Genomic DNA, 57,671 nt, shown 5'->3' on the forward strand with positions numbered 1-57,671 from the left:
AGACCCCGGCCAACCGGCTCAACCAGCTGCTCCTCGCAGCCTAACTACCAACGTTGCCCACACCATTTGACTTTGCCGCAACTTCTTGAGCCACAACTACCCACTCGCAATCAGCTATGGGGGAACAGAGAAGGCCCCTGGAATGATCCAGGGGCCTTCTCGCACGCTAGCGCTAGAACTTAGCGGTCACGAACTTAGCGAGCAAAGTTGCCGCGGTAGTACTCGTACACCCAGCCGACGATCGCGACAGCGAAGATCGCGACGCCGATCGGCAGCAGGAAGTGTCCGACAGCCATGCCGATGAGGAAGATCGCGGCCGATGCTGCCAGCACGATCGGCCACCATGACCAGGGAGCGAACTCGCCGAGCTCAGGATCGCCATCGTCGATGTCGGCAGTCAGGATGTCTTCCGGCAGCTCGCCGCCCTGCGCCTTGTGAGTGCGTGCAAGGTACAACGCGACCATGCCACCCATGAATGCAGTGAACAGGAGTGCAACCGAGCCGACCCACTCGATCTGGTTGTTGAGCGGAAGGTCGGGGTGGGCCAGAATGTTCCACACGGTGTAGACCACGGCCACGACAAAGAAGAAGCCGGCGATAATCCACCAGAGGACGATATTTGAACGCATGGCTTACTTGGCCTCTCCGCTCGCACCGGCAAGTACAGGCACAGGTGCCTCGACCGGATGCTCAGCAGCCTCAGGGTGGTTCAGATCGAACGCGGGACGCTCACTGCGGATGCGCGGGATCGACGTGAAGTTGTGGCGCGGAGGCGGGCAGCTGGTCGCCCATTCGAGCGATCCGCCGTAGCCCCACGGGTCATTGACCATGACCTTGGGCGCCTTGCGTGCCGTGATCCAGACGTTCAGGAAGAACGGCAGCATCGAGGCACCAAGGATGATCGCACCGATGGTCGATACCTGGTTACCCCAGGTCCAGCCGTCAGCTTCCGAATAGTCCGCGTAGCGGCGCACCATGCCGTCCACACCCAACCAGTGCTGGATGAGGAAGGTCATGTGGAAGCCGATGAACAGCATCCAGAAGTGCACGTATCCGAGACGCTCGTTGAGCATGCGTCCTGTCCACTTCGGCCACCAGAAGTAGAAGCCGGCGAACATCGCAAACACCACGGTACCGAAGACGACGTAGTGGAAGTGAGCCACGATGAAGTACGAGTCACTGAGGTGGAAGTCCAGCGGCGGCGACGCCATGATGACTCCGGTCAGTCCGCCGAAGACGAACGAGACCAGGAAGCCGAGCGCGAACACCATCGGAGTCTCGAAGGTCACAGATCCTCGCCAGAGCGTGCCGATCCAGTTGAAGATCTTCACACCCGTCGGCACAGCGATGAGCATCGTCATCAACGCGAAGAACGGAAGTAGCACACCACCGGTCACGTACATGTGGTGAGCCCACACGGCGACAGAAAGTGCTGCGATCGAGATCGTCGCGTAGATCAGGGTCTTGTACCCGAAGATCGGCTTGCGGCTGAACACGGGGAAGATCTCGGAGACGATGCCGAAGAACGGCAGCGCGATGATGTACACCTCGGGGTGACCGAAGAACCAGAACAGGTGCTGCCAGAGGAGCACACCGCCATTGGCCGGGTCATAGATGTGAGCACCGAGGATACGGTCGGCAGCAGCTGCGAAGATCGCGGCAGCCAGCACGGGGAACGCCATCAGAATCAGCAGGCTGGTGATCAGCGTGTTCCAGGCGAAGATCGGCATACGCCACATCGTCATGCCAGGAGCGCGCATGGTGATAACCGTGGTGATGAAGTTCACCGCACCGAGGATCGTACCGAAACCGGACATTCCGAGCCCGACCATCCACAGGTTTCCACCTGCGCCAGGTGAGAATGTCGCGTTCGCGAGCGGCTGGTAAGCGAACCAACCGAACGATGCCGCACCCTGCGGGGTGAGGAAGCCGGCGACCGCAATGATCGAGCCGAAGAGGAACAGCCAGAACGCGAAGGCGTTCAGACGCGGGAAGGCCACGTCAGGAGCACCGAGCTGCAACGGCAGGATCGCGTTGGCAAACCCGGCAAACAGCGGGGTTGCGAACATGAGCAGCATGATCGTGCCGTGCATGGTGAACAGCTGGTTGTACTGCTCCTTCGTCGGAACGATCTGCATTCCAGGAGCGAACAGCTCGGCGCGGATGACGAGAGCCATCACACCGCCGAGGAGGAAGAACAGAACCGAGGCGATCAGGTACATGTACCCGATGGTCTTGTGGTCAGTGGAGGTGATCCACTTGACAACAATGTTGCCCTTCTGCTCGGTGCGCGAGGAGCTCAGCAGAGCCGCCTGACGCGCCGGGGTGTCTGTCGGACGCGAGCCGTGTGCGGCTCCGGTGGCGGAATTGGTCGACATGAGGCTTATTCTCCCTCTTCCTCGGAGTCTGTCTCGGACGTGGGTGCACCAGTGCCCGGGAAGTTGCTCAGCCGGTCATATGCGTCAGTGATGTCGCCCGTGTTGCCGGTTTCGCGGAGCGTCTCGACGTAATCGTCGTACTCGTCCTGCTCAACGACCTTCACGTTGAAGAGCATCATCGAGTGGTACTCGCCGCAGAGCTCGGCGCACTTGCCGGCATACTCGCCGACACGCGTCGGAATGAAGGACCAGGAGTTGTCCTTCCCGATGTACATGTCCTTCTTGTAGAGGAAGTCGATGATCCAGAACGAGTGGATGACATCACGCGACTGCAGGCTGATGTGCACCTTCTGGTCAACAGGAAGCACCAGCGTGGGCAGCTCTTCGACGTCAACGTTGCCGTTGGCGTCAGGCTGGGCCTGAATACCCATGGTCCACACGGCGTCAGAAAGATCGTCGTCTTCGCCGGCGTACATGAAGTCGAACGACCACTGCTTACCGATCGCGGTGACCTCGACGTCTGGGTCGTCCCACTGCGTCTCGATCGCGGCCTGGTCACGGGCAGTGAAGAAGAACATGCCCATGACGAGGATCAACGGGATGACCGTGTAGAAAATCTCGATCGGCATGTTGTAGCGCATCTGCACGGGGAGGCCGGTCTGGCCCTTGCGGCGACGGTATGCGACCGCGGCCCATCCCATCAGAGCCCAGGTGATCATGCCAACAATGAGGAGGACGATCCAGGAGTTCACCCAGAGTCCTGCAACACGTTCAGTCTGGTTCGTGGCGGCAGCGCCGTCTTCCACAAAGCCCGGGAGGAATCCGTGAAGTTCGGTGGGAGAACATCCCGCCAGAACCACGGCTGCCGCAACTCCTACTGGAATTGCGGCCCAACGAAGGCGGCGTTTCGAGGGCACGATTCACCTTTCAATATCGCGGACAGGGCTTAGCCAAGTCTAGGGCAAGCTCACACCTGATTCATGCCAACCACGCAGGTCGGGCACGGCTCACACTCAGTGGAAGCTGTCTCCACATGCGCAACTGCCGCCGGCATTCGGGTTGTCGATCGTGAATCCCTGCTCGGAGATCGTGTCCTTGAAGTCGATCGATGCGCCATCGAGGTAAGGCACGCTCATGTTGTCGATGATGACTTCGACGCCACCGAAGTCAACAGTCTCGTCGCCATCGAGGTAACGCTCGTCGAAGTAGAGCTGGTAGATGAGACCGGAGCATCCGCCGGGCTGAACTGCAACGCGCAGACGCAGATCTTCGCGTCCCTCCTGCGCGAGAAGGTTCTTCACCTTGATCGCTGCAGCGTCAGTCAGTTTGACGCCGTGGGGGGTCGTGGCCTCTGTGGTGTCTGTGGTCAGTGTGGTGTCGCTCATGTCGCTCCTCGTGACAGGCCGCGCACGCGGCTGGTTGCTCTGATTCTACCTTCGGTCGCCAGACAAGGCGCCGGATGCCGGACAGATCAGAGAGTGATCTCATTCATTCGGGTCAGCAGCAGCGCCTCGGTCGCGATCGCGTGCCGGAACGTGTCGAGGTGCAGTGATTCATTGGGGCTGTGCGCACGCGCGTGGGGGTCTTCCACTCCGGTGACGAGAATCTGTGCAGCGGGGAACTCGCGCACCAAGTCAGCGATGAACGGAATCGATCCGCCGACCCCGAGATCGACAGGCTCGACGCCGTAACCGTCTGCCATGGCCTGGCGTGCCAGCTCGACAGCCCAACCGCTGGTATCGACGAGGAATCCGTTGCCGAGATCAACATCGGAGAACGTCAGCTCGGCGCCGAACGGCGCGTTCGCGCGCAGGTGCCGTTCGAGTGCCGCGTAAGCTTCCTCGCCGGGCTGTCCCGGCGCGACGCGGGCGCTGATGACCACGCTCACCTCTGGGAGCAGAGTGTTGGATGCCGATGCCACGCTCGTCGCGTCGATTCCGATGATCGTGACGGCCGGCTTGTTCCAGATTCGGCTGAGGATGCTGTCCCGACCGATCGGGGACGTGCCGGGCAACAGGCCCGCCTCATCCCGCAACGTCTCCTCGGTGTATTCAGGAGTCGGCGTATCGCGCTGCGTCATCCCCTCGACCGCCACCGCACCATCGTCATCCCAGAGTGTGGAGAGCAATCGGACGGTCGCCATCATCGCGTCGGGCACCGCTCCGCCGAACATGCCGGAGTGTGAGGCGTGGTCAAGGGTGCGCACCTTCAGCGTGAAGCGTGCGTTCCCGCGCAGCGAGACGGTGAGGCCTGGCGTCGTGGCGTCCCAGTTGCCGGAGTCGGCAACCACGATCGCGTCGGCACGAAGGGCATCGACGTTATCGCTGAGGAACTGAGCAAAAGAGGCAGAGCCGTACTCTTCCTCCCCCTCGATGAACATCGAGACACCGAGCTCGAGGTCATCGCCAAGCACCTCGGAGACGGCGCGCAACGACGCGATGTGCGCCATGATCCCCGCCTTGTCATCGGCAGCACCTCGCCCGTAGAGCCGGCCATCACGCACGGTTGGCTCGAACGGAGGCGTCTCCCACAGCTCGTCTGCCCCTGGAGGCTGCACATCGTGATGCGCGTACAGCAGGATCGTGGGCTTGCCACCCCGTGCCGCCCTCGTCGCGAGCACTGCAGGCTGACCGAGTTCCTCGGTGCCGCCAATCACGGCGCGCAGCACGCGAACCTCGTCGAAGACGCCCGTGTCGGTGGCCAGCGCCGCAACGCGCTCGGCACTGCGCTCGAGCTGCGTTTGGTCGAACGATGGCCAGGCGATGCCGGGAATCCGTACAAGATCACCGAGATCAGACAGCGCTGAGGGGATGCCGATGGCAACAGCCTCTGCGACAGCGGATTCGACGGCGGGGTCTGCATTGGGCGGGACGGATGTCATGCGAGTAATCTTAGGCCGATCCCTGTTTTCTACCCGAGGAGCCTCGTGGCCACTTCCATCCCACCGACGAACGACGACTCCGCCGAGACGCCGAGTCTCGGCAAGGGACGGCCGACGCCCAGTCGCGCCGAGCAGGAAGCTGCCCGTCGCCGGCCTCTCGTGGCCGATACCAAAGAGGCACGCGCCGCCGCGAAGGCGCAGCTGCGCGAACAGCGCGAGCGTGCCCAGGCGGGGATGGCAGCGGGCGAGGACAAGTACCTGCCCGCACGTGACAAAGGCCCGCAGCGCCGCTGGGTACGTGACTACGTCGATGCAGGCTGGCATGTATCCGAGTGGGTGATGGCGCTCATGGTCGTCGTCATCCTCGTCTCGCTCGTGCCAGACCCCACGTTCTCGTTCTTCGCATTCATCGGCCTCTGGGCGTTCATCATCGTCGCTGTGATCGACATGATCCTGCTCGGCCTGCGCGTGAAGCGGAAGGGCGCCGCGAAGTTCGGCAAGGACCGTCTGGAGAAGGGTCTCGGCTGGTATGCCGGAATGCGCTCACTCCAGATGCGCTTCATGCGCCTGCCCAAGCCGCAGGTCAAGCGCGGCCAGTACCCCGCCTAACTCCCCTCTCACTCCTTGCGAGTGGGCGCTTGTGGCTCGTCGCGACGCGAAAATCGAGCCACGCGCGCCCTCTCGCAACCGGGGATCAGGGTCGGGGGCGACGCAGGCCGCGGTTTATTTGGCGCGCCCAGAGCGGGCCGCGGTAGAGGAATCCGGTGTAACCCTGCACCAGGGTGGCACCGCCGTCCAAGCGCTCTCTCACGTCGTCCGCGGTCTCCACTCCCCCGACGGAGATCACACAGAACTCATTCGGCACGGCTGCGCGGACAATACGCAGCACCTCCATGGAACGCTCGCGCAGCGGCGCTCCGGAAAGTCCGCCCGCACCGGCGGCCTCCACGGCCGCAGCATCCGTTGTGAGTCCGTCACGACTGATCGTGGTGTTGTGGGCGATGATTCCGTCCAGGCCCTCCGCGACGGCAAGTCGCGCGATCGCATCGATCTCCTCGTCCGGCAGATCTGGCGCAATCTTCACCAGCAGAGGTGTTGACCCTGCGGCGGCCTGCACAGCACGCAACAGCGGCGCGAGAGTTTCGACCGCTTGCAGGCCGCGAAGGCCAGGGGTGTTCGGCGAGGAGACGTTAACGGCGAGGTAATCTGCCAGCGGAGCGAGCTTCGTTGCGCTCGCGACGTAGTCGGCCGTCGCTCGTTCAACCTCGACGACACGGCTCTTGCCGATGTTGACACCGATGACCGTCTTCGGCCGGCGGCGGCGCAGCTTCTCGAGGCGGCGTACCGCGGCATCCGCCCCCTCGTTGTTGAAGCCCATCCGGTTGATGACGGCACGATCCGCCACCAGGCGGAACAGACGCGGTTTGGGATTGCCGTCCTGTGCGATCGCCGTCAGCGTGCCCACCTCGACGTGGCCGAAACCCAGCGCGGCAAGTCCGCGCACGCCAACAGCGTTCTTGTCGAACCCGGCGGCGACCCCGAACGGCGAGTCGAAAGTGAGCCCCAGAGCACTGACTTTCTGGTCGGCGCTGGGCGCGGCGATCGCGCGCGTGACCCAGGAGAATGGCGGAACGCCGAGCACACGGATCACCACCATGCCGGCATGGTGGGCGAACTCGGGATCGAAGCGCGACAGAACGGCGCGAAAAAGCAGCGGATACATCCCTGCCAGATTACCGGTCGGCGGGCGCTTGCCCTGACTCTGCCCGATCTGCCCGCAGATCACCGATGGCACTCTCAAAGTCTTCCAGCGAATCGAACGCCTGATAGACGCTGGCGAAACGCAGATATGCGACCTTGTCGAGATCTCGAAGCGGACCAAGGATCGACAGGCCGATCTCGTTGGCTTCCAGCTGCGAGACGCCGGTCTGGCGTACCGCTTCCTCGACGCGCTGGGCCAAGATCGCAAGGTCTGCTTCCGTCACCGGGCGACCCTGACATGCCTTGCGAACGCCAGCGATGACCTTCTCCCGGCTGAACGGTTCCATGACGCCCGAACGCTTGATCACGTTGAGGCTGGCGGTTTCTGTCGTGCTGAAGCGTCCACCGCACTCCGGGCATTGCCGGCGTCGACGAATGGAGAGGCCATCGTCACTCGTACGGGAGTCGATGACACGCGAATCAGGATGGCGACAGAAGGGGCAGTGCATGGTGTTCCAGCCTACTCGCTCAGTTTCTCGATGGTCGAAAAACGCGCCTCGATAGCCTCACCGTGAGCGGGAAGCACCTCAGCATTTGCCAACGCCACGACCCCGGCACGCACCGCAGCCAGCGCGGCGTGATCGTAGGAGATCACCTGCTGCGGGCGAAGGAACGTGTAGGCACCGAGACCGGGCGCGTAGCGCGCCTGACCTCCGGTGGGAAGAACGTGGTTGCTTCCCGCCATGTAGTCGCCGAGGCTCACCGGCGTCTGGTCTCCCACGAACACCGCTCCAGCGCTGGTGAAGGCGGATGCCGCTTCCTCCGCGTCGACAAGGTGCAGTTCGAGGTGTTCCGGGGCATAGGCGTTGCTGAAGGCCGTCGCCATGGTCCGGTCATCCACCAGGACGATCGCCGACTGCGGACCGGCCAGAGACACGGCGACACGTTCGCTGTGTCTGGTCGCCGCCGCGACTTCTGCGACCTCTGTGGCCACACGGTCAGCCAACGCAGCGTCATCGGTGACGAGCACTGCGGATGCCTGCTCGTCGTGCTCGGCTTGACTCACAAGGTCAGCGGCGATCAGTCGCGCGTCAGCAGCGGCATCCGCGACGATCAGAATCTCCGTCGCGCCAGCCTCCGAGTCAGTGCCGACGACGCCGGCGACAGCACGCTTCGCGGATGCGACGTAGTTGTTGCCAGGACCGGAGACGACGTCGACAGGGTCGAGGCCGAGGGCCGGCACTCCCCAGGCGAGCGCGCCGATCGCTCCAGCGCCACCGATGGCGTAGATCTCAGAGACTCCGAGGAGCCCGGCGGCAGCGAGGATCGTCGGGTGGACTCGCCCGTCCGCCTGCGGCGGGGACGCGAGTGCGATGCTGGTCACCCCGGCGACCTGCGCGGGAACAACGTTCATCACCACGCTCGACGAGAGCGGAGCTTTGCCGCCGGGGATGTACACGCCCGCACGACTGACAGGCTGCCAGCGCTGCACGATCCGCGCTCCCGCGCCGATCACAGTGGTCTGGGCGGCAGGTACCTGTGCCGCAGAGCCTTGACGCACTCGGCGGATCGCCTCTTCCAGCGCCTCGCGCACGACGGGATCGACGGATGCGAGAGCCTCGGCAATGTGCTCAGAGGGAACGCGGATGGCGTGGCCGGTGACCCGGTCGAAGCGCTCGGCCTGCTCCCGCAGAGCGTCTTCACCGCGTTCACGGACCTCGTCAACGATCCGTGCCGCGGTCGCCAGCGCCTCCGCACGCGCCTGCGCGGCGCGAGGGACGGCTGCGAGCATGTCTGCCGGCGAGAGCTGCTGCCCCCGTAGATCAATCGTGCGCACTTCAGCCTTTCGTGATGTCTTCGATGTCGTGCAGGTAGCCGACGCGCCCGTCATCGTGGCGAACCACATAGGCACCGCCGCGGTCTTCGATCACCAGAGCCCATGCGTCAGGACCGATCCGGAACAGCGGCTCGCCACGTGCGTCGAACACATCGCGCACGTTGGGCACGAGCGCCCAGAACGGCTGCGCAGCGGCGACGTACGGGGCTTCGGGTTCAGGATCAGCATTCGCTTCCGGCTCAGGCTCGGGGTCGGGCTCGAGGTGCTGCTCGGCATCCGATTCTGCGTCATCTTGACCGTGTGAGGAGCGGGCATAGCCGGGAACGTAATCGTTCTCGTCAGCGTCAGTCAGTGTTCCAAGCTCGCCGCCCGACGCATGCGAGGTCAACGGCACGCTGCTCGCTAGGCCGAGGTGGTCGAGCCCATCGGCCGTGTCCTGCCCGGAAAGCTCCGTGTCGAGAACCAACTCATCTTCGACCGCGGGCTCGGATGCGACGGAAGGCTCAGACTCCCCTGCGTGCGCCTCGACCGGGGCCGGATGCTGCGGACGCGGTCGAGCGATCACCGGGCGTACCGGGTTAGCGTTGCGATGCGCGAGAGTGACCAAGCGGCCGCGGAAATCCTCACGCAACCCGGGAATGAGCGGTGCGAACACTGTGAGCACAACCAGCGCGAGCATTGCGACCGACTGCACAATCGTCACCCAGCTCAACGTGAAGTAGCCCCGCCCCGCACCCGCCGCGAAGATTTCCCAGTTCGCGCTCGCCCATTGGATTGCAGAAACAGAGAACGCGACTGATGCGAACTGATCGATGCCCAGTGACCCGACGCGGCGGATTCCCTCCGGAGAGAGCCTGCGCAGTACGACGAGGAACACGGCAACGGTCGGCAGACCGATCGGCAGGATCCACGAGATTCCCTGCATCCAGATCGTGCTTCCACTCAGTTGCGGGTACAGCGGGAAGAACGAGGTCACGAAAGCGACCAGCCACACCGCGACCATAAGGAGTTCGCGCAGCGTGAATCCGAGGATTCCGTACTCCGGCGCCACCTCTTCGTCGTAAAGGACACCGTCCTCTTCGGTGAAAGATTCTTCGGTGAAGGGCTCGTCAGGGGAATCTGTACTCATGAAGCGAGATCCTTTCCATTTGGTGCGCACCGTCTGATCCGGCGCGTCCAACGCGTCCCGATATTACCTGGTGGGCCCGTGCGACTCGTCAGCGTGACTTCCGGTGAAGCCTCAGCCGAGGCAGGCGGGACCCAGCAGTGACTTCAGATCACCGAATAGATCGGCAGTTACTTTCACCGGCATGGGTACGTCGAATATCTTCGCGGTTCTTCCACGATGTACCCGGAGGATGACCTCTGTCTCCCCATTGTGGCGGCGCAGCACCTCCGCCAGATCGTGCATGACGCGCTCGGTCGCGCGCTGCTCGGCGAGCACCAGCGAAAGAGGCCCCGCGGCATCGAAGGATCCGATGTCGGGAGTGAATGCCGATTGTCCGTGCAGGTTCAGCCCATCGTCACGGCGCGAGATGCGTCCGCGCACCGCCAGGATGGCATCCTGTTGCAGCGTGTGCTGGTACTCGGTGTAGGTCTTACCCATGAACATCACGGTGACCTCGCCGTTGAAATCCTCGACGGTGATCATGCCGTAGGGGTTTCCGCTGGCTTTGGCCACTCGGTGCTGCACGCTGGTCACGAGGCCGGCGACGGTGACCTGGTCACCGTCTTGGAGGTCTTCCGATGCGAGCAGATTCTGAATCGAAATTGAGGCGTGCTTTGCGATCGCGACCTCTAGGCCCGCAAGCGGGTGGTCGGAGACATACAGGCCGAGCATTTCGCGCTCGAAAGCGAGTTTGTCCTTCTTGACCCACTCCGGTCGGTCAGGAACCTTCGCTGGAATAGTCTCTTCCACGGCGTCATACAGGCTGTCGAAGTCGAAGCCGATCGCTCCCTGTGCTTCGTTGCGCTTCTGATCAACAGCTGCTTCTGTGGCATCCTCATGGATCTCCATGAGAGCACGGCGGGTGTCTCCCATCGAGTCGAAGGCTCCAGCCTTGATCAACGATTCCACGGTGCGCTTGTTCGAAACGTGCAGCGGCACCTTCTTGAGGAAGTCATGGAAGGAGTCAAAGCTCTCCTTCTTGCGCGCCTGGATGATCCCATCGACAACGTTGCTTCCGACGTTACGAATTGCACCGAGGCCGAAGCGGATGTCTTCCCCGACTGCGGCGAAGAAATTGATCGACTCGCGCACATCTGGCGGCAGCACCTTGATGCCCATGCGGCGGCACTCGTTGAGGTAAATCGCCATCTTGTCTTTGGAATCGCCGACACTCGTCAGCAGTGCTGCCATGTACTCGGCCGGGAAATGCGCCTTGAGGTACGCGGTCCAGTACGAGACGAGTCCGTAGGCGGCCGAGTGCGCCTTGTTGAAGGCGTAGTCAGAAAACGGCAGCAGGATCTCCCACAGCGCCTTGACCGCCGCGTCGCCGAAGCCGCGCTCCTTCATACCGGCCGCGAAGCCCTCGTACTGCTTATCAAGCTCGGACTTCTTCTTCTTACCCATCGCGCGGCGCAGAATATCTGCCTGGCCGAGGCTGAAGCCTGCGACCTTCTGCGCGATCGCCATAACCTGCTCCTGATAGATGATCAGGCCGTAGCTCGTGTTCAGGATCTCCTTGAGCGGCTCTTCAAGCTCAGGGTGAATCGGGGTGATCGGCTGCAGGTTGTTCTTACGCAGGGCGTAGTTGGTGTGCGAATTCGCACCCATGGGGCCAGGCCGGTACAGCGCGATGACAGCCGAGATATCTTCGAAGTTGTCAGGCTTCATCAGCCGCAGCAGCGACCGCATTGGCCCACCATCAAGCTGGAAGACGCCCAGCGTGTCACCGCGCGAGAGCAGGTCGTATGCCGGTTGATCGTCGAGCTCGAGGTGCTCGAGGTCGAGGTCTTCACCCTTGTTCGTGCGGATGTTATCGAGTGCGTCGGAGATGATCGTGAGGTTGCGGAGCCCGAGGAAGTCCATCTTGATCAAGCCGAGGCTCTCACATGACGGATAGTCGAACTGCGTGACGATCTGGCCGTCCTGCTCGCGGCGCATGATCGGGACGATGTCGATGATCGGCTCACTCGACATGATCACGCCGGCCGCGTGCACGCCCCACTGACGCTTCAGTCCCTCAAGCCCCAGAGCGCGGTCAAAGACCGTCTTCGCATCAGGATCGATCTCGAGCAGCGCCCGGAACTCGCTGGCTTCCTTATAACGGGGATGTGCGGAGTCGAACATGCCGGTCAGCGGCATATCCTTTCCCATCACGGGCTGTGGCATGGCCTTGGTCAGTCGATCGCCCATGCTGAACGGGAAGCCCAGCACGCGACCGGCGTCCTTCAGCGCCTGTTTCGACTTGATCGTGCCGTAGGTGACGATCTGCGCCACGCGCTCTGAGCCGTACTTCTGGGTGACGTAGTCGATCACTTCACCGCGGCGCCGGTCATCGAAGTCGACGTCGAAGTCAGGCATCGAGACGCGGTCCGGGTTGAGGAACCGCTCGAAGATGAGTCCGTGTTCGATGGGGTCGAGATCGGTGATCTTCATGGCGTAGGCGACCATGGATCCTGCACCGGAACCACGACCAGGACCAACGCGGATGCCGTTGTTCTTTGCCCAGTTGATGAAGTCGGCGACGACGAGGAAGTAGCCGGGGAAACCCATCTGCAGAATGATGCCGGTCTCATACTCGGCCCGCTTGCGCACCTTGTCAGGGATGCCGGCCGGGTACCGGTAATGCAGGCCAGCCTCGACTTCCTTGATCAGCCAGCTGTCCTCGGTTTCGCCTTCTGGCACCGGGAAGCGTGGCATGTAGTTCGCCGAAGTATTGAACTCGACTTCGCAACGCTCCGCGATCAGCAGGGTGTTGTCACACGCTTCGGGGTTATCGCGGAAGAGCTGGCGCATCTCCTGCGCCGTCTTGATGTAGTAGCCGTCACCATCGAACTTGAAGCGGTTCGGGTCGTCGAGCGTCGAGCCGGACTGCACGCAGAGCAGGGCTTCGTGGGCGTCTGCTTCATGCTGATGCGTGTAGTGCGAGTCATTCGTGCCGACCAGCGGGATGCCGAGGTCTTTCGAAATCCGCAGCAGATCGGTAATGACGCGGCGCTCGATGGACAGCCCATGATCCATGATCTCGGCGAAGTAGTTCTCTTTGCCGAAGATGTCCTGGAACTCGGCCGCAGCGGCACGAGCTTCGTCATACTGACCGAGCCGAATGCGTGTCTGGATCTCGCCGGACGGGCATCCGGTCGTGGCGATGAGTCCCTTGCCGTAGGTCTGCAGCAGCTCACGGTCCATGCGCGGCTTGAAGTATTGTCCTTCAAGGCTCGAAAGAGAGCTGAGCCGGAACAGGTTGTGCATGCCCTCGGTGCTCTGGCTCCACATGGTCATGTGGGTGTACGCGCCGGAACCGGAGACGTCGTCGCGCTTCTGATCGGGCGACCCCCAGGCCACTCGGGTCTTGTCGCTGCGGTGGGTGCCGGGTGTGACATAGGCCTCGAGGCCGATGATCGGTTTCACCCCGGCATTTTTTGCGGCGTTGTAGAACTCGAAGGCCGCGAAGGTGTTGCCGTGATCGGTGACAGCGATGGCCGGCATGCCGTAATCAGCGGCAGCCTTCGTCATCGAGGCGATCTTGGCGGCGCCATCCAGCATCGAGTATTCGCTGTGCACGTGAAGGTGTACGAAGGAGTCGGATGCCACGTATTCGAGTCTACGTCGGGGCACAGACGCCGGGGTTTTGATATGGGGTAGCGCCGAGATCAGGAGGTCGTCCCGAGATCAGGAGATTTCCCCGGAAACCTCCTGATCTCGGTAATAGCTCCTGATCTCGGGACCGCCCGATCAGACGCTATAACTCACGATTTCTCAGAACTCGTCGAGTCAGTCGCCGCGCAGAATGTCCAAGGCGTGCACGAAGTCGTCAGGGTAGGGCGATTCGAACTGAACCCACTCCCCTGTGGCCGGGTGAGTGAATGCGAGCTTGTGCGCATGCAACCACTGGCGGGTGAGGCCCAACCTGGCCGCGATCGTCGGGTCTGCACCATAGAGCGGATCGCCGACACATGGATGACGATGTGCGGCCATGTGCACGCGGATCTGGTGCGTCCGGCCCGTCTCCAGATGAATTTCCAGCAGCGACGCCCCCGGGAACGCCTCGAGCGTCTCGTAGTGTGTCACCGAGTCTTTGCCGGACGGCGTGACGGCGAACTTCCACGAATGATTCGGATGCCGTCCGATCGGAGCGTCGATCGTTCCCGCGAGCGGATCAGGATGCCCCTGCACCACCGCGTGGTAGATCTTCTCCACCGTTCGCTCCTTGAACGCACGCTTCAGTGCCGTGTACGCCGATTCAGTCTTCGCGACGACCATAAGGCCGCTCGTGCCGACATCAAGGCGATGAACGATGCCTGCTCGCTCGGCTGCGCCGCTGGTGGCGATGCGGAATCCTGCCCCGGCAAGCGCACCGAGCACTGTCGGGCCCTCCCACCCCACGGAAGGGTGCGCGGCCACACCGGATGGCTTGTCCACCACAACGATGTCGTCATCGTCGTGGATGATCCCGAGCTCAGGGACCACGATCGGCACGATCTTCGGCTCTTCTTTCGGCTGCCATTCCACGCTCAGCCACCCGCCGGCGCGAAGCCGGTCGGATTTTCCGAGCGTGACGCCGTCCAGGCTCACGCCTCCCGCCTCAGCGATCTCGGCGGCGAAGGTCCGGGAGAAGCCGAGCATCTTGGCCAAAGCCGCGTCGACGCGGGAGCCTTCCAGCCCGTCAGGAACGGGCAGAGATCGAGAATCCACGTTCAGGCGCCTTTGTCAGAATCAGCGTCAACAGCGACGTCGGCGTCAACGGCGTCAACAGCATCAGCATCAACAGCGACGTCAGCGACGTCAGAGTCCAGATCCGAATCCGACTCGGGAGCGACATCGTCCTTCTCACGGGTACCGTCGAAACGGAGCCCGAGCACGACGAGCAACGCGACAGAGATCATGCCGCACACGATGAAGATGTCGGCGACGTTGAAGATCGCCGGCATCATCCACGGCATCGAGATCATGTCGACGACGTGCCCGACACCGAAGCCGGGCTCACGCAGCAGTCGGTCGGTGAGGTTACCCAGAACACCGCCCAGCAGGCAACCGAGCACGATCGCCCACAGTCGGGACTGCAGAGCGAACGCCTTCCAAATGATGACCCCGGCGACAACGGCCAGAGCGATCGAGAAGATCCACGTCACCTCGCTGCCGAGCGAAAACGCTGCACCAGGGTTTCGCACGTAGTACAGCTGAAGGAACTCACCGAAGACCGGTACCACTTCATGAAGTGGGAGGTTCTCGATTGTGAGGTGCTTCACAAACTGATCGGCGGCCAACACCACTGCCGCGAGAATCGCGACGATGATGCCAGCCGCCGACCGACGAATCTGGCGACGTCCTGACAAAGGGACGACCTAGAGACCGATCGCGGAGACCGGCGTGGAATCCGTCGAGTTCGCCTTCTCGTCAAGGTCACGCAGCTGGCCTTCGATGTAGCCACGCAGCTGGCTGCGGTAGTCACGCTCGAAGTTGCGGAGCTCGGTGATACGAGCCTCCAACGTGTTGCGCTCGCGCTCAAGGCGGGCAGACTCTTCGCGCTGCTGGGCCTGCGCCTCAGTGCGGATGCGGTCAACCTCAGTCTGAGCATCAGAGATCAGCTGGTTCTTCTTCGCCTCGCCCTCGGCGACGTGCTCGTCGTGCAAACGCTGAGCGAGCGCGATGATGCCGGCAGTAGCGGTGGTCGAACCGGTCGCGTCGGACGGAGCCGCAGCGACAGGGGCTTCAACAACGGGAGCCTCAGCAACCGGAACCGGAGCAGCGACGACGACCGGGGCAGGAACCTCGTCGACGACTGAATCTTGCTCTGCGGCAGCCACAGCAGCAACAGGCTCGGCAACGGCCGGCGTTTCGCCAGACTCGTACGCCGCGAGCTTCGTCTTCAGCTCAGCGTTCTCTTCGAGAGCCTTACGCCACTCGACGACGATCTCGTCGAGGAAGTCGTCAACCTCGTCGGGGTCAAAGCCGTCCTTGAATCGGACGTGCTGGAACTGCTTGGTGACGACGTCATCCGGGGTCAGTGCCATTTTCTCGGCTCCTCTTTCGATGAGTTCTGTGGCCAGTGGCTGAAGCATGGCTCGGTATTGATTCGGCGCGTACCCGGGGCGCGCACCTGGGTGCAAGCATAGTCCCCGCTCGCCGACGACGCGATGTGAGAGGTCACATCTGCGCGCAGGGGGCGGTGGCTATACGTAGATGAATGCGCGCACAATCGACATCAGAATCAGCACGCCCAGCATGGTGAGAGTGAACCCGAAATCCAACGAGAGCGTGCCGATACGCAACGGCGGAATGAAGCGTCGGAACATTCGGATGGGCGGATCAGTCACGGTGTACACGAGTTCCGCCGCGATGAGGGTGGGACCCTTGGGCCGCCACTCACGATTGAACAGCGGAATGTACTCGAGAATGAGCCGCGCGAACAGCACGAAGATGTAGATCAGCAGGACCAGATGAACGATCGATGCGATCCCTGAAACCAGCGAGGTCACGGCTCAGGACTGATCAAAGCCCGCAGAATCAGGATCTGCGTGCGCAATGCCGCCGTGTCCTGAAACAGCAATGTTCTCCGGCGAGAGCAGGAACACCTTGCTGGTGACGCGCTCGATGCGGCCGTACAGGCCCAGTGAGAGACCACTCGCGAAGTCGATCAGACGACGCGCATCAGCATCACTCATCTGGGACAGATTGATGATCACCGGGATGCCCTCGCGGAAGCTCTCAGCGATCAGCTGGGCGTCTCGGTACTGCTTGGGGTGCACCGTGAGGATCTCGTTGACTGTGCCTGCCGTGGGCTGACGGACAGCGACCGGGCGACGCAGCGGAGTAACGGGCGCGGGAGCGGGCTCATCCTTGTCGTGATCGCGGTCGCGATCACGTTCGCGATGTGCACGCGCAGGCGTCGGAGCAAGCTCCTCCTCGTAGGCCTCTTCCTCATCGGCGAGGCCCAGGTACACCATGGTCTTCTTCAGCGGGTTTCCCATCGTGTCCTCCGTGTTTGGCATGGGCTGATCTGTTTCGAGGTTAACCCCGGTCAGGCCGGGGTCCAGTGATTGCCGAGCCGATCCGCAGGTGTGTCGCACCCGCAGCGATCGCCTCGACGAAGTCGCCGGTCATGCCGGCAGAGATCCAGGTGGCATTCGGTTCGACTCTTCGGATGCTGTCCGCAATGCCGCGCAGGCGAGCGAAAGCGGATGCCGGAGCTTCATCGAGCGGTGCGACACCCATCACTCCACGCAGCCGCAGTGACGACAGCGAGAGGATGTGCTCGGCGAAGCGCTCAGCGTCGCCAGGGGCGACGCCACCTCGACCGGCATCCTCGGTGAGGTTGACCTGCACGAGCACGTCGAGCACATCGTCGCCGTCTTCCGCGACGCGGTGCAGCGAGTCGGCCAGTTTGATCCGATCGACAGAGTGCACAGCATCCGCGCTACGGCGGATCGCTGCGGCCTTGTTCGTCTGCGCCTGACCGATGAAATGCCAACGCAAGCCGTCGAGCTCCAGCTCGGCTTCCTTCGCAGAAAGCTCTTGCTGCCGGTTTTCACCGACGTCACGCACACCGAGTGAATGCAGTTCGCTGACCAGGGATGCGGGATGAAACTTCGTCACCACGATTCGGGTGATTTCAGCGGCATCCCGTCCGGAAATGCGCGCGGCATCCGCGATCTGCGAGTCGATCGCGGACAGCCGCGCGGCAAGGTCAGTCAATTTACTTCAGGAACTCGGGGATGTCGATGTCATCGTCAGCGAACGCCGGCTCCAGGCTGGTCGCGGCGATGCGCGGTGCGGGCTGTGTGGCCCCCTGCTCCGCCGCGGTGTTCTCCTCAGCCGAATCCGACAGCGCGACCTCAGGCAGCGTGGGTGCCGCCGGGCGAGTGACCACCATCGGGTCGATCCGCAGGGAGGGCCCTCCGTTGTCGAAGCCAGCCGCGATGACCGTGACACGGACCTCGTCGCCGAGGGTGTCGTCGATGACCGTACCGAAGATGATGTTCGCCTCGGGGTGAGCCGCTTCCTTGACGAGATCCGCGGCGTCGTGAATCTCGAAGATGCCGAGGTTCGAACCACCCTGGATCGACAACAGCACGCCGTGCGCACCCTCGATCGATGCCTCGAGCAGCGGCGACTCGACCGCAAGCTCGGCGGCCTTGATCGCGCGGTCAGCACCGCGGGCAGAACCGATGCCCATGAGAGCGGATCCGGCACCCTGCATAACCGACTTGACGTCGGCGAAGTCGAGGTTGATCAGACCGGGCGTCGTGATGAGGTCGGTGATGCCCTGCACACCGGCGAGGAGCACCTGGTCTGCGGTGGCGAAGGCCTCGATCATTGAGATGCCGCGGTCGCTGATCTCCAGCAGACGGTCGTTCGGCACGACGATGAGGGTATCGACCTCTTCCTTGAGCTTCGCGACGCCGGCCTCAGCCTGGCTCTGCCGGCGACGGCCTTCAAAGGAGAACGGCTTCGTGACGACACCGATGGTCAGTGCGCCGATCGACTTCGCGATGCGGGCAACGACCGGAGCGCCACCGGTACCGGTACCGCCACCTTCACCCGCGGTGACGAAGACCATGTCAGCGCCGGTGAGGGCTTCCTCGATCTCTTCCGCGTGGTCCTCCGCAGCGCGGCGGCCGACCTCGGGGTCGGCGCCAGCACCAAGACCCCTGGTGAGCTCACGGCCCACGTCGAGCTTGACGTCGGCGTCGCTCATGAGCAGCGCCTGCGCATCAGTGTTGATAGCGATGAACTCGACTCCACGAAGGCCGAGATCGATCATGCGGTTGACGGCGTTGACGCCGCCACCGCCGACGCCGACGACCTTGATGACGGCGAGGTAGTTCTGGTTCTGGCTCATGGCCGGCCTCCGATGTGTCGAGCCTGGAAAGAGTGTGAACTTTAAACCTCAACTAGAGGTGTAAAGTATTTCCCGGTATTGCGTTCTCTTGACTGACGGTAGGCGCAGTATGCGCGTGCACGCGCAGCGACACGGGTGTGTCGCCGGTTTCCCCTTGGAACGGGCTTCAACCGGCGACGGCGACCTCTGGCGAGGAGACATCGAACGTGTGTGCGCCCGGATTTGCCGTCATCACGGATGCCAGAGCCACGGCCTTGTCACGCGATCGCTCTGCACTCCCCCAAACGACGACCACGCCGCTGGACAGTGTCAGCGTCACGTCGTCCTGAGTGCTGGCCTGCACGGAGCTCAGTGTTGTACGCACCTCAGCCGGCAGCGATCTCACTACGAGTCCGACCGATTCGAAGGCGACGGATTTCGTCCCGCCTGTGACGTCGATCACCGGTTGTCCAGCCGGAGGGTCAGGTGTCGTCGACAGCGCGACTCCTGCGGCATCGACGAGAGTGAAGCCGGCGTCCGACTCGATCACACCGATCGGCGTGCGCTCAACGATGCGCAGCGTGAGGTCGTGCGGCGGGTTTGCCTCGAGCGAGTACGTCTCGATCAACGGAAAAGCGATCAGGGCGGCCTTCACCGCGTTGTCGTCCACCAGCGCGATCGGGGTACCGATCTGATCGGCGAGTGCGGCCTCGACTGTGGCCGGATCAAGAGCGGATGCCCCGACCACTGTCACTTTGCGAACAGCGAAGAGTGGGCTGTAAGCGGCGGCTGCGCTGCCTCCGATCAACAGGATGACAGCGCCAAGCGCACCGAGCCAGATCAGGCGACGCCGGCGAGAACGCTGCGTGAAGCGGCGGATCTCCGCCCGCAGCGTCTTGCGACGCGCGCGGGCCGCACGCCAGACATCCCGGGCGGTCAGCCCTTTGAGCGTCTGCGGCTCCGCAGCGGCGATGTCTGCCGATTCCTCTGCGGATGCGGAGCCAGGGTTGTGAAGATCAACGGGATCGCGCGGGTCTACCGACTCCGCCTCAACCTGCGCCTCACGCGTGAAGCGTGCAAAGCGGGAGGGGCGGCCGGGTGCAGGCTGCTCCTCCTGCTCTGGCGAGGTCGGAAGCGGTGCCGGACGACGCATCGATCAGGCCTCGGTCGTCTTTCGCAGCGACTCGAGCACCTGCGGAATCATCAGGTAGACATTGCCGCAGCCGAGCGTGATGACGTAGTCGCCTTCCCTCGCCACGGTGGCCGTGTAGTCGGCTGCTTCCTGCCAGTCAGCCACGTAGTGCACGTGTTCCTGATCAGCAAAGGCGCCGCTGACCAGCTCGCCGGTGACGCCGGGAACGGGATCTTCGCGGGCACCGTACACATCGAGCATGACGGTGTGGTCGGCGTAGGTTTCTAACACCTCGGCGAACTCGCGGTACATGTGCTGCGTGCGCGAGTAGGTGTGCGGCTGCTGTATTGCGATGAGGCGACCTTCGCCGACGACGCTGCGCGCTGCTTCGAGAGCGACCTTCACCTCGGTCGGGTGGTGCGCATAGTCGTCGAAGACGCTCACACCGCGCTCGACGCCGTGCAGCTCGAAGCGCCGCACCGTTCCGGCGAAGCCTTCCACGGCGCGCACGGCATCGCTCAGTGCGTACCCCAACGTCAGGAGCACCGCGACGGCGCCCGCGGCATTGATCGCATTGTGCTCGCCAGGCATAGCGAGCTGCATACGCGCGCTCTGTCCGTCATGAGTGACGGTGGCGGCCACGGGACCAGCAGTCGAGACGTCGCTGAGGCGCACATCCGCGTGCTCTGCCAGGCCGAACGTGATGACGTTCTGGTGCGTGAGGCCGGCAGTCACCCGCAGTGCACCCGCATCATCACTGGAGATCACGACAGCCTCGCTCGCCGCGTCGGCGAAGCGGATGAACGCGTCATGGAACGCCTCATCCGAGCCATAGTGGTCGAGGTGATCAGGATCGACATTCGTGATGAGGGCGATCGCGGTGTCGTACAGCAGAAAGGTGCCGTCCGACTCGTCTGCCTCAACGACGAAGAGATCATCGGTGCCGGACGCGCTCGACGCATCGAGCTGCTCGATCACACCACCGTTGACGAAACTCGGGTCTGCCCCGAGCGATTGCAGAGCCGTGACGAGCATGCCGGTGGACGTCGTCTTGCCGTGCGCGCCGGCGATCGAGACCAGCCGTCGCCCGCCGATGAGCCAGTGCAGTGCTTGGGAGCGGTGAATGACGTGCAGACCGCGTTCCTTCGCCGTGACGTACTCGGGGTTCTCCGGCCAGATCGCGCCGGTGTGCACGACGGTGTCTGCGTCTCCGAGGTGGGCGGCATCGTGACCGACGTGAACGGTCGCCCCCGCTTCGGCAAGAGCGCGCAGGCTGTCGCTATCTGCACGGTCTGATCCGGAGACGCGAATGCCAGCATCGAGGAACATCTTCGCGAGTCCGCTCATGCCCGATCCACCGATACCGATGAAGTGGGCAGCAGTGATGGACTCGGGAATCGGAAGAGTGAGGTCAGGTCTGATCATGTCCCGTCCATCCTAATTCGCTGCCCTGACAGCGGCCCCTGGGCACGCCGCCCGGCTCAGGCGCCGAGTGCCCGATCGATCAGCGCGATGACGTTCTCGGTGCCGGTGCGGATGCCCACGTTCTCGGCTGCCGCGGCCATACGCTCGATCCGTTCACGATCGCCGAGAAGAGGCACGACGGTATCGCGCACCGTGTCTCCGGAGAATCCGGCATCGTCAAGCAGGATCGCTGCGCCCGCATCGACGGAGGATGCGGCGTTGAGCCGCTGTTCTCCGTTTCCGACCGCGTACGGCACATACACGGCGGGGATGCCGATGGCGCTGATCTCGCTGACCGTCGCCGAGCCCGCACGAGAGACGATCAGGTCGGCAAGGGCGAAGGCGAGGTCCATTCGGTCGACATAGCGACGCATGACGTAGCCGGGAGCCTCGGGGTCGACGAGGTCGCTGCGCTCCCCCGTCACGTGCAGCAGCTGCCAGCCCGCGGCACGCACATCGCGCCATGAGTCGGCGAGGGCCTCGTTGAGCCGCAGCGCTCCCAGCGAACCGCCGAAGACCAGCAGGACGGGCTGCGCCTCATCCAGGCCGAAGTACTCGGCAGCCTCTGCCCGGACAGCTGCTCGGTCCAAGTCGACAACCTCGCGCCGCAACGGCATGCCGACGACTTCGCTGCCCTTGAGTGGCGTGCCGTCGAACGCGACGCCGATGCCCGCTGCTCGGCGCGCACCGAGCACGTTCGCCAGTCCGGGCTTCGCGTTGGCCTCGTGCACGATGAACGGCACCCTCTCGCGACGGGCCGCAATATATGCCGGCGCCGAGGCATAGCCGCCGAACCCGACCACCACGTCGATGTGATGCTCACGGATGTGCGCGCGCACCTGGGCGATCGCCTTCCGGAATCGTCCGGGGAAGCCCACGGCCTGCTTATTCGGTCGGCGCGGGAACGGCACCTTGTCCACGATCAGCAGTTCGTATCCGCGCTCAGGAACGAGACGGGCTTCCAGGCCCTCTTTCGTTCCGAGCACAAGGACGTCGGTTTCCGGGTCGCGTTCGCGCAGCCCATCGGCGACGGCAAGCAGAGGATTGACGTGGCCGGCGGTGCCACCGCCGGCGAGGAGGTACGAGGTCACTTGGTGACCTTACCTCGCTCAGTTGCAGGAATCGTGCGAGCGAATGCCAGCAGCACGCCGCAGGCGAGCAGCACGGCAAGAAGCGCGGTACCACCCTGCGACATGAACGGCAGTGGCACGCCCATCACGGGGAAAATGCCGATCACGACGCCGACATTGATCAGGGCCTGCCCGATGATCCACACCGCGATTCCGCCGGAGGCGACGCGAATGAACGGGTCCTGCGTTTTACGCATGATGTGGAACGCACCGACCGCGAAGAAGGTGAACAGGCCGAGCACGACGATGCAGCCGATGAGCCCGAGCTCCTCGCCGACAATTGCGAAGATGAAGTCGTTGGCAGCGGCAGGCAGCCACCCGTACTTCTCTTGTGAGTTGCCAAGACCAAGGCCGAAGAACCCGCCGTTCGCCATGCCCCAGACTGCATGCACAGACTGGTAGCAATTCGACCGGTACGTCTCGATATCGACCGCGGGGTCGATATTCGCGCAGAGAGCAGTGATTCGCCGCATCCGGTCGGCGCTGGAGAGTGCATAGAACAAGATGCCGCCGGCTCCGGCGAGCAACGGGAGGATGAACAACCGCAGCTTGACACCGGAGAAGAACAGGCAGCCCAGCGTGATCAGCACGAGGACCATGGAGGTACCCAGGTCGTTCCCGGCCATGACGGTGGCAAGCACCATCACCGCCATCGGCACGACCGGGATGAACACGTGCTTCCACGTTCCCAGCAGTGCGCGCTTGCGCAGGAGCACGTAAGCGATCCAAAGCGCCAGGGCGAGTTTGAGGAACTCCGAGGGCTGCATCGTGAACCCGGCGATGCGGATCCAATTGCGGTTTCCGGCATCCTCAATGCCGAGAGGTGTGAACACGAGCAGCTGCAACACCGTCGCCGCGATGATCGCGGGCCACGCCATGTTCTTCAGCAGGCTGATCGGAAGCCGGCTCACCAGGAACATCATCGGGATGCCGACAGCGGCGAACATCGTCTGCTTCAGAGCGGTGTCCATGACACCGTTCTCCTTCGCACTCGTCGCCGAGATCACCATGACAATCCCGAAAACCGTCAGCAGCAAAGCCGTAGATGCGATGAGCAGGAACTCGTTCGACGGTGGCGTGAAGATGCGCCCCAACGAGACGCGTGCGGCGAGTCCTCGAGATTCAGTGCGCGGAGGGCGGGATGCCTGCGTCATCGGCGCTCCCTCTGTCGATCCATCTGCGTACCGCGTCGGCGAAGCGGTGGCCGCGATCCGCGTAGCTGGTGAACTGGTCGAAGGACGCCGCGGCGGGGGCCAGCAGAACTGTTCCCCCGTCAGTGGCGATCCCCGCGGCAAGTTCCACCACGCGAGTCATGACATCTTCAGTCTCACCAGTGACGACCTCGATCACCGGGACTGCGGGCGCGTGTCGCTCGAATGCCGCGACCAACTCGGCGCGTTCGACACCGATGATGAGCGCGGCGCTCGCAGTGCGCCCGGCATCCGCCACCAAGTCCGAGAGGTCGACGCCCTTCAGATCTCCGCCCAAAACCCAGACGGCGCCGGGGTAAGCCCGCAGCGACGAGGCGGCAGCATGCGGGTTGGTCGCCTTGGAATCGTCGACCCAGGTGACGCCCTGGTGGCGGGCGATGACCTGGATGCGATGCGCATCAAGCCGGAACGTCTCAAGGGCACGTCGGATGGCCTCAGGCGGTGTGCCGAGTGCGCGTGCAAGCGCGCTGGCAGCGAGAATATTCTGCACCATGTGTGGGGCCGCAAGCCCGGCACGATCGAGCTCGGCGAGTGTGGTCAGCTCGAGTGCACTGTTCCTACGGTCATCGAGGAAGGCTCGGTCCACGAGGATACCGTCGACCACGCCGAAATCGCTCGGGCCTGGCACGCCAAGGTCGAAACCGATCGCCCGCGCGCCTTCCGCAACCTCGGCGTCTTCAACCATCTGGCGCGTGGCCACATCCGCCTTGTTGTATACGCAGGCGACGCGGGTGTTGCGGTAGACGAACGACTTCGCATCGCGATAGGCCGCGGTGCTGCCGTGCCAGACGAGGTGATCGTCGGCGAGGTTCAGGCACGTCGCCGAGTGCGGCACGAGCTCGCCCGCACTACTGCTCTGCCCGATGTACCAGAGTTGGTGGCTGGAGAGTTCGACCACGAAGACGTCGAAACCGGCCGGGTCGCGCACGGCATCCAGCACCGGGACACCGATGTTGCCGCACGGCGCGGCGCGTAGCCCGCCCTCCGCGAGCAGCGTCGCGGTCAGCTGAGTGGTCGTCGTTTTACCGTTGGTTCCGGTGATGAGCACCCAATCGGCAGGGGTGCCGTCTGCGCGCACGACCTTGTCGCGCACGCGCCAGGCGAGCTCCACATCGCCCCACAGCGCGATCCCGGCATCTTGCGCCCATTGGATCAGCGGATGCGACGGCGAGAAGCCCGGTGAGGCCACGACGACCTCCGGGTCAAAGTCACGAACCCTCTGCGGCACCACGTCGAGCGGACCGATTTCGAGGTGTGCGCCGATGACCGGAACGAGCCGCTCGTACTCCTCAGACGCTGATTCCGACAGCACGAGGACATCAGCACCGAGCTCAGTGAGAGTGTCAGCCGCAGAGAATCCGGTCACCGAAAGCCCGAGGACAGCGACGCGCAGCCCCTTCCAATCGGCGTGCCAGCTGGTCAGAGCATCCAGACGTACGTCACTCATACCAGCGTGAGCCATTCGACGTAGAAGATGCCCACGGCCGAGATAGCAAGCAAGCCCGAGATGATCCACAGCCGGACGACAATCGTCACCTCAGGCCAGCCGCGCATCTCCAGATGGTGATGGAACGGGCTCATCAAGAAGAGTCGTTTGCCGCGGGTGAGCTTGAAGTAGGTGCGCTGCAGGATCACCGAGCCGGACGAGAGCACGAAGACACCGGCGATCACGAAGAGCAGCAGCTCGGTGCGGGTGAGGATCGCCATCGCGGTGATCACGCCGCCGATGGCCATCGAGCCGACGTCACCCATGAAGACCTTCGCCTTGGGCGCATTCCACCAGAGGAACCCGATGAGTCCTGCGGCGAACGATGCCCCAACAATCGCGAGGCTGAAGGGGTCTCGCACTTGATAGCAGGCAGCCAGCGCTTCGTCTTCGGCGCCGGTGCCCGCGCCCGCGCCCGTGCAGGACTGCTTGAACTGCCAGAACGCGATCAGGCTGTATGCACTGACGACGAACACCCCCGCGCCGGCAGCAAGACCGTCGAGGCCGTCGGTGAGGTTGACGCTGTTGGATGTCGCGATGCCGATCACAGCGATCCAGATCAGGTAGACGACCCAGCCGATGACCACGCCGAAGGCGAAGAGGTCCAGCCACGGTATGTCACGGAACAACGACACATGGCCGCTCGCAGGGGTCTGCCCCCATTGGTTGGGGAAGTTCAGGGCGACGACGCCGAACGGAATCATGACGATCAGCTGACCGATGACCTTGCGCCAACCGGAAAGTCCGAGGCTGCGCTGCGACTTCACCTTCATGTAGTCGTCGATGAAGCCCACCGCTCCGAACCCGAGCATGAGCCAGAGCACGAGGATCGCGGAGAGCGCCGGTGTGCTTCCCCCGGCATAGACGCCGACGAAGTAGCCGACGATCGTGCCGACGATGAAGATGAGGCCGCCCATCGTGGGCGTGCCACGCTTTGCCTCATGGCTCGGGTTCGCGATGTCTTCCGGGGTGCGGATGACCTGCCCCCAGCCCCAGCGGCGGAACAGCCGCAGGAAGACCGGAGTGAGGAAGAGGGTGAAGGCGAGCGATATCGCCGCCGCCATCAGGAGTGATCTCACGAGAACAATTCTCCCAGACGATCGCCGAGATGCCGAAGGCCCACGGAATTGGATGATTTGACGAGCACGCGATCACCGTCGCGCAACTCAGTGCGCAGGTACTCGAATGCCGCGTCCTGGTCTGCGAGGTGCACGGCCTCACTGTCCCACGAGCCTTCGCCGACCGCCGAGAGGTAGAGGCGACGTGCCTCTGGCCCCACTACGACGATGCGGCGAATGTTCAAGCGCACAGCGAGCAGCCCGATCCGGTCGTGCTCCTCCCCTGCGCTCTCGCCCAGCTCACTCATCGCGCCGAGAACAGCGACGGTGCGCTCATCCGGTCCGGTGATCTGTGCCAGGGTGCGGAGAGCTGCCGCCATGGAGTCGGGGCTGGCGTTGTACGCGTCATTGATGATGCGCACCCGTTCGTTTCCCATCGGCTGCATGCGCCAGCGCTCGGCGATCTCGACGGTCTCGAGTCGTGCGATGGAATCGGCAAGTGAGACGCCGAGCACGCCGGCGGCTGCAATCGCAGCCAGCGCGTTGCCTACGTGGTGCGCGCCGAGAACCTTCAGGTGTAGCGGAAGTTCAACTCCGGCGACGCTGATCACCGTTCGCGTGCCGTCTGCGGCAACCTGCACATCACTCGCGCGCACGTCTGCCGTGTCATTCTGGCCGAAGCCGACGACGCTCAGCCCGTGATCGACGGCTTTTTCGCGCATGGCGGCCACACGAGGGTCGTCGATATTCAACACTGCCGTACCGGCGGGGCGGGATGCCGTGATCAGCTCTGCCTTGGCGGTTGCGGTCGCCTCGATGCCTCCGAAACCACCGGCATGTGCCATACCGACCATCAGGACCACCGCGACATCGGGCTCAACGAGCCCTGCGAGGTGGGCGATGCTGCCGGGGCCAGCCGCACCGAACTCACTGACCAGATAGCGAGTGTTCTCGGTGACCCGGAGCATGGTGACTGGCGCGCCGACCTCGTTGTTGTACGAATCGATCGGTGCCACCGTCTCGCCGACGCCTTCGAGGATGCGCGCAAGGAAGTTCTTCGTCGTCGTCTTACCGTTGGACCCGGTGATCCCTACGATCTTCAGCTGGCCTGCCTCGCGCACGCGCGCGACAACGGCTCGAGCGAGATCAGCCAACGCTGCCACAACATCTGCAACGACCACCTGCGACACTGGGAAATCCACGGGGTGTTCGACCAGTGCAAGCACAGCCCCATTATCGACGGCAGCACCGACGAAACGGTGCCCATCAGTCTCGGCGCCTGGCTTGGCGATGAAGATGCCGCCGGGCGCCATCTTCCTGGAATCGGTATCGACGACGCCGTTGACCACGGTTTCCGCGGTATCGGCGTCGACGACACGCAGCTCGCCGCCGGTGATGGCAGCAATCTCTGCAAACGACAGGGCGATCATGACATCTCCATGCACGGCGAGGCGCCGGCTAGTTGAATTTGGGGAGCAGCTCGTCCATCGGTTCGGTGGACGGTGACACGCGATAGGTCTTCAGAACCTGAGTCATCGCTTTGTGGAAAGCGGACGCCGTCGCTGCTGATGATGCAAGCCTAGTCGGCTCGTCGAGCGTGACGATAACGACGTACTCAGGGTCATCCACAGGGGCGAAGCCCACCATGCTCGTGTAATAGGCGTTCGCTTTGTAACCGGGGCCGTTCTCGTTCGGCTTCTCCGCGGTACCCGTCTTGATGGCTACCCGGTAGCCAGGAATCTCCACCTGCTCGGAGAGACCGCCCTGCACGGCGACGTTCTCCAGCATGCGCGCCACCTCATCGGCAGTGGACTCGGAGATGATCTGCTCATGCTCCGGTGCATCTGGGGTCACGACGGTGCCATCGGCCAGCGTGCAGGACTCGATGAGCGACAGATCGATCTTCTCGCCACCGTTGGCGATGGCCTGGTAGGCACCGGCAACCTGTGGCGCGGTGACCGTGAAGTACTGTCCGAACGTGGTCGTGTACAGCGACTGGCTGTCCCACTTGGAGACCGGGTGCAAAACGCCACCCTCCTCACGAGGGAAATCAATCGTCTTCTCCGTGACGCCGAACTTCTTCAGGTAGTCGTAGCGCACCTGCGGGTCGACCATGGTTCCGAACTTCGATACCGCAACGTTGGATGAGTCGATCAGGGCACCGGCCAGCGTGTACTGGTTGGCGCCGTGCACGAACGCGTCGTTGATGACAGCGCCGTTCGGGAAAGTTTCGCGGCTTGCCGCGCTCACCGTGGTGTTGCCGTCCACAGCGCCGGTGTCCAGCAGTGTCGCAGCGGTGACGGCTTTGAATGTCGACCCCGGCTCGAATGTCGTGGTGAACACCCGCGTTCCCCAGTCATCCGGTGATGAGGAATCAAGGTCGTTGGGGTCGAGCGACGGCCATTCGGCCGCGGCACGGATCTTTCCCGTTTTGACCTCTACGACAACAGCAGTTGCCGCTTTCGCGCCCTGCTTCTGCGCTTCTTCTGCAACCATCTGCTGCAGATACCACGACAGATCTCGGTTGATCGTCAGCTGTACGGTGCCGCCGTTCAGCGCGTCGACAGTGCGTTCGCTGCCGGGGATGATGACCCCGTCGGTACCACGCAGGTAGGTGCGCTCGCCATCTGTCGGGGCGAGGCATTTGGCCTCCATTTGCTCGACACCGAGTTGCCCGACGCCAGCGGTGTCGAGATAGCCGACCACGTTGCCCGCAACCGCGCCGCTCGGGTAGACACGCGTCTCGCGCGGTGTCATGTGCAGGTAGATGAGCCCAAGGTCACGCAGTTCAAGGTACTTCTCGGTGCTGAGCCCCTTCTCCAGCAGGTAGTACTCCGATTCCGAGTTGTTCTCCAGGTTGGCTGCGACGCCGGCACGCAACTCATCCGCGTCCTGACCCGTGATCTCAGCGATCTTGTCAGCTGCTTCAGACCACGGTGTCTCCGGAGGGCCGTTCTCGTCGTTCTCCAAGAGCATCAAGACCTTCGGACTGAGCTCGGCGTCATAGACCTTCGTGCTCGACGCCAGGATGATGCCGTTCTCATCGACGATCGACCCTCTGTTGCCGTAGAGCGCATCCGTGCTGCCGAGCTTGCCGACGTTGAGGGAATCCTCCACGTGCTCGGTCGCGCTCACTACCTGGATGTCGACGAGGCGAACGACGAACGCTGCCAGTACCGCCAGTATCACCGCGAGGGCGACGACGGTGCGTCGGCGTGGGCCGCGCGTGGCTCGTGTCGTCATGGGATTCCCTCAGTGTCCGTTCAGCGGGTGGTGGGGCTGGGCAGCCCCTCTGTTATTGGCGGGGGAAGGCTCGGATCGACGGTCTCTGGAGCATCCTCAGCGGTCTGCTCTTCTTCTGCAGTGGCAACCGGCGCGACCGGTGCATCCAGGAGCGCGTTGTTGACTGCTCCGCTGCCCATCGGATCTACCGAGGACTGCGGCCCGGCCCCGACGTTCGCACCGAGGATCGCCGAATCGCTGAGACGCAGGTAGGACGCAGCGCCATTGACGACCATGCCCAGCTCGGCAGCTTTCGTCGCCAGCATCTGAGGCGAGGCGAGTCCCGCCATGTCATCCTCAAGCGCACTCGCCTGCAAGTTGAGCTCCCGCTGCTGCGAGGCGAGGTCGGCAAGTACGAAGGAGTCCTGCGTGATGGCGAGCGACAGCCCGATCTGACCGATACCGATCGCCGCAGCCCCGCCGAGCGCGATGAGCGCGTAGGCGAGCTTCGGCCGACTGCGCGGTGCAGGGGCGGTGACGGGCTTGAGCTGACGCGCAGGACGCGTCGTTGGAGCCTTCGGCTGCGGCAGCAGTGCTGCGGCGGTCGCGCGGTTCACACTGCCTCCCTGATTCGTTCGGCGGCACGCAGGCGAACGGGAATGGCTCGCGGGTTGCGTGCCTTCTCCTCATCGCTTGCGAGTTCTGCACCCTTGGTGATGGTCCGAAACCGGGGGGCGTGCTGTGGCAGTTCGACAGGGAGCCCGGCGGGAGCGGTGGATTTGGATGCCGCTGCGAAGGCCTGCTTGATGAGGCGATCCTCCAGCGACTGGTAGCTCATCACCACGATGCGCCCACCGACGGTCAGCGCGTCCATGGCTGCGGGAATGGCATCGGCCAGCACGCTGAGCTCGGAATTGACCTCGATACGCAGCGCCTGGAACACGCGCTTGGCTGGATGCCCTGCGCGTTGCACGGCAGCCGGCGTCGCAGCCTGGAGCAGGTCCACGAGATCCTGAGATCGCACGAACGGGTGTTCGTCGCGGGCCTGCACGATGAAGCGGGAGTAACGCGCGGCGAGCTTCTCCTCGCCGTAGCGCTCGAAGATGCGTCGGAGGTTTCCCTCGCTGTACGTCGCCAGAACTTCAGCGGCCGTGACGCCCTTCGTCTGATCCATCCGCATGTCCAGCGGAGCATCCTTCGAGTACGCGAAGCCGCGCTCTGCCTCATCAAGCTGCAGGGACGAGACGCCGAGATCCATCAGGATGCCGGACGCACCGTGCGCGTGCAGGCCGATCTCGTCGTAGACCGTGTGTACGAGCGTGATCCGATCTGCGAAGCGCTCCAGCCGCTGGCCGGCGATGCGCAGTGCGTCGGTGTCGCGATCGAGGCCGATCAGGCGGATGTTGTCGAACCGCTCGAGCAGGGCTTCGGAGTGGCCGCCCATACCGAGCGTCGCGTCGACCAGTACGGCACCGTCGTGCTGCAGCGCGGGAGCCAGTAGCTCGATGCAGCGCTCCAGGAGGACTGGGGTGTGAATGTCGCGGAGATTCATGATCATGTCCGGTGACCTTCGACTCTGATTCCCCTCCGCTTCTCGACCCGGCACCGGGGAAGTGTGTCGGGGCGGGAGCGGCGGGGCATCACAGTCGAAGGGTCAGAAGAGTCCCGGAATCACCTCCTGTTCCAGTTCTGAGTAAGTGTCTTCGCCAGCGGCGAGGTAGTCGTTCCAGGCCGCGGCATCCCAAATCTCGGCGTGCGCGCCGACGCCAGTGACGATGAGCTCTTTTTCGAGCCCGGCGTACTGACGAAGAGGTGCAGGGATGGTGATGCGGTTCTGGCTGTCCGGCATCTCTGCGCTGGCTCCGGAGAGGAACATGCGCAGAAAGTCACGGGCTTGCTTGTTGCCGAGCGGCGCCTGACGGATCCGCTCATGCATCGCCTCAAACTCGGCCGTGCTGAAGACGTAAAGGCAGCGTTCCTGGCCACGGGTGACGACGATGCCGCTCCCGAGATCCTCACGGAATTTCGCTGGCAGGATGACTCGACCTTTGTCGTCGAGCTTCGGTGCGTGCGTTCCCAACAACATCAGCCATCACCCCCTCTGTTTCCGGCCAATTCGAGGTGTCCCCCACTTTACTCCACTTTGCTCCACTTTTATATGGGAAGGCGAAGACAGCATCGCTTGTCTGGGTCCGTAGCCACTCCAGTCCCCCGATATTCCGCGGAAATACACGGCGGAATAGAAGTGGAGGACGGTGGGGGTCAAATGGGGAATCACCGTCGGATCTGCGGAAGTGACCCGTCAGAGCACACAAAAAAGCCCGGATGCGCAATGCATCCGGGCTTGTAAAGCGGTGGTGAGGTCAGCGACCGTCTTGGCGACGATCCCAACGGTCGTTCATGCGATCCATGAAAGAGGACGAGTCCTGCGGCGGCTTTGACTTCGCCCGACTGGCCGAACCAGACACGTGCGTTGGGCCGGTGCGGCGAACCGGGGTGGCTGCGAGGATGACGCCAGCGAGCATCGCGGCAAATCCGATCACGCCGACGATAATGCTGCCCACAGCGCCGAGCTGACTTCCTAGCGCGACACCGGCAACCAGTGCGCCGATGCCGACGAGCAGCAGGACCGCACCGTAAACAAGGTTGCGATAGCTGAGCGTGCGATCGCCTGAGGGCGCAGTGACGATGTCTGCATCATTGTGCAGGAGATGGCGTTCCATCTCATCGAGCAGACGCTGCTCCTGTTCTGACAGTGGCATAACGCCCCCCTCGGGTTCAGTGTCTCTAGTCTACGCTCGCAAAACAGCCGAGGCTACCTATCAGCTGAGAACCTAAGCTGAATGTCGTGCCCTCTCCCACGCTAGTCCAGGATGCCGTCGCCACCCACCTGGATCTTTTCTTAACGCTGCTTCGATCAGAGTCCGATGAATACGGCTCTGATGCCGCGATGTTCATCGACTCCGCAGCAGACACGCTGCAGGGCGGTAAGCGTCTGCGCGCACGTTTCTGCCATGCCGGATGGCGCGCGGTGGCACGCTTCGCCGACCGCGCTGCCGCTGAGACAGATGCCGTGTGGGACCTCTGCGCCGCGCTGGAAATCTTCCAGTCAGCGGCACTCGTGCACGACGATCTGATCGACAACTCCGACACCCGACGCGGGCGCCCGGCAGCGCATCGCGCGCTGGAGCAGCAGCACCGCACGCTGACATGGTCTGGGAATGCTGAGACATTCGGCCGTGCATCCGCGATTCTGCTCGGCGATCTGCTTGTCGCGTGGAGCGATGATCTGCTCGAGCAGTCGCTGGCCGGACACCCGCAGGCGCCTGACGTGCGCCGGCAGTATGCCCGCATGCGCCGCGATGTCACCACAGGGCAGTTCCTCGATATCGCTGAGGAATCCGCGTGGCAGGTGAATCCTGCATCCGAGCACGCGGATCGTGCACTGCGGGTCGTCTCCCTGAAATCAGCGCGATACAGCATCGAACAGCCGCTGCTGCTCGGCGCGACCCTCGCCGGCGCAGATGCGGCTCAGCAGGATGCGCTGCGGAAATTCGGGCATCCGATCGGCATGGCGTTTCAGCTGCGCGATGATGTCCTCGGAGTGTTCGGCGATGAGACGGTCACCGGAAAGCCGACGGGCGATGATCTGCGCGAGGGCAAGCGAACGGTTCTGATCGCGTTCACGCGAGAGCGACTGAGCGCCTCGGCCTGCCGAGTGCTGGATGAACTTCTCGGCGATCCGGACCTCACACCCGCTCAGGTGTCGGCCCTGCAGTCAACGATCGCCGATTCCGGCGCACTCGCCCGAGTGGAAGAACTCATCGCTTCTTACGCGCAGCAGGCCGACCGGGCGCTCTCCGGCGCACGGCTCGACAATGCTTCCGTCAGCGAGCTGCGAGACCTCGCCCGGGCAGCGACAGTACGAACGGCCTGATCTCAGGCGAGAGTGCGCGCTATCCGGCGGACCGGGCTCTTGTGACCGTCCAGGAGCGCGGCGATCGGAGTGCGACCCAGTTCTTCCTGTTCACTCAGAAGCCAGTCGATGACCTCGTCATCGGTGAGCCCTGCATCCTTGAGGACGATGATCGTGCCCCGCAGTGATGCGAGGGGCTCTCCGTCGACGATGAAGATCGACGGAACCCCGAACGTTCCGTTGCGGGTCGAGCCGATCAGATAGTGCTCGGCGATGAGGCGCCGCACCCGTCCCAGCGGCTCATCGAGAATCTCGACGAGATCGGGCGTGGTCAGCCACTTGATGGCGGGGGTTTCGGGAGCAGTCTCAGACACGTTCTGACTATCTCATTTCCCGGGGAACATCGCACATCGTCCCATTATTCACTTAAGTAACATCTGCCCCTTTGGTTGACATCTGTATACATCCGTGTCAGCGTTTTACGAGCCCAAAAGGGGGAACTTTGAGACTCGATACCGAGCAACACCGCACCCGTTACGCGCAGATCGGCGTCCCAGCAGCCGTTCTGGGGGTTCTCGCGGGCGCATTCAGTGCCGCCCCAGCCAGCGCTGCCATGCCTGCTATGCCTGCGGAAACCGGCTCGCATCAGCGCCTCGCCACCGTACCGACATCAGCAGTGCTGAAATCGGTCCCGGCCCACACGACGCCAGCCGCCTACACCGTGCAATACGGAGACACCGTCGCCGCGATCGCCGCCAGGTTCGGCCTGGCGACCGTCGATGTGCTCACGTGGAACGACCTCGGTTGGCGCTCAGTGATCTACCCGGGCCAAAGCCTCAGGCTCACCGCGCCTGCAGCCGCACCGGCTCCAGCGCCTGCACCGTCTCCTGCACCTGCTCCGTCTGCGCAGACGCACACCGTTGTCGCGGGCGACACCATCTTCGCCATCGCACAGAAGTACGGCACCTCGATCGACGCGATTCTGGCGGCGAACGGGCTGAGCCGCGATTCGGTCATCTACCCAGGGCAGGTCATCGCGATCTCCGCTGCTGCCAGTCCCCAGCCCGCTCCCGCGCCGGCTCCCGCCGCGGTGCCGCCCGCCGCGCCTGACACTGCTGGCACCACGCACATGGTTGTCGTCGGCGACACTCTCTTCGCGATCGCCCAGAAGTACGGCACCTCGGTGGCTGCACTGTATGCGGCTAACGGTCTCGGCCCCTCGTCGATCATCTATCCCGGCCAGAGCATCATCGTCGCCGCCGCCGCAGAGGCGCCAGCATCCACCCCGGCGCCGGCCGAAACGGCCGTGCTCAACGCGCCGCAGGCCGAGAACGCGGCCATGATCATCGGGATCGGGCGTGAACTGGGCGTTTCAGAACGCGGCATCGCGATTGCCCTGGCCACCTCGATGGTCGAGTCGTGGCTGCGCAACCTCGATTGGGGCGACCGCGACTCACTGGGCCTGTTCCAGCAGCGTCCCAGTACGGGCTGGGGCACACCAGAGCAGGTCATGGATCGCGATCGCAGCATCCGCGTCTTTTACGGTGGTCAATCAGACCCGAACGGCAGCACGACCCGCGGTCTGCTCGACATCCCAGGGTGGGAGAGCATGACCTTCAGCGAGGCCGCACAGTCCGTGCAGATCTCGGCGTACCCAGAGCGCTATGGCGCCTGGGAGACCGCTGCCTACGAATGGATCGCACTTTATGGCTGATTCCCCGGTGTTTCCGCGCCGAAAGGGTGAGCCGCTCCCCTGGCTTTCAGCCAGTTCTTCATAGACTCTGTACGTGACGAGCAATCAGCAGGCCGACCCCCTCATTGGGCGGCTTGTCGACGGCCGGTACCGAGTGCGTGCACGAATCGCGCGCGGCGGGATGGCCACGGTGTACGTCGCCACCGATCTTCGGCTGGAGCGCCGCATCGCGCTGAAGGTGATGCACGGACACCTCAGCGATGACACCGTGTTCCAGAGCCGGTTCATCCAGGAGGCTCGCGCGGCCGCCAGACTCGCCGATCCGCACGTGGTCAACGTCTTCGATCAGGGTCAGGATGGCGAGCTCGCCTACTTGGTCATGGAGTACCTCCCTGGCATCACGCTGCGTGAGTTGATGCGTGAACAGCGTCGACTGACCATTGCGCAGACCATCACGATCATGGATGCGATCCTTTCTGGGCTTGCCGCTGCGCACAAAGCCGACATCGTGCACCGCGATGTGAAGCCGGAGAACGTCCTCCTCGCTGAAGACGGTCGGATCAAGATCGGTGACTTCGGCCTCGCCCGAGCGACGTCGGCGAACACGGCAACGGGCGCGCAGCTGCTCGGCACGATCGCATACCTCGCCCCCGAACTCGTCACGCGCGGCACTGCGGATGCCCGTAGCGATATCTACGCCCTCGGCATCATGCTCTACGAGATGCTCACAGGTGAGCAGCCGTACAAGGGCGAGCAGCCGATGCAGATCGCCTTCCAGCATGCGACAGAGTCGGTACCGCGCCCCAGCGTGCGCAATCCCGGCGTGCCTGAGCAGCTGGACGAACTCGTGCTGTGGTCGACCGAGAAGTCACCGGACGAGCGACCCGATAACGCCCAGCAGATGCTCGATCGCCTGCGCGAAATCGAACGCGATCTCGGGGTCTCCCCCATGGCCGCCACGACAGCGACCACGCCGTTGCGCTCGCAGAGCGACTCCGGCGAGCTCACCAAGGTCATGCCATCGATGATGGTGATCGACGATCCGACCGGTCCCGTGATTGCGGCTCAGCCCATGGACAACGCGACGCTGCTGCGACGCAGAACGTCCAAGCGGCGTGCACGCGGGGCGTTCCTGCTGTCGCTGGTGCTACTGCTCGCGGTGTTGGCCGGTGGCGCCGGATGGTGGTTCGGCTCAGGGCCGGGATCTCTCGTTGGAGTTCCGCCCGTCGCGGGCCTCAGCTATGAGGCTGCGTCAGCATCGCTGATCGAAGAAGGTTTCCTGCCTGTGCGTGTCGATGAGAGTTCGGTCGATGTGGATGCCGAGACCGCCATCCGAAGCCAACCAGGCAAGGGCGAAAAGCTCGATAAGGGCGCCGAGGTGCACGTGATCATCTCGACCGGTCCGGCTGCGCACACCGTTGAGGCGCTGAATGGCAAGGCTGAGCAGGAAGCCAGGGACTATCTGTCGACTCTCAAGGTCAACGTCGCGGACGAGACTCTCGAGCTGTATTCCGACGCCGCGGCAGACATCGTCATCAATGCTTATGTGACTCCTCGCGCAGGCGGCGAGGATTACGTCTGCGGTGACGGCTGTGAGCTCTTCGAAGATGATTCCGTGAAGCTGTTCGTTTCGCTCGGCAGTCTGCCCGATGTCGTCGGGATGCTTGCGGCGGATGCTGTCGCCACCCTCGATGAGAAGGGCATCACAGTCACGGAGCAATTCGAGGAGTTCAGCGACTCCGTCGAACAGGGCATCGTGATCTCGATGGCGGAGCGCTCCGAGCAAGGCAACTGGCAACGGGGAGATTCAACGTCACTCGTGGTCTCGAAGGGGCCTCAGCTGTTCGAAGTGCCGAATGTCACCGGACTTACCCGCGATGAAGCCGCCCAGAAGCTCCGAGACTCCGGCTTCGAGCCCACTTGGAACGGCCTGTGGAGTGCGCTCGACAACGGCAACACCGAAGTCACCGGCACCGACCCGGCATCAGGCTCGATGCGACGTGCGTCCACTGAGGTGTACATGCAGATCCGTGGCGTTCTTTAGCCCAAAACACACAAACCGTCCTTCCCGAGCATCCGGAAGGGCGGTTTGTGTGTTCTCGATCAGGCTTGCTCAACCAGCGGATGCCAGAATGCGGCGGATGCGAGCGATCAGTGCCGCCGCACCGTCTTCAAGGTCGTCGGAACCGACCAGGATCACTCGATATCCGGCATCCTCCAGCAATTGCACTCGCGTGAGGTCCTGCAGCCATCTGCGACGTGAAGTGCGATGCTCATCGCCCTGGTACTCGATGATCAGCCGCGCATCGCGGTATCCGAGATCACCGTGCCGTATCCCCTTCGTTGTCCGCACCGCGAGCTGCACTTCAGGCTCGGGTAACCCACCGGCGACCAGCGCGAGCCGCAACAATGATTCGCGCGGAGAGTCCACGGGACTCCGAACCATTCCCAACGCCCACTGCAGCGCCGCCACACCACGCCGTCTCCCGTGCCGGGCAATAGCCTCGGTCAGCTGCTCCATCGTGCACAGCGCCGGGCGGCGCCCATCGTCATCTCTCTCGCCGCTGATGAGAAAGTCTCCGACGGCGACAAGCCATTCTCGAGAGATGAGCGTCGACAGCTGACACCAGACATCAGCGGGCGCACATACGTGGATGCTCCCCACGAAGTAAGTGACGAGGTCGTTCTCCGTTCGTTCCCAGCCGACCACGCCGGGCCGACGGATGCGGCCTCGCTTCCCCAAAGCCATGACATGCAGAACATCGTCATCATCGTCCTCATGGTCGTCATCAGCCGGCAGCGGCATCCGCCAGATTTCAGCCGCCGTCCGATGACTGAACACGTGGTGGGGCTGGAGCGTCTTGCTGAGTGCCGCGCAGCGGTCCGAGAGGCTCTCCGGCGACTCAGCCGCACGCACGCCGTGGAACGGTCGCTGGAGGTCGTGTCCTCGCATCCGCTTCTCGCCCAGGCCGCGCGCGGAGCCTGACTGCACCTGAAACGCAGTGGACTTGAGTGGACGAGGCAGTGGAATCCGAGGTCGCATGCCCCGATCCTGCCGCGCATCCGGCGATCCCCGCTCGCGTTGTCCACAGCCCCGGCCGAGAACACGCAAACCGCCCTTCCCCGCGATCAGGAAGGACGGTTTGTGTGTTCTCGACGCTTGCGGAAGCGCGCTCAGCGCTTCTCGAGCTCCTCGGCGACCAGGAAGGCGAGCTCGAGGCTCTGCATGTGGTTCAGGCGCGGGTCGCAGAGGCTCTCGTAGCGGGTCGCGAGGGCGGCCTCGTCGATGCGCTCCGAGCCGCCGAGGCACTCGGTGACGTCATCGCCGGTGAGCTCGACATGGATGCCCCCGGGGAACGTCCCGACGGCGCGATGTGCCTCGAAGAAGCCGCGCACCTCGTCGACCACGTCATCGAAGTGACGCGTCTTGTAGCCGGTGGGCGTCGTGATGCCATTGCCGTGCATCGGATCGGTGACCCACAGCGGGGTCGCACCCGAGTCGCGGACTGCTTCCAGCAGCGGCGGCAGCGCATCGCGAATCTTGCCCGCACCCATACGCGTGATGAAGGTCAACCGGCCCGGCTCGCGGTTCGGGTCAAGCTTGTCGATCAGCGCGAGAGCAGTCTCGGGAGTCGTGGTCGGGCCGAGCTTCACACCGATGGGGTTGCGAATCTTGGAGAAGTAGTCGACGTGCGCGCCGTCGAGGTCGCGCGTGCGCTCCCCGATCCACAGGAAGTGCGCCGAGGTGTTGTACGGAGTGTCCGTACGCGAGTCGATACGCGTCATCGGGCTCTCGTAATCCATCAACAGGCCCTCGTGGCCGGTGAAGAACTCGACGCGCTTGAGCTCCTCGAAGTCGGCTCCTGCGGCCTCCATGAATTTGATGGCCCGGTCGATCTCGGCGGCCATGCGCTCATAGCGCTGGTTGGCGGGGTTCGACGCAAAGCCCTTGTTCCAAGAGTGCACCTCACGCAGATCCGCAAAACCACCCTGCGTGAACGCGCGAATCAGGTTCAACGTGGATGCCGCCGTGTGGTAGCCCTGCAGCAGACGACCGGGGTCGGGCTGGCGTGAGCCCTCGGTGAAGTCGTAGCCGTTGACGATGTCGCCACGGTAAGCGGGAAGCGTGACGTCACCACGAGTCTCGGAGTCGCTGGAGCGTGGCTTGGCGAATTGTCCCGCCATGCGGCCCATCTTCACGATGGGCATCGAGGCGCCATACGTCAGCACGACCGCCATCTGCAGCACCGTCTTGATCCGGTTACGGATCTGATCGGCGGTGGCGCCAGCGAAAGTCTCGGCACAGTCACCACCCTGCAGCAGAAACGCACGACCGGATGCTGCGCGAGCGAGCCGATCACGAAGATTGTCCACTTCACCGGCGAACACCAGCGGAGGAAGCGCCGCGATCTGGCGAGATACGTCCGCAACGCGGTCAGCGTCGGGCCAGGTCGGCTGCTGCTTGATGGGAAGTGTGCGCCAGGCGTCCAGGGCGGCGTCGTGCTGCTGAGGCATTTCCCCAGCTTACTGGCCGCTGGCATCCTCACGCGCCGTCAGTTGCGGCGAGGCATCCGCTCTTTCACACTCGAGGCGTAGACATCGTCATACTGCTGCTCGCCCAGCCTCTGCAGGGCAACCATGATCTCGTCCGTGACCGACCGCAGGATGTATCTGTCGTTCTCCATCCCGGCATACCGGGAGAAGTCCAGGGGCTCACCGATCACGATTCCGACGCGCACAACGCGCGGAACGCTCTGACCGATCGGCATCGCGGTGTCCGTGTCGACCATGACGATCGGGATGACGGGGACCTTCGCCTCGAGCGCCATTCGAGCGATGCCGGTGCGTCCGCGGTAGAGCTTGCCGTCTGGGCTGCGTGTCCCCTCGGGGTAGATGCCCAGCAGGTCACCTCTTCCGAGCACCTGCAACCCCGTGTTCAACGATGCCTCCGAGGCTTTGCCGCCGGATCGATCGATCGGGATCTGGCCGGTGGCCTGCATGAAGAACTTCGTCGCCCAGCCCTTGATGCCGCGGCCGGTGAAGTAGTCGCTCTTTGCGAGGAACGACATCCGTCGATCGATCAGCAGCGGAAGAAAGACTGAATCGGAAACGGAGAGATGGTTACTCGCCAGGATCGCCGCGCCGTGCGTGGGCACGTTGTTTCGCCCCACGATCCAAGGGCGGAAGATCGCCTTGACCACGGGGCCGACCACGACGTACTTCATCAGCCAGTAGAACATCGTCACGAAGTCTATCCCTGAGGCCGCACTCGATGATGACGACGACGCGGATGGCGCCCGACGCGACCGCAACTGAGTGTCATAAAACACGCGACTGAATTCCAAAATCGCCGTATTTTAGAGACTGTTGTGCCCTAGACTCGTGGGAACCCGTGCTCGACCGGTACCGAAGGAGTTGCCGTGGTTCAATTCGAAGTCCCCGCGATCGTCCCTGCTGATCCCGATGCGAACATCACCGATCTATTGGTGAAGCGCGTCGAGAGCACACCCGACCTCGCACTGTTCTCTGTTCCGGATGGTGGGGGATGGCGCAACATCAGCGCTGCCGACTTCCAGACCGCCGTGATCGCTCTCTCTAAGGGCTTTGTCGCGGCCGGCATCCAGCCCGGTGAGAAGGTTGGATTCCTGGCCCGCACCACCTACGATTGGACGCTGGTCGACTTCGCTCTGTTCTACGCCGGTGCCGTGATGGTGCCGATCTACGAGACCAGCTCCCCCGCGCAGATCCAGTGGATCATGGAAGACTCCGGCGCGATCGCACTCATGATCGAGTCGGCCGATCACTTCGCCAAGCTCGACGAGGTGCGCGGCGACCTGCCACTGATCCGTGAGGTCTGGCAGCTACACCTGGGCGCGATCGACTCGCTCACCGCAGCCGGCATCGGTGTCGAGGATGCCGAGATCGAACGTCGCCGCAATCTCGCTGTGGGCTCGGACATCGCAACATTGATCTACACGTCCGGCTCGACCGGCCGTCCGAAGGGATGCGTGCTGACGCACAGCAACTTCGTAGAGCTCTGCCGCAACTCCGCCAGGGCGCTCAGCGCCGTCGTGGAGAACCCCGGCGCCTCCACCCTGCTGTTCATCACCACGGCGCACATCTTCGCGCGGTTCATCTCGCACCTCAACATCCACGCCGGTGTGCGCACGGGGCACCAGCCCGATACGAAGCAGTTGCTGCCGGCGTTGGGCTCGTTCAAGCCGACCTTCCTCCTCGCTGTGCCGCGCGTGTTCGAAAAGGTCTATAACTCGGCGGAGCAGAAGGCAGAGGCAGGTGGCAAGGGCAAGATCTTCCGTGCCGCCGCCGCCACCGCGATCGAGCACTCTCGACTGCTCGAAGAGGGCAAGAAGATTCCGTTCGGGATGAAGATCAAGTTCGTCCTGTTCGACAAGCTCGTCTACAGCAAGCTCCGCGCGGCCATGGGCGGCAATATCGCCTATGCCGTGTCGGGGTCTGCTCCCCTGGGTCCGCGCCTCGGCCACTTCTTCCACAGTCTGGGCGTCGTGATCCTGGAGGGCTACGGTCTGACCGAGACGACCGCGCCCGCGACGGTCAACCTGGCAGACAAGTCCAAGATCGGCTCGGTCGGCCCCGCGCTGCCCGGCGTCGGCGTCCGTCTCGCGGATGACGGCGAGATCGAAGTGCGCGGCATCAACGTCTTCAAGGAGTATTGGAACAACCCGGAGGCCACCGCCGAGTCCTTCCGCGATGGGTGGTTCCGCACCGGTGACATCGGCAGCTTCGACTCAGAGGGCTTCCTCACCGTGACCGGCCGCAAGAAAGAGATCATCGTCACCGCTGGCGGCAAGAACGTCGCCCCCGCGGCGCTCGAGGATCCGATTCGCGCGAACCCGATCATCAGCCAGGTCGTCGTCGTCGGCGATAAGAAGCCGTTCATCTCGGCTCTGATCACGCTCGACCCTGAGATGTTGCCGACCTGGCTCGGCAACAACGGCCTTGCCACAGACATGTCTCTCGCGGAGGCGTCGAAGAATGACGCCATCCGAGCCGAAGTGCAGCGTGCTGTTGATGTCGCGAACGGCAAAGTCTCGCGCGCCGAGTCGATCCGCAAGTTCACGATCCTCGACTCCGAGTGGACCGAAGACAGCGGCCACCTCACGCCGAAGATGTCGATCAAGCGCAACGTGATCATGTCGGACTTCGCCGACGAAGTAACCGCGATTTATGACGAGCCGGTCACCACAACGAACGTGGCGCTCGGCGGCTGATACATATACCGAGACAAATGGCCCCGCCACGGCGGGGCCATTTGTCGTTCAGAACCAGTCGCTCTCACGCACTTCGCGCATCGCAATCTTGCGATCCTGCGGCGTGAGCCGCGTGAGGTACAGTTTTCCGTCGAGATGGTCGGTCTCGTGCTGCAGCGCCTGAGCGAGCAGCCCCTCCCCCTCGAGAACAACAGGATTCCCGTCGAGGTCGATACCTTCGACGCGTGCCCACGGGTGCCGCAGCGCGTCGTGCCAGATGCCGGGCACTGACAGGCACCCTTCGCCGGTCGGTACTGCCTCTCCGCGAACCTCGGTCAGCACCGGGTTGAGCACGTAGCCGATGTCGCCATCGATGTTGTAGCTGAACGCCCGCACGGCGAAACCGATCTGGGGAGCTGCGACGCCGGCACGGCCAGGAAGTTCAACGCTGTCGACGAGGTCCGCGACCAGGGATCGCACGCCGTCATCGATCTCCTCGATCGGCGCACACACCGTACGCAATACCGGGTCTCCGAAGACCCGGATCTCACGAACCGCCATCAGGCCGCGCTCGTGCGCAGGCCCTCGACAAGGAGCGCTGCCAGCTCGCGAGCCGCCTGGCGGGTCTCGGGCTGCAGATTGGCGAAGACGATCGCGCCGCCGCCGGCGATCTGAGTGTCATACGGCACCCGCACGACGCTTCGTGCACGCGTTGCGAAGTGCGACTCCAACTCGTTCAGACGAACGAGCGGGCTGCCAGGAGTCGACTGGTTGAGCACGATGATTGCGTTACGCGCTTGATCCTCGTACCCGTTGGTCTCGAGCCAGGTCAGCGTCTCCGATGCCAGACGTGCCTCATCGACGCTGAGCCCGGACACGACGATGAGCTGATCAGCCAGATCCAGCGTCGCGCCCATCACCGAGTGCACGATGCCCGTTCCGGTGTCGGTGAGCACGAGCGAGTAATAGTGCGCAGCGACGTTCGCGACATCACGATAGTCGTCGTCGTTGAACGCCTCGGCGATACGAGGGTCGGTGTCGGATGCGAGCACATCAAGTCGCGTGGTGTCTCGCGCAACGATCGCGGAGATGTCGTGGTAGCCCTTGACCTCTTCGTGGATGCGCACAAGATCACGCACCGACTTGCCGTTGGCGCGCACGATGCGGTCAGCCAGCGTTCCACGGTCGGGGTTGGCGTCCACGGCGATAACACGGTCATCGCGGGCGTCTGCCAGGGCCATGCCCAAAAGTGCCGTGATCGTGGTCTTACCGACGCCGCCCTTGCGCGACAGCACTGGTACGAACCGGGCGCCGCCGACGAGCGGAGCGGCGATTCGCGCGGTCAGCGCCTTACGCGCGCGTGCACGCTTACCGTCGCCGATGTTGATCTTTCGACCGGAAAGCGTGTACAGGAAGTGGCTCCAAGCACCCTCCGGCTCTGGCTTGGTCTGCTGGTGCGGGTCGAGCAGACGATCGGCGGTCAGCAGATCGGCGGATTCGCGAGTCGACTGGCCGAGTTGGTCGCCCAGACGCCTTGACGTCAGCGCGACCTCGGGTCGCGTGACAGCCGGTCGCTGCACGATTGCCGTCTCAGTGGGCTTCGGATCTTTCGGGGCAGTGTTCACGGTCTCGCTCTTCGTCTTCTCCGCGGACAGGGTCTCTGTCGACACGTTTTCTCTCGACGCACTCTTTGGCGACACGTTCTCTGGCGACACGGATGCCGCAACTGTCGGTTCCGGCGTCGTGGATGCTTTCGCATCCTTTTTCAGCTCTGCGGCGATCCACGCGGATGTGGCGCTCTCGCTGCGCGGCGCGGAGGCTGACACGTTCTCTGCCGCCGGCTTTGCTGTGGCCTTCGCGGGCTCGGGCTTCGGCTCGACCCGCTTCTCGACAGGCGCAGGCTTCTCCGCAGGCGCCGGCTTCTCCGCAGGCGCAGGCTTCGCCTTCGGCTTGGCCTTCTTCGACTTCGCCGTTGCGGGCGCAGCGGCGACCGCAACCTCCGGTTCCACAATCACCTCGGCGGTCACTGCGTCGTCGGTGGATGCGTTGTCCGCAGCATCCGCGCCCTTGGATGCATCCGGTTCGGGTTCGACGATCGCTTCCACGACGTCCTCCACCGGCTCCTCGATGGGCAGTTCGATGACGATGCCGGTGCGATCCTCCTGGATGCGTCCCACCTGCACTTCATCCTTCTCCGGCGGCACGTCCTTCACGATTTCCTCGTCGACAATGAGTTCTGAAAGGATCTCTCCGTCCAGGACGGAATCGTCGACGAGGTCGTCGTCTTCATCACGCGGAAGCGCGACGTTGACCTGCGCGGTCGCCCCAATGATTCCCAGGGCGGTCGTGTCCAACGAGGCTGCCTCGTCGAGAACGCCGTGGGAATCATCCCCCGCAGAGTCGGGTGTGTTCTTCGATGTCACTGTGTCACTCCAAGCTTGTGCGAGCGTGTCGCCTGCACAAGATTACTTGGCTGGACTGATTACAACCAAAAGGTCACCTGCGTCAACCTGTTGGGTGGCCCCGATTGCGAGCCGTTCGATCACGCCGTCGACGGGTGCGGTGATGGCCGCTTCCATCTTCATTGCCTCGATGGATGCGACAGGTTCACCGGCGCGAACTGACGTTCCGACTTCGACCTTCAGCGAGACCACGCCGGAGAATGGTGCTGCTACCTGACCGGGCTTGGAGGTGTCAGCCTTCTCGACCACATGCGCATTGACGGTAACCGAGCGATCCCTGACAAACACTGGGCGCAGCTGACCGTTCAGCGTGGTCATGACGGTGCGCATTCCGCGATCGTCCACCTCACCGATCGCCTCAAGACCGACGTAGAGCTGCACGCCGCGGTCGATCTCCACCACGTGTTCCTGGCCCTGCACGAGCCCGTATAGGTAGTCGCTTGTGTCGAGCACCGACAGGTCCCCGAACAGCTCGCGCTGCTGGGCGAACTCGCGCGTCGGTTCCGGGAAAAGCAATGTGTTCAGACGTTCGCGTCGCTCCTGGCTGGTACCGGCCAGCGCCCGCTCATCGTCTGCAGAGATCTCCGTGACCCCGAGTCGCACCTCGCGACCCGCGAGCACCTTGGTACGGAAGGGTTCAGGCCAGCCGCCAGGCAGATCGCCCAGTTCACCGGCCATGAACCTGACGACCGAGTCCGGCACGTCGTACTTCTCGGGGTTGGCCTCGAAGTCTGCGGGGTCGGCGCGTACTGCGGCGAGGTGCAGGGCGAGGTCGCCGACCACCTTCGACGACGGCGTCACCTTCGGCACTCGCCCAAGAATCCGGTCGGCTGCGGCGTACATGTCCTCGATGAGCTCGAAGTCATCCGCAAGTCCCAGCGCCTTGGCCTGCTGGCGCAGGTTCGACAGCTGTCCACCGGGAATCTCGTGGTGGTAGACGCGTCCGGTGGGGCCAGGTAGCCCCGATTCAAATGGCGCGTACTGGTTGCGCACGGCTTCCCAGTAGGGCTCGAGATCGGATACGCCATCCAGATCGATACCGCTGTCGCGGTCGGTGTGCGCCAGCGCCGCCACGAGCGACGAGAGCGAGGGCTGGCTGGTCGTGCCAGACAACGGAGCGGATGCGGCATCCACCGCGTCGACGCCGGCGTTACTGGCCGCGAGCAGAGTCGCAAGCTGGCCGCCAGGGGTGTCGTGGGTGTGCAGATGCACCGGCAGGTCAAAGCGCTCGCGCAGCGCGGTGACGAGCTTTGCCGCCGCGGCCGGACGCAGGAGCCCTGCCATGTCCTTGATGGCGAGGATGTGCGCCCCGGCATCCACGATCTGCTCGGCAAGGCCGAGGTAGTAATCGAGCGTGTACAGGTCCTCGGCCGGATTCAGAAGGTCGCCGGTGTAGCAAAGCGCCACCTCAGCGATCGCCGTACCTGTGGCGCGCACGGCGTCGATTGCCGGGCGCATCTGTGAGACGTCGTTGAGCGCGTCGAAGATGCGGAAGATGTCGACGCCACTGGCAGCGGCCTCGGCGACGAACGCCTCGGTCACCGCCGTCGGGTAGGGCGTGTAGCCCACAGTGTTGCGGCCACGCAGCAGCATCTGAATGTTGACGTTCGGCAGCGCGGTGCGCAGCTTGTCCAGACGCTCCCACGGGTCCTCACCAAGGAAGCGGAGAGCGACGTCGTAGGTCGCGCCTCCCCAGGCCTCGACCGACAACAATTCAGGGGTGAGGCGAGCAAGGTAGGGCGCCGCGGCGACGAGATCCTTGGTGCGCACGCGCGTGGCCAGCAGCGACTGGTGGGCATCGCGGAACGTCGTGTCCGTGATCGCCAGTGCGCTCTGTTCGCGCAAGCTCTTCGCGAATCCTTCTGGACCAAGCTCCAGCAGACGCTGACGTGAACCAGGTACCGGCTGCGTGGTCAGGTCGACACTCGGCAACTTCGACACGGGATCGGCCGCACCGGGGTGCCCGCCGTTGGGCTTGTTGACGGTGACATCGACAAGCCAGTTCAGCAGCTTGGTGCCACGATCCTTTGAGACGCGGCCCTGGAGCAGGTCGGGGCGTTCGTCGATGAAGGACGTGCTGACATCGCCTGCGACGAATGCATCATCGGCCAGCAGCGCCTGCAGGAACGGGATGTTCGTGGAAACGCCGCGGATGCGGAACTCCGCCAGCGCGCGACGGGCGCGTCCGACGGCTGCTTCGAAGTCACGTCCGCGACAGGTGAGCTTGGAGAGCATCGAATCGAAGTGCGGGCTGATCTGCGCGCCCTGGTGCACCGTGCCACCATCGAGACGGATGCCTGCACCGCCCGGCGAGCGGTAGGTGGTGATCTTGCCCGTGTCAGGGCGGAAGCCCTGCGTGGGGTCCTCGGTGGTGATGCGGCACTGCAGAGCTGCACCGCGCAGATGGATGTCCCCCTGCTGCAATCCGAGTTCGGCAAGCGTGGCCCCTGCGGCGATACGCATCTGCGTCTGCACGAGATCCACGTCTGTGACTTCTTCGGTGACCGTGTGCTCGACCTGAATGCGCGGGTTCATCTCGATGAAGACGACCTCACCGGTGCGCTCTCCCGCCGTTTCCAGCAGGAACTCAACGGTGCCGGCATTCTCATAACCGATCGAACGCGCGAAGGCGATGGCGTAGCCATGCAGCGCAGTGCGGATGCTGTCATCCAGGTTCGGCGCCGGGGCGATCTCGACGACCTTCTGGTGGCGGCGCTGCACCGAGCAGTCACGCTCGAACAGATGCACTGTCTCGCCGGTCTTGTCGGCGACGATCTGCACTTCGATGTGACGCGGGCGCAGAACCGCCTGCTCAAGGAACATGCGCGCGTCGCCAAAAGCGCTCTCTGCCTCACGCATCGCTTCAGCAAGTGCCGGGGCGAGTTCGCCCATACTCGCCACGCGACGCATACCGCGGCCACCACCACCGGCCACAGCCTTGGCGAACAGCGGGAAGCCGATCTCGTCGGCTTGAGCCACGAGCACGTCTACGTCGGAGGACGCTTCCGTTGAGCGAAGAACGGGGACACCAGCCTCGATCGCATGGCGTTTCGCCTCGACCTTGTTGCCCGCCATCTCGAGAACGTTCGAGGGCGGCCCGATGAAGACGATGCCGGCCGCTGCGGCTTTCTCGGCAAGCTCGGGATTCTCGGAGAGAAATCCGTAGCCGGGGTAGATCGCATCGGCACCCGACTCGAGCGCGACACGGACGATCTCGTCGACGTTGAGATAGGCGCGCACCGGATGCCCGCGCTCCCCGATCTCGTAGGCCTCATCGGCCTTCAACCTGTGCTGCGAACCGCGGTCCTCGTAAGGAAAGACAGCGACAGTGCGCGCTCCCACTTCAAAGGCGGCTCGAAAGGCACGAATGGCGATCTCGCCACGGTTGGCCACAAGAATCTTCTGGAACATGCACACCTCTGATGACTCGACGTACGGCATTTTTGACGCACACGGGGCGGGGCTGAGTGTCTTCCAAGCCTAGGGGACTGTAACGTGGTCTACGTGCACGTACTCAGCGTCAGCTCTCTCAAGGGAGGCGTCGGCAAGACGACCGTGACTCTCGGGTTGGCCTCAGCGGCCTTCGCCCGAGGCGTCCGGACCCTCGTCGTTGACCTCGATCCGCAGTCCGATGTGTCAACCGGAATGGACATTCAAGTCGCCGGCAGACTCAACATCGCTGATGTTCTGGCGAACCCGAAGGAGAAGGTCGTTCGGCAGGCGATCACGTCCAGCGGCTGGGCGAAGGTGCACCCGGGGACGATCGATGTTCTCATCGGCAGCCCCTCCGCCATCAACTTCGATGGCCCGCACCCGAGCGTGCGCGACGTGTGGAAGTTGGAAGAGGCCCTGGCCTCTGTCGAGAGCGACTACGACCTCGTTCTCGTCGACTGCGCTCCCTCGCTGAACGCACTGACCCGCACGGCCTGGGCGGCGAGTGACCGCGTGATGGTTGTCACCGAGCCTGGTCTGTTCTCCGTGGCAGCAGCCGACCGCGCCCTTCGCGCCATCGAAGAGATCCGCCGTGGTCTCTCCCCCCGTCTTCAGCCGCTCGGCATTGTCGTGAACCGCGTGCGACCGCAGTCGATCGAGCACCAGTTCCGCATCAAGGAACTTCGCGACATGTTCGGGCCCCTCGTCCTGAGCCCGCAACTGCCTGAGCGCACGTCGCTGCAGCAGGCGCAGGGTGCGGCGAAGCCACTGCACATCTGGCCCGGCGACTCCGCTCAGGAGCTCGCAGCCGACTTCGACCTGCTGCTGGACCGCATCGTCCGCACCGGCCGCGTTCCTGTTCCGGAGTCCGGCCCGCAGGCCTAACAGCTCGTACGAAAAAATCCCGCCCGGCATCGCCGAGCGGGATTTTTTGGTGAAGTCGTTTAGGCCGTGCGCTTGGCACGACGAGCACCGAGCTCGTCGGCCGGGTCGGAAGCCGTGGTGCTAAGGGCGGTGGCGTTAAGAGCGGCCGGGTCGAATTCAACGAGGGTCGATTCGACCTCGCGAAGGACCTTGCCGACGGCGATGCCAAATACACCCTGACCGCGGCTGACGAGGTCGATGACCTCGTCGTTCGACGTGCACAGGTAGACCGATGCGCCATCGCTCATGAGCGTGGTGCCGGCGAGATCGCGGATGCCTGCAGCACGAAGCTGCTCGACGGCGATGCGAATCTGCTGCAGCGAGATGCCGGTGTCAAGCAGTCGCTTGACGAGCTTGAGTACGAGGATGTCGCGAAATCCGTACATACGCTGCGAGCCAGATCCGCTGGCGCCGCGAACGGTGGGAACGACAAGCTCAGTGCGTGCCCAGTAGTCCAGCTGACGGTAGGTGATGCCGGCTGCACGAGCAGCGATCGCACCGCGGTAACCCACTTCATCATCCATCGCGGGCAGACCGTCCGTGAAGAGAAGTTCGGGCACGAACCGTGAGTCGCCTGCAAGCTCATCGGCATTCATTTGAAATCCTCTCTGGAACCGTTACCTCCACGCTAGAGCAGTGCCGGGGCACCGGCAATGACATCCACCCTTGGTGGAAGGTGTGTCGCAACCAGTTCGTTACGGAAGCACTCGAGCGAGCGCTTCCTTGACGAAGAGCGAGCGCACTTCATCGATTTTTGTCGCCAATTCCGGAGCCATTTCGCGCGCTTTACCGCGGGACGTGGCATCCGTTCGGCGAAGGAGCGATGACATCGCCGATTCGATCAGCGACACCTCCCGCTCGGCACTCTGACGCAGGCTCCGCAGGTGTCGTGGCTCAATGCCATGGCGATCGAGTGCGACCAGACCACGCAAGAGCATCACAGTCGGCTCTGGGTACGTCTCGGCCGCAGCGATGATGCCCGTGCTGATCGCGTCGTTCAGAATCTGGGGGCCCGCACCAGCAGCCGACAGCAGCTCATCGCGGCGGTAGCGACGCGGCACGGGTGCGATGGAGGGCGGAGGCGCGAGCGTTGACGCCGTCTCGCCGTCTGCCTCAGCCTCGTCGAGCTGTTCGCGGATGACGCTCAGCGGCAGATAATGATCGCGCTGCAGGGTGAGTCCGAGCCGCAGACGGTCAATGTCTGCCTGCGAGAACTTGCGGTAGCCGGACTCAGTGCGCGACGGGCTGACAATGCCTTGAACCTCGAGGAAACGTAGCTTGCTGGAGGTGAGATCGGGAAACTCCGGAGTCAGCCTCGCAAGTACCTGACCGATACTCAGAAGACCCGCGGACGCTGAGCGATCGCGGGCGTGAAGTGCTGCCATCAGTTATTCGCCGCCGCAATATCTGCGGGCGACGCAAAGAAGTTCAGGCGGAATTTGCCGACGCGCAGCTCATAGCCGGTCGCCAGGGCGCTGCGGTCGACGCGCTCTCCGTTGACGTACGTGCCATTGAGCGAACGCTGATCGACAATCTCGAACGTGCCAGCAGACCGGGTGATCTCGGCGTGACGACGCGAGACGGTGACATCGTCGAAGAAGATGTCTGCCTCTGGGTGTCGGCCGATGGTGGTGACGTCGGTGTCTAGCAGGTAGCGTGCGCCAGCGAGGGCGCCGGAACGAACCAGCAGGAGGGCAGACCCAGACGGGAGTGCGGCGATCGCCGACTGCTCCACATCGGTGAGGTCGGCTCCGAACGGCACAAACGAAAGATCGGAATCGTGTCCGAACGTCTGTGTGGCGTCGTGTCGCTGCTCGCCGTCACGGTGAATCGCCGTGTTCTGTGCCGATCGGCTTTCGTAATCTGTCACGTTGGCCCTCCTCTTCCCCCCAGACTAACTGATCGGATGCCACCGCCGGGAGTGTCTGGATGACTCAGCCACCGCATATCGCCCTTTCCTATGGTGGAGATGTGCACACACTCCAACTTCGACGTTCCCTTGCCCCGGTCGCGCTGGCTGCAACACTGCTCGCGACACTCCTCGTGCTGTTCGCGTGGCCGCAGTCCGCTGCCGCTCATGACGCGCTGGTCGATTCCTCCCCTGCGGCCGGTTCGACGGTCGAGACGCTTCCCGATGAGCTGACGCTGACATTCAGCGCGGCGCTGATCAGTGGAGAAGGCACGACCGCAGTCGAGGTGCTGGATGCCGAAGGCAACTCGGTCACGGATGGTGCGCCGACCGTGGACGGCGCGATGGTGGTTCAGCCTCTCGTCGCCGAAGCTATGGCGGGCGAGTACACCGTGTTCTGGCAGGTGCTTTCCAGCGACGGGCATCCCACGGACAACACGAACGAAGAACTCACCTTCACCGTGACGACGAGCACACTCGCGGAAACGATCGAGCCTTCAACCGAGCCCACGGCCGAGCCGAGCGCCGAGTCGACGATGAATCCCACCGACGACGCGACCACGACTCCCACTGACGAGGCCACAGAGACTCCCGCCGCATCCGATTCAGACTCCGCCACCGGGTGGATCTGGGCGGGCGTCGTTGCCGGCATCCTCGTCATCGCTGGGATCATCGCCTGGCTGGTCGCGCGTGCGCGCCGCACCTCTACCGACTCCGGTTCCGACGTTCCCGCAGAGCGATAAGCTGGAGCCATGCCACATTACGATGTCGTCATCCTCGGTGCGGGCCCTGGCGGCTACGTCGCCGCCGTCCGCAGTGCACAGCTTGGTCTGAGCACCGCAATCATCGAAGAAAAGTATTGGGGTGGAATCTGCCTGAACGTAGGCTGCATCCCCTCCAAGGCTCTTCTGAAGAATGCCGAGCTCGCGCACACCCTGAATCACAAGGCCGAATTCTTCGGTATCTCGGGTGAGTTCACCATCGACTTCGGCAAGGCGTTCGACCGCAGCCGCGAGGTGGCGAACGGCCGAGTCAAGGGCATCCACTTCTTGATGAAGAAGAACAAGGTGACCGAGTACGACGGTCGCGGCACTTTCACTGGCCCGAAGGCGATCTCGGTCGCCAAGGCCGACGGCACGACCGAAGAGGTCACGTTCGACAACGTGATCATCGCCACCGGATCGAAGGTGCGCCTGCTGCCCGGTGTGCAGCTCAGTGAGAACGTCGTCACCTTCGAGGAGCAGATCCTCACCCGTGAGCTCCCCGAGTCGATCGTCATCGTCGGCGCCGGTGCCATCGGCATGGAGTTCGCCTACGTCCTGACGAACTACGGCGTCAAGGTCACCATCATCGAGTTCCTCGACCGTGCGCTTCCCAATGAGGATGCCGATGTGTCGAAGGAGATCACCAAGCAGTACAAGAACTACGGTGTCGACATCCTGACCTCCACCAAGGTCGAGACGATCGTCGACAACGGTTCTTCCGTCACCGTGACCTACACCGGCAAGGACGGCGCGCAGACGTCGATCGATACCGCCAAGGTTCTGATGTCGGTCGGTTTCGCCCCGAACATCGAGGGCTTCGGTCTGGACAAGACCGGTGTGAAGCTCACCGAGCGCGGCGCGATCGACATCGACGACTACATGAAGACGAACGTCGACGGGATCTACGCGATCGGTGACGTCACCGCCAAGCTGCAGCTTGCGCACGTCGCCGAGGCACAGGCCGTCGTCGCCGCCGAGACCATCGGAGGAGCCGAGACGCAGACACTGGGCGACTACCGCATGATGCCGCGCGCGACGTTCTGCTCGCCGCAGGTCGCGTCATTCGGTCTCACCGAGCAGCAGGCCAAGGACGAGGGTCGCGATATCAAGGTCGTGTCGTTCCCGTTCATGGCGAACGGCAAGGCGCATGGCCTCGGCGAGCCGGTCGGTTTCGTCAAGCTCATTGCGGATGCCGAGCACCTTGAGCTCATCGGTGCCCACATGATCGGCCCGGATGTCTCCGAACTGCTTCCCGAGCTCACGCTCGCGCAGAAGTGGGACCTCACGGCACTCGAGCTCGCCCGCAACGTGCACACGCACCCGACGCTGTCGGAGGCACTGCAGGAGGGCTTCCACGGCCTCGCAGGACACATGATCAACTTCTGATCACGTCAGCATTGAAGGCCCGGCACGCTCACGCGTGGCCGGGCCTTCGTCGTTGCGTCGACTGCTGCACCTGGAATCAGGAGGATGCCCCCAGATCAGGACAATTCTGCAGATTCCTCCTGCTCTGGGTCGAAGCTCCTGATTCCGGCGACGCCGCGGAGATCAGATTCCACGCATGGTGATCAGATCGGCAGCGCGCCGGCGCAAAGGCGCGGCTCCGAGCATTCGGATCAGCGCGTTGCGCGCGCTCAACGTGAGTCCAGCCGCTGGGGTTCCCATCGCCATATAGAAGGATGCGCGGCGCTGCGCGCGCCCTGCAGAACACCGCATCCTGCGCTCATAGTCAGTGAAGTCCGCCGTGCCAGCCCGCAGTGACACTTCGATGGCGGATGCCAGAATCCTGGCACCCATCCAACCGAGGTTCATCCCCTGCCCGCCGATCGGACTGGTCTCATGGGCGGCATCTCCGACCAGAGCCACTCTGCCGACGGCGAGCCTCGCCGCACGATGCTGCTGTGCGCGGAACGGCGTCGGCGAAGATGCCTCTGACATCTCGAGATGGATGCCGGTGCGTTCAGCGATCGCGTGAGCGAAGGCCGTCGCATCCTGCAGTCGGTCATGCGGATCCGCGACGACCCATCGCCTGCGCCCCTGCGGGAGCGGAAAAGACTCGACCAGTCCGCTCGGCTCGCAGTGCAGCTGCACTCGCCGACCGAGCATCTCGTCGGCAACATCCGCCATCACCGCAACATCTGCCATCACATAGGAGCCAGCGCCTGGCCGTTCCTGCCATTCGATTCCGAGTTGTCTCCGAATCCCGCTGCGCACGCCGTCAGCTGCAACGACGATCGACGCCGTCGCCTCGCCAAGTGCACCGTCCCCGCCGAGGCTCAGTCGCACGAGGTCACCTTCGTCACGAAGGCTGAGAACGGTGTGGCCGACCTGTAGTGCTCCGGGTTGCAGGCGAGCGAGGCGCTCGCGAAGAAGCGTGTGAGTGCGGCGCTGCGGGAGGATCAGCACGCGCTGCGCTGCCGTGAAGGACACCGATGCCATCATCCGGCCGCCGCAGAGCACTTCTCCCCCGTCGAGACCGAGCGACTCACGGCGAACGTCGTCCCCCAGCCCCACCGCATCCAGCGCTGCTCGACCCGGTGGGTGGATCCCGATCGCCCGGGAACGATCATCAGCGTCGGCGCGCTGCTCGTACACGGCGACTGCGACCCCAGCCTGTGCCAGCAGACAGGCCAGGAGAAGACCGACCGGGCCAGCTCCCACGATCGCGACCTCATGCTTCGGCACGGATCGCCTCCCATCGCAGCTCGAGCCTGGCGGGGAATGCACGGCGTACCTGCCAGCCGCTCGGGGCGACGGCCGAGAGCTCTGCCGCGGTGTACGCGCGCCGGATGCTGGTGAGCCCATCCGGCCGGATGAAGGAACCCGCGAACAGATTCCTCGCGAACGGCAGGGTTCCTGCGGAGAATGCTCGGTAGGCGAACCTGCTGCGCTTTATGTCACGGTGAACAACGAGCCCATCATTACTCACGAGCCGGGTCGAATCGATCAGCGTCTCCTGCAGTTCCTCACGGCTCAGATGGTGCAGTAGGTGGTTGGAGATCACGATGTCGAAGACCTCGCCGGCTTCTGCCAACTCCCTCGTGTGCGCACACCGATATGCCACCGCGCCGCCTCGACTCTTCGCCCAGCGGATCGCCCTGGCATCGGCATCCAGTGCCGTGACATGCACTGTCAGCCCGTCCCTTCGCGCCCAGGCCGCAATCGCCCGCGACACATCTCCTCCTCCGGCGCCGACGTCGAGGAGCCGAATGGGCCGGGTATGCGCGCGTGGCCGGATGTCACGGCGGTACACCGCGCCCCAGCGCGAGACCACGCCGTTGATCAGCGCGAATCGTTCATAGGTGCGCTCCAGCATCCGCAGATCCGCGTGCGGATCATCCATCAGTTCGCGTGTCTCGAGCTCTCTCGCCGAGAGATCACTCCGCACGGCGACCGGGAGCGACGACGGTCAGGAGTGCGGTCTCCGCGGTGAGGCCAGGGCCGAACGCCACCGCGGTGACGCGGTCTCCGTTACGTGTGCTGGCGTCTTCCAGAATCTTCCGCAGCACGAACAGCACCGTCGCGCTGGACATGTTGCCGTACTGCCGCAGAGTCTCGCGAGCCGGCACGAGCTGCTGCTCGGTGAGGCCCAGTTTCTCTTCCACACGGTCCAGGATGCTGCGCCCGCCAGGGTGGATCGCCCAGTGCGTGATCTGCTCGCTGATCGAACCGCCATCGAACGCCTCGGCGAGCGGAGGTTCTCCGACGTACAGCGGCCGGAGCGCGTCGTGGATGTGCTCGCCGATGAGCTGCGGGACCGCCGTCGACAAGACCATCTCGAAACCGTGGTCCCCGATTGTCCACGCCATGTCCTTGTTCCCCTCGGGGATGAGCGCGGTGTGGAACCGGTCGAGCACGAGTCCGGGCACATCAGAATCGAATGTGCGTGCAGTGACGATTCCCGCGGCAGCCCCATCGGCGAAGAGTGAGGTGGCGATGATCATGTCCGGGTCATCCGAGGAACGCAGGTGCAGCGTGCACAGCTCAACGCTGACCACCAGCACTACAGCATCCGGATCTCCGGCGCAGATCTCGCTCGCCGCTCGCAGTGCCGGCATCGAGGCGTAGCATCCCATGAATCCCAGGTGATATCGCCGAGTGCTGTCGCGCAGTCCGAGAGCGCGAACGATCTCGTAGTCGGGCCCTGGGGAGTAGAAACCGGTGCACGAGACGGTGATGACGTGGGTGATGTCGGCGGCGGTGATGTCGCTGTCGCTGTCGGCATCCAAAGCACGTCTGGCCGCCTCAACGTAAAGCCTGCCCGCTTCACGGATATACACCTCGTTGCGCGCTTTCGTACCGGGCTCGAGGAGTAGGCCTGCGGTTCGATCGAAGAACTGCGGCGACTCGGTTGCGGCAGAAAACGACAGCTCTTCGAGCACCGTATATCGCGTATCGATGCCAGAGCCGTTGAATGATGCGGACACGATCCGCTTCGCCAGCCGACCAATATCAGGCTGGGCTGCGAAGACATCGCGGACGTCTTCTTGCACGAGCTGGGTATCAGGAACGATCGTCTGGAGTGATCGGAGCACGGCAGGCCGGGTCATATCGCCACTCAAGCACGACCCGGGGCGTCAGGGAAGGGGTTGCGTCAGATGCCGAGAGCGCGGGCGAGTTTCGATCCGGATGCCGCGTGTCGACCGCCGGCTGCGAAGATCGCTGCCTCGACCGCGGTGAAGAACTCCTCGCGACCTGCGACATCTGCGGGCGCTGCTGGCCCCAGTTCCATCTCCCATTCGCGCCATTCGCGCTCTGTTCCGGCTCGAAGATCGGTGGCACGGACTCGATCATCGACGAACTCCGCGATGACGCCGGCCGGCCCGGTGAGCAGATAGGCCGTGCGATCATTCTCGATGCGTGCGAGCGGCGTGAGCGACTCGGTCGTCCATCGTGCGATCACCGTGCCGACAGAATCCGGCAGCATCTCGTCATCGCCCAGCGGCCAGCCGAGTTCGAGACGTCCGTCCCCCTCACGAGGTCCCTTGATGTGCCAGCCCTCGTCGGGTCCGCCGGTGCGACGACGTAGAGCGACGCCCGATCGCGACAGCGCAGCATCCGCGGTGTCGAAGTAGCGGGCGTCGAGTTCACGCAGCTCGCCGGAGGTCACCGCATCCACACCTGGGATCGCATCCCAGACAGGTAGCGGCGTTGCGTCGTCGACGTCGTACTTGCGCTCGACCTCGACAGTGCGTGAGGGATCAGCTTGTGAGGGACCGGCCTGTGCGGGCTCAGTCGTCACTGGGCGTGATGTCGTCGCTGGATTCGATGAACCAGAACGCCACCTCGGTGGGTCCGTCACTCGTACCGGTATTGAGAGCATCGCCGGTGCGTCGATAGATGACCTGGGTCGCACCGTAGGGCGCGATCAGGCTGTCCTGCTCAGTGTTCTCGAGCGGAAGAATCTGCCCGTCGAGCGGGCCTCCGTGAAGTCGTGCGATTGCCATGTGCACACCATAGCGCTGAGTGCGCCGCATCGTCTTATGCCACGGCGATACCGAGCACCGCGCCGATAATCATCCACGGGCCGAAGGCGATCCTGGTGGAGCGGTTCGCTCGGCGCAGCGCCATGAGGGCGAGTGCGTAGAACGCGCCAAGCACGAAGGCGGATGCCGCACCGACGGCGAGCGCCTGCCAGCCATGCCACCCCAGTACCAGGCCGATGACAGCGGCGAGTTTGACGTCTCCACCGCCGATTCCGCCTCGGCTGGTGGCACGCATCACGGCATAGAAACCACCGAGAATGAGCATCCCGATGAGCGCGCTGACCAATGGGGCACTGCGCTGTGTTACGAGCGCATCGATGCCAACCAGCGCGAGCAGTGCGATGAGAGTCGGCAACACGATTCGATTCGG

Annotated in this window: 53 protein-coding genes (1 of these 53 running past the window's edge); 8 read left to right on the forward strand and 45 right to left on the reverse strand. The window is 63.7% G+C overall.

Annotated features, from left to right (window positions below):
- Nucleotides 1-194: 194 nt before the first annotated feature.
- The 5 genes from ACSU04_RS17685 to ACSU04_RS17705 form a co-directional block, all read right to left on the reverse strand.
- Nucleotides 195-629, reverse strand: a complete 435-nt coding sequence (locus ACSU04_RS17685) for a cytochrome c oxidase subunit 4 (protein ID WP_439285591.1) — start codon at nt 627-629, stop codon at nt 195-197.
- A gap of 3 nt (nt 630-632) precedes the next feature.
- Nucleotides 633-2,378 carry an aa3-type cytochrome oxidase subunit I gene (gene ctaD / locus ACSU04_RS17690; protein ID WP_439285589.1) on the reverse strand — a complete coding sequence of 582 codons (1,746 nt, stop codon included), beginning with the start codon at nt 2,376-2,378 and terminating at the stop codon, nt 633-635.
- A gap of 5 nt (nt 2,379-2,383) precedes the next feature.
- Nucleotides 2,384-3,295, reverse strand: coding sequence for an aa3-type cytochrome oxidase subunit II (ctaC, locus tag ACSU04_RS17695; protein ID WP_439285588.1), 912 nt, complete (start codon nt 3,293-3,295; stop codon nt 2,384-2,386).
- A 96-nt stretch (nt 3,296-3,391) separates the two neighbouring features.
- A complete protein-coding gene (locus tag ACSU04_RS17700) occupies nt 3,392-3,763 on the reverse strand; it encodes a HesB/IscA family protein (protein WP_439285586.1) in 372 nt (123 codons plus the stop codon).
- A gap of 86 nt (nt 3,764-3,849) precedes the next feature.
- Entirely contained in the window at nt 3,850-5,259 is a 1,410-nt protein-coding gene (locus tag ACSU04_RS17705; RefSeq protein WP_439290492.1) for a dipeptidase, read from the reverse strand.
- A gap of 45 nt (nt 5,260-5,304) precedes the next feature.
- Between ACSU04_RS17705 and ACSU04_RS17710 the strand changes: the two genes are divergently transcribed.
- Nucleotides 5,305-5,868 carry a DUF3043 domain-containing protein gene (locus ACSU04_RS17710; RefSeq protein ID WP_439285583.1) on the forward strand — a complete coding sequence of 188 codons (564 nt, stop codon included), beginning with the start codon at nt 5,305-5,307 and terminating at the stop codon, nt 5,866-5,868.
- A gap of 85 nt (nt 5,869-5,953) precedes the next feature.
- Here ACSU04_RS17710 and ACSU04_RS17715 read toward each other — a convergent pair whose 3' ends face one another.
- The 24 genes from ACSU04_RS17715 to ACSU04_RS17830 form a co-directional block, all read right to left on the reverse strand.
- Nucleotides 5,954-6,982: a quinone-dependent dihydroorotate dehydrogenase gene (locus ACSU04_RS17715; RefSeq protein ID WP_439290527.1), complete on the reverse strand. Its 1,029-nt coding sequence runs from the start codon at nt 6,980-6,982 to the stop codon at nt 5,954-5,956.
- Between the two features lie 10 nt (nt 6,983-6,992).
- Nucleotides 6,993-7,469 carry a transcriptional regulator NrdR gene (nrdR, locus tag ACSU04_RS17720; RefSeq protein WP_439285577.1) on the reverse strand — a complete coding sequence of 159 codons (477 nt, stop codon included), beginning with the start codon at nt 7,467-7,469 and terminating at the stop codon, nt 6,993-6,995.
- A gap of 11 nt (nt 7,470-7,480) precedes the next feature.
- Nucleotides 7,481-8,797 (reverse strand): histidinol dehydrogenase, encoded by a 1,317-nt coding sequence (hisD, locus tag ACSU04_RS17725; RefSeq protein WP_439285576.1) that lies wholly within the window; start codon nt 8,795-8,797, stop codon nt 7,481-7,483.
- Nucleotide 8,798: 1 nt separating this feature from the next.
- Nucleotides 8,799-9,926, reverse strand: a complete 1,128-nt coding sequence (locus tag ACSU04_RS17730) for a hypothetical protein (protein WP_439290493.1) — start codon at nt 9,924-9,926, stop codon at nt 8,799-8,801.
- A 111-nt stretch (nt 9,927-10,037) separates the two neighbouring features.
- Nucleotides 10,038-13,556: a DNA polymerase III subunit alpha gene (gene dnaE, locus ACSU04_RS17735; RefSeq protein WP_439290494.1), complete on the reverse strand. Its 3,519-nt coding sequence runs from the start codon at nt 13,554-13,556 to the stop codon at nt 10,038-10,040.
- 180 nt (nt 13,557-13,736) lie between these two features.
- Nucleotides 13,737-14,657, reverse strand: coding sequence for an RluA family pseudouridine synthase (locus tag ACSU04_RS17740; protein WP_439285571.1), 921 nt, complete (start codon nt 14,655-14,657; stop codon nt 13,737-13,739).
- Nucleotides 14,658-14,659: 2 nt separating this feature from the next.
- Nucleotides 14,660-15,298 (reverse strand): signal peptidase II, encoded by a 639-nt coding sequence (lspA, locus tag ACSU04_RS17745; protein ID WP_439290495.1) that lies wholly within the window; start codon nt 15,296-15,298, stop codon nt 14,660-14,662.
- 9 nt (nt 15,299-15,307) lie between these two features.
- A complete protein-coding gene (locus tag ACSU04_RS17750; protein WP_439290496.1) occupies nt 15,308-15,976 on the reverse strand; it encodes a DivIVA domain-containing protein in 669 nt (222 codons plus the stop codon).
- Nucleotides 15,977-16,135: 159 nt separating this feature from the next.
- Nucleotides 16,136-16,441, reverse strand: coding sequence for a YggT family protein (locus ACSU04_RS17755; RefSeq protein WP_439285567.1), 306 nt, complete (start codon nt 16,439-16,441; stop codon nt 16,136-16,138).
- A 3-nt stretch (nt 16,442-16,444) separates the two neighbouring features.
- Entirely contained in the window at nt 16,445-16,933 is a 489-nt protein-coding gene (locus ACSU04_RS17760; RefSeq protein ID WP_439285653.1) for a cell division protein SepF, read from the reverse strand.
- A 40-nt stretch (nt 16,934-16,973) separates the two neighbouring features.
- Nucleotides 16,974-17,657 (reverse strand): YggS family pyridoxal phosphate-dependent enzyme, encoded by a 684-nt coding sequence (locus ACSU04_RS17765; RefSeq protein WP_439290497.1) that lies wholly within the window; start codon nt 17,655-17,657, stop codon nt 16,974-16,976.
- Nucleotide 17,658: 1 nt separating this feature from the next.
- The gene (ftsZ, locus tag ACSU04_RS17770) at nt 17,659-18,804 is read right to left on the reverse strand and encodes a cell division protein FtsZ (RefSeq protein ID WP_439285564.1); all 1,146 of its coding nucleotides are present in this window, start codon (nt 18,802-18,804) and stop codon (nt 17,659-17,661) included.
- Between the two features lie 166 nt (nt 18,805-18,970).
- Nucleotides 18,971-19,936, reverse strand: coding sequence for an FtsQ-type POTRA domain-containing protein (locus ACSU04_RS17775; RefSeq protein ID WP_439285562.1), 966 nt, complete (start codon nt 19,934-19,936; stop codon nt 18,971-18,973).
- 3 nt (nt 19,937-19,939) lie between these two features.
- Nucleotides 19,940-21,340, reverse strand: a complete 1,401-nt coding sequence (murC, locus tag ACSU04_RS17780; RefSeq protein ID WP_439285560.1) for a UDP-N-acetylmuramate--L-alanine ligase — start codon at nt 21,338-21,340, stop codon at nt 19,940-19,942.
- A gap of 56 nt (nt 21,341-21,396) precedes the next feature.
- Nucleotides 21,397-22,470, reverse strand: a complete 1,074-nt coding sequence (locus tag ACSU04_RS17785) for a UDP-N-acetylglucosamine--N-acetylmuramyl-(pentapeptide) pyrophosphoryl-undecaprenol N-acetylglucosamine transferase (RefSeq protein ID WP_439285558.1) — start codon at nt 22,468-22,470, stop codon at nt 21,397-21,399.
- Nucleotides 22,467-23,663 (reverse strand): peptidoglycan glycosyltransferase FtsW, encoded by a 1,197-nt coding sequence (locus tag ACSU04_RS17790; protein WP_439285556.1) that lies wholly within the window; start codon nt 23,661-23,663, stop codon nt 22,467-22,469. The genes ACSU04_RS17785 and ACSU04_RS17790 overlap by 4 nt, the downstream gene beginning before the upstream one ends.
- Nucleotides 23,632-25,167 (reverse strand): UDP-N-acetylmuramoyl-L-alanine--D-glutamate ligase, encoded by a 1,536-nt coding sequence (gene murD, locus ACSU04_RS17795; protein ID WP_439285554.1) that lies wholly within the window; start codon nt 25,165-25,167, stop codon nt 23,632-23,634. Before murD ends, ACSU04_RS17790 begins: the two co-directional genes overlap by 32 nt.
- Entirely contained in the window at nt 25,164-26,285 is a 1,122-nt protein-coding gene (mraY, locus tag ACSU04_RS17800) for a phospho-N-acetylmuramoyl-pentapeptide-transferase (RefSeq protein ID WP_439290498.1), read from the reverse strand. Before mraY ends, murD begins: the two co-directional genes overlap by 4 nt.
- Nucleotides 26,282-27,694 carry a UDP-N-acetylmuramoyl-tripeptide--D-alanyl-D-alanine ligase gene (locus ACSU04_RS17805; RefSeq protein ID WP_439290499.1) on the reverse strand — a complete coding sequence of 471 codons (1,413 nt, stop codon included), beginning with the start codon at nt 27,692-27,694 and terminating at the stop codon, nt 26,282-26,284. The genes mraY and ACSU04_RS17805 overlap by 4 nt, the downstream gene beginning before the upstream one ends.
- A 28-nt stretch (nt 27,695-27,722) precedes the next feature.
- Complete coding sequence (locus tag ACSU04_RS17810; protein ID WP_439285549.1) at nt 27,723-29,507, reverse strand: peptidoglycan D,D-transpeptidase FtsI family protein; 1,785 nt, start codon at nt 29,505-29,507, stop codon at nt 27,723-27,725.
- Between the two features lie 20 nt (nt 29,508-29,527).
- A complete protein-coding gene (locus tag ACSU04_RS17815; RefSeq protein ID WP_439285547.1) occupies nt 29,528-30,103 on the reverse strand; it encodes a hypothetical protein in 576 nt (191 codons plus the stop codon).
- Nucleotides 30,100-31,038, reverse strand: coding sequence for a 16S rRNA (cytosine(1402)-N(4))-methyltransferase RsmH (rsmH, locus tag ACSU04_RS17820; protein WP_439285652.1), 939 nt, complete (start codon nt 31,036-31,038; stop codon nt 30,100-30,102). Before rsmH ends, ACSU04_RS17815 begins: the two co-directional genes overlap by 4 nt.
- A 102-nt stretch (nt 31,039-31,140) precedes the next feature.
- Complete coding sequence (mraZ, locus tag ACSU04_RS17825) at nt 31,141-31,572, reverse strand: division/cell wall cluster transcriptional repressor MraZ (RefSeq protein ID WP_439285545.1); 432 nt, start codon at nt 31,570-31,572, stop codon at nt 31,141-31,143.
- 277 nt (nt 31,573-31,849) lie between these two features.
- Nucleotides 31,850-32,248, reverse strand: a complete 399-nt coding sequence (locus ACSU04_RS17830) for a DUF3040 domain-containing protein (RefSeq protein WP_439285543.1) — start codon at nt 32,246-32,248, stop codon at nt 31,850-31,852.
- 86 nt (nt 32,249-32,334) lie between these two features.
- Here ACSU04_RS17830 and ACSU04_RS17835 point away from each other — a divergent pair, with 86 nt between their 5' ends.
- Nucleotides 32,335-33,423 (forward strand): polyprenyl synthetase family protein, encoded by a 1,089-nt coding sequence (locus ACSU04_RS17835; RefSeq protein WP_439290500.1) that lies wholly within the window; start codon nt 32,335-32,337, stop codon nt 33,421-33,423.
- A 2-nt stretch (nt 33,424-33,425) separates the two neighbouring features.
- Here the strand turns inward: ACSU04_RS17835 and ACSU04_RS17840 are convergent, their stop codons facing one another.
- Nucleotides 33,426-33,776 carry an Rv2175c family DNA-binding protein gene (locus tag ACSU04_RS17840; RefSeq protein WP_439290501.1) on the reverse strand — a complete coding sequence of 117 codons (351 nt, stop codon included), beginning with the start codon at nt 33,774-33,776 and terminating at the stop codon, nt 33,426-33,428.
- Between the two features lie 248 nt (nt 33,777-34,024).
- On the opposite strand from ACSU04_RS17840, the gene ACSU04_RS17845 reads away from it, so the two are divergent.
- Both ACSU04_RS17845 and pknB read left to right on the forward strand, forming a co-directional pair.
- Nucleotides 34,025-35,116, forward strand: coding sequence for a LysM peptidoglycan-binding domain-containing protein (locus ACSU04_RS17845; RefSeq protein WP_439290528.1), 1,092 nt, complete (start codon nt 34,025-34,027; stop codon nt 35,114-35,116).
- Between the two features lie 73 nt (nt 35,117-35,189).
- Complete coding sequence (gene pknB / locus ACSU04_RS17850) at nt 35,190-37,139, forward strand: Stk1 family PASTA domain-containing Ser/Thr kinase (protein ID WP_439290502.1); 1,950 nt, start codon at nt 35,190-35,192, stop codon at nt 37,137-37,139.
- A gap of 69 nt (nt 37,140-37,208) precedes the next feature.
- On the opposite strand, the gene ACSU04_RS17855 is transcribed toward pknB, so the two are convergent.
- The 3 genes from ACSU04_RS17855 to ACSU04_RS17865 form a co-directional block, all read right to left on the reverse strand.
- Entirely contained in the window at nt 37,209-38,138 is a 930-nt protein-coding gene (locus ACSU04_RS17855; protein ID WP_439290503.1) for a hypothetical protein, read from the reverse strand.
- Nucleotides 38,139-38,269: 131 nt separating this feature from the next.
- On the reverse strand, nt 38,270-39,610 hold the full coding sequence (locus tag ACSU04_RS17860) for a class II 3-deoxy-7-phosphoheptulonate synthase (protein ID WP_439290504.1): 1,341 nt from the start codon (nt 39,608-39,610) through the stop codon (nt 38,270-38,272).
- A gap of 38 nt (nt 39,611-39,648) precedes the next feature.
- Nucleotides 39,649-40,335, reverse strand: a complete 687-nt coding sequence (locus tag ACSU04_RS17865; RefSeq protein ID WP_439290529.1) for a lysophospholipid acyltransferase family protein — start codon at nt 40,333-40,335, stop codon at nt 39,649-39,651.
- 180 nt (nt 40,336-40,515) lie between these two features.
- Here ACSU04_RS17865 and ACSU04_RS17870 point away from each other — a divergent pair, with 180 nt between their 5' ends.
- Complete coding sequence (locus tag ACSU04_RS17870) at nt 40,516-42,345, forward strand: AMP-dependent synthetase/ligase (RefSeq protein ID WP_439285530.1); 1,830 nt, start codon at nt 40,516-40,518, stop codon at nt 42,343-42,345.
- Nucleotides 42,346-42,393: 48 nt separating this feature from the next.
- On the opposite strand, the gene ACSU04_RS17875 is transcribed toward ACSU04_RS17870, so the two are convergent.
- The 3 genes from ACSU04_RS17875 to ACSU04_RS17885 are packed head-to-tail and all read right to left on the reverse strand — an operon-like array spanning nt 42,394 to nt 48,197.
- Nucleotides 42,394-42,885 (reverse strand): peptide deformylase, encoded by a 492-nt coding sequence (locus tag ACSU04_RS17875; protein WP_439290505.1) that lies wholly within the window; start codon nt 42,883-42,885, stop codon nt 42,394-42,396.
- Nucleotides 42,885-44,747 carry a MinD/ParA family ATP-binding protein gene (locus tag ACSU04_RS17880; protein ID WP_439290506.1) on the reverse strand — a complete coding sequence of 621 codons (1,863 nt, stop codon included), beginning with the start codon at nt 44,745-44,747 and terminating at the stop codon, nt 42,885-42,887. Before ACSU04_RS17880 ends, ACSU04_RS17875 begins: the two co-directional genes overlap by 1 nt.
- A gap of 42 nt (nt 44,748-44,789) precedes the next feature.
- On the reverse strand, nt 44,790-48,197 hold the full coding sequence (locus ACSU04_RS17885; RefSeq protein WP_439290507.1) for a pyruvate carboxylase: 3,408 nt from the start codon (nt 48,195-48,197) through the stop codon (nt 44,790-44,792).
- Nucleotides 48,198-48,290: 93 nt separating this feature from the next.
- Between ACSU04_RS17885 and ACSU04_RS17890 the strand changes: the two genes are divergently transcribed.
- The gene (locus tag ACSU04_RS17890; protein ID WP_439285522.1) at nt 48,291-49,103 is read left to right on the forward strand and encodes a ParA family protein; all 813 of its coding nucleotides are present in this window, start codon (nt 48,291-48,293) and stop codon (nt 49,101-49,103) included.
- A gap of 59 nt (nt 49,104-49,162) precedes the next feature.
- Here the strand turns inward: ACSU04_RS17890 and ACSU04_RS17895 are convergent, their stop codons facing one another.
- From ACSU04_RS17895 to ACSU04_RS17905, 3 genes are all read right to left on the reverse strand, one after another.
- Entirely contained in the window at nt 49,163-49,738 is a 576-nt protein-coding gene (locus tag ACSU04_RS17895; RefSeq protein WP_439290508.1) for a MerR family transcriptional regulator, read from the reverse strand.
- Between the two features lie 99 nt (nt 49,739-49,837).
- Nucleotides 49,838-50,527: a transcriptional regulator FtsR gene (gene ftsR, locus ACSU04_RS17900; protein WP_439285518.1), complete on the reverse strand. Its 690-nt coding sequence runs from the start codon at nt 50,525-50,527 to the stop codon at nt 49,838-49,840.
- Complete coding sequence (locus tag ACSU04_RS17905; protein ID WP_439285516.1) at nt 50,527-51,012, reverse strand: FHA domain-containing protein; 486 nt, start codon at nt 51,010-51,012, stop codon at nt 50,527-50,529. Before ACSU04_RS17905 ends, ftsR begins: the two co-directional genes overlap by 1 nt.
- A 59-nt stretch (nt 51,013-51,071) precedes the next feature.
- On the opposite strand from ACSU04_RS17905, the gene ACSU04_RS17910 reads away from it, so the two are divergent.
- On the forward strand, nt 51,072-51,794 hold the full coding sequence (locus ACSU04_RS17910) for a copper resistance CopC family protein (RefSeq protein ID WP_439290509.1): 723 nt from the start codon (nt 51,072-51,074) through the stop codon (nt 51,792-51,794).
- Between the two features lie 9 nt (nt 51,795-51,803).
- A complete protein-coding gene (gene lpdA / locus ACSU04_RS17915) occupies nt 51,804-53,201 on the forward strand; it encodes a dihydrolipoyl dehydrogenase (RefSeq protein ID WP_439285513.1) in 1,398 nt (465 codons plus the stop codon).
- Between the two features lie 162 nt (nt 53,202-53,363).
- Here the strand turns inward: lpdA and ACSU04_RS17920 are convergent, their stop codons facing one another.
- The 6 genes in view from ACSU04_RS17920 to ACSU04_RS17945 are tightly spaced (at most 44 nt apart) and all read right to left on the reverse strand, a layout consistent with a single transcriptional unit that may run on beyond the window.
- Entirely contained in the window at nt 53,364-54,500 is a 1,137-nt protein-coding gene (locus ACSU04_RS17920; RefSeq protein WP_439290510.1) for an FAD-dependent oxidoreductase, read from the reverse strand.
- Complete coding sequence (locus tag ACSU04_RS17925; protein WP_439290511.1) at nt 54,487-55,158, reverse strand: methyltransferase domain-containing protein; 672 nt, start codon at nt 55,156-55,158, stop codon at nt 54,487-54,489. The genes ACSU04_RS17920 and ACSU04_RS17925 overlap by 14 nt, the downstream gene beginning before the upstream one ends.
- A 34-nt stretch (nt 55,159-55,192) precedes the next feature.
- Entirely contained in the window at nt 55,193-56,365 is a 1,173-nt protein-coding gene (locus ACSU04_RS17930; RefSeq protein ID WP_439290512.1) for a type III polyketide synthase, read from the reverse strand.
- Between the two features lie 44 nt (nt 56,366-56,409).
- Entirely contained in the window at nt 56,410-57,057 is a 648-nt protein-coding gene (locus ACSU04_RS17935; RefSeq protein ID WP_439285505.1) for a CYTH domain-containing protein, read from the reverse strand.
- A complete protein-coding gene (locus ACSU04_RS17940) occupies nt 57,047-57,262 on the reverse strand; it encodes a response regulator (protein WP_439285503.1) in 216 nt (71 codons plus the stop codon). The genes ACSU04_RS17935 and ACSU04_RS17940 overlap by 11 nt, the downstream gene beginning before the upstream one ends.
- A gap of 34 nt (nt 57,263-57,296) precedes the next feature.
- Nucleotides 57,297-57,671, reverse strand: partial view of a prepilin peptidase gene (locus ACSU04_RS17945; RefSeq protein ID WP_439290513.1) — the 3' portion only. 108 nt of this gene lie beyond the right edge of the window; the window shows 375 of its 483 coding nt (coding positions 109-483); its start codon lies beyond the right edge, outside the window; the stop codon is at nt 57,297-57,299.

This window comes from Microbacterium sp. A84 (genome assembly GCF_051842815.1).
In the GTDB taxonomy this organism is placed as follows: domain Bacteria; phylum Actinomycetota; class Actinomycetes; order Actinomycetales; family Microbacteriaceae; genus Microbacterium.

What these genes read in the sequence shown, in the direction of transcription:
- ACSU04_RS17875 (WP_439290505.1), bottom strand. Translation starts at nt 42,885, where the DNA reads ATGGCGGTTCGTGAGATCCGGGTCTTCGGAGACCCGGTATTGCGTACG.
- mraZ (WP_439285545.1), bottom strand. Translation starts at nt 31,572, where the DNA reads ATGTTGTTGGGAACGCACGCACCGAAGCTCGACGACAAAGGTCGAGTC.
- ACSU04_RS17860 (WP_439290504.1), bottom strand. Translation starts at nt 39,610, where the DNA reads ATGCCTCAGCAGCACGACGCCGCCCTGGACGCCTGGCGCACACTTCCC.
- ACSU04_RS17895 (WP_439290508.1), bottom strand. Translation starts at nt 49,738, where the DNA reads ATGAATGCCGATGAGCTTGCAGGCGACTCACGGTTCGTGCCCGAACTT.
- ACSU04_RS17830 (WP_439285543.1), bottom strand. Translation starts at nt 32,248, where the DNA reads ATGCCACTGTCAGAACAGGAGCAGCGTCTGCTCGATGAGATGGAACGC.
- ACSU04_RS17910 (WP_439290509.1), top strand. Translation starts at nt 51,072, where the DNA reads ATGACTCAGCCACCGCATATCGCCCTTTCCTATGGTGGAGATGTGCAC.
- ACSU04_RS17760 (WP_439285653.1), bottom strand. Translation starts at nt 16,933, where the DNA reads ATGGGAAACCCGCTGAAGAAGACCATGGTGTACCTGGGCCTCGCCGAT.
- ctaD (WP_439285589.1), bottom strand. Translation starts at nt 2,378, where the DNA reads ATGTCGACCAATTCCGCCACCGGAGCCGCACACGGCTCGCGTCCGACA.
- ACSU04_RS17845 (WP_439290528.1), top strand. Translation starts at nt 34,025, where the DNA reads ATGCCTGCGGAAACCGGCTCGCATCAGCGCCTCGCCACCGTACCGACA.
- ACSU04_RS17685 (WP_439285591.1), bottom strand. Translation starts at nt 629, where the DNA reads ATGCGTTCAAATATCGTCCTCTGGTGGATTATCGCCGGCTTCTTCTTT.
- ACSU04_RS17925 (WP_439290511.1), bottom strand. Translation starts at nt 55,158, where the DNA reads ATGGATGATCCGCACGCGGATCTGCGGATGCTGGAGCGCACCTATGAA.
- ACSU04_RS17730 (WP_439290493.1), bottom strand. Translation starts at nt 9,926, where the DNA reads ATGAGTACAGATTCCCCTGACGAGCCCTTCACCGAAGAATCTTTCACC.
- ACSU04_RS17715 (WP_439290527.1), bottom strand. Translation starts at nt 6,982, where the DNA reads ATGTATCCGCTGCTTTTTCGCGCCGTTCTGTCGCGCTTCGATCCCGAG.
- ACSU04_RS17805 (WP_439290499.1), bottom strand. Translation starts at nt 27,694, where the DNA reads ATGATCGCCCTGTCGTTTGCAGAGATTGCTGCCATCACCGGCGGCGAG.
- ftsR (WP_439285518.1), bottom strand. Translation starts at nt 50,527, where the DNA reads ATGGCAGCACTTCACGCCCGCGATCGCTCAGCGTCCGCGGGTCTTCTG.
- ACSU04_RS17855 (WP_439290503.1), bottom strand. Translation starts at nt 38,138, where the DNA reads ATGCGACCTCGGATTCCACTGCCTCGTCCACTCAAGTCCACTGCGTTT.
- ACSU04_RS17700 (WP_439285586.1), bottom strand. Translation starts at nt 3,763, where the DNA reads ATGAGCGACACCACACTGACCACAGACACCACAGAGGCCACGACCCCC.
- ACSU04_RS17865 (WP_439290529.1), bottom strand. Translation starts at nt 40,335, where the DNA reads ATGTTCTACTGGCTGATGAAGTACGTCGTGGTCGGCCCCGTGGTCAAG.
- lpdA (WP_439285513.1), top strand. Translation starts at nt 51,804, where the DNA reads ATGCCACATTACGATGTCGTCATCCTCGGTGCGGGCCCTGGCGGCTAC.
- murC (WP_439285560.1), bottom strand. Translation starts at nt 21,340, where the DNA reads ATGATCAGACCTGACCTCACTCTTCCGATTCCCGAGTCCATCACTGCT.
- ACSU04_RS17775 (WP_439285562.1), bottom strand. Translation starts at nt 19,936, where the DNA reads ATGCGTCGTCCGGCACCGCTTCCGACCTCGCCAGAGCAGGAGGAGCAG.
- ACSU04_RS17940 (WP_439285503.1), bottom strand. Translation starts at nt 57,262, where the DNA reads ATGGCAATCGCACGACTTCACGGAGGCCCGCTCGACGGGCAGATTCTT.
- ACSU04_RS17885 (WP_439290507.1), bottom strand. Translation starts at nt 48,197, where the DNA reads ATGTTCCAGAAGATTCTTGTGGCCAACCGTGGCGAGATCGCCATTCGT.
- ACSU04_RS17810 (WP_439285549.1), bottom strand. Translation starts at nt 29,507, where the DNA reads ATGACGACACGAGCCACGCGCGGCCCACGCCGACGCACCGTCGTCGCC.
- ftsZ (WP_439285564.1), bottom strand. Translation starts at nt 18,804, where the DNA reads ATGAGCCAGAACCAGAACTACCTCGCCGTCATCAAGGTCGTCGGCGTC.
- nrdR (WP_439285577.1), bottom strand. Translation starts at nt 7,469, where the DNA reads ATGCACTGCCCCTTCTGTCGCCATCCTGATTCGCGTGTCATCGACTCC.
- ACSU04_RS17930 (WP_439290512.1), bottom strand. Translation starts at nt 56,365, where the DNA reads ATGACCCGGCCTGCCGTGCTCCGATCACTCCAGACGATCGTTCCTGAT.
- ACSU04_RS17750 (WP_439290496.1), bottom strand. Translation starts at nt 15,976, where the DNA reads ATGGCACTGACCCCGGATGACGTCGTCACCAAGCAGTTCCAGCACGTC.
- ACSU04_RS17790 (WP_439285556.1), bottom strand. Translation starts at nt 23,663, where the DNA reads ATGACGCAGGCATCCCGCCCTCCGCGCACTGAATCTCGAGGACTCGCC.
- murD (WP_439285554.1), bottom strand. Translation starts at nt 25,167, where the DNA reads ATGAGTGACGTACGTCTGGATGCTCTGACCAGCTGGCACGCCGATTGG.
- ACSU04_RS17705 (WP_439290492.1), bottom strand. Translation starts at nt 5,259, where the DNA reads ATGACATCCGTCCCGCCCAATGCAGACCCCGCCGTCGAATCCGCTGTC.
- rsmH (WP_439285652.1), bottom strand. Translation starts at nt 31,038, where the DNA reads ATGAATCTCCGCGACATTCACACCCCAGTCCTCCTGGAGCGCTGCATC.